Source organism: Microbacterium oryzae (assembly GCF_030406385.1).
Lineage (GTDB): Bacteria > Actinomycetota > Actinomycetes > Actinomycetales > Microbacteriaceae > Microbacterium > Microbacterium oryzae_A.
In genome coordinates, this window is record NZ_JAUEPM010000007.1 from 114,041 (window position 1) to 170,643 (window position 56,603).

At 70.2% G+C, this 56,603-nt stretch carries 52 protein-coding genes and 1 pseudogene (2 of these 53 running past the window's edge); 15 read left to right on the forward strand and 38 right to left on the reverse strand.

Going from position 1 to position 56,603, the window contains the following annotated elements:
• The 6 genes from QWJ90_RS11500 to QWJ90_RS11525 form a co-directional block, all read left to right on the forward strand.
• On the forward strand, window positions 1-614 hold the 3' portion of the coding sequence (locus tag QWJ90_RS11500) for a Bax inhibitor-1/YccA family protein (protein ID WP_290107983.1). The gene continues 286 nt to the left of window position 1, outside the view; the window shows 614 of its 900 coding nt (coding positions 287-900); its start codon lies beyond the left edge, outside the window; it ends in the stop codon at window positions 612-614.
• A gap of 170 nt (window positions 615-784) precedes the next feature.
• The gene (locus QWJ90_RS11505) at window positions 785-1,711 is read left to right on the forward strand and encodes a phosphodiester glycosidase family protein (RefSeq protein WP_290107984.1); all 927 of its coding nucleotides are present in this window, start codon (window positions 785-787) and stop codon (window positions 1,709-1,711) included.
• The gene (locus tag QWJ90_RS11510; protein WP_290107985.1) at window positions 1,708-2,799 is read left to right on the forward strand and encodes a bifunctional glycosyltransferase family 2/GtrA family protein; all 1,092 of its coding nucleotides are present in this window, start codon (window positions 1,708-1,710) and stop codon (window positions 2,797-2,799) included. Before QWJ90_RS11505 ends, QWJ90_RS11510 begins: the two co-directional genes overlap by 4 nt.
• Window positions 2,800-2,860: 61 nt before the next feature.
• Complete coding sequence (locus QWJ90_RS11515) at window positions 2,861-3,454, forward strand: DUF4956 domain-containing protein (protein ID WP_290107986.1); 594 nt, start codon at window positions 2,861-2,863, stop codon at window positions 3,452-3,454.
• On the forward strand, window positions 3,451-4,218 hold the full coding sequence (locus QWJ90_RS11520; protein ID WP_290107987.1) for a polyphosphate polymerase domain-containing protein: 768 nt from the start codon (window positions 3,451-3,453) through the stop codon (window positions 4,216-4,218). Before QWJ90_RS11515 ends, QWJ90_RS11520 begins: the two co-directional genes overlap by 4 nt.
• A gap of 12 nt (window positions 4,219-4,230) precedes the next feature.
• Window positions 4,231-5,814, forward strand: a complete 1,584-nt coding sequence (locus tag QWJ90_RS11525) for a carbohydrate-binding domain-containing protein (protein ID WP_290107988.1) — start codon at window positions 4,231-4,233, stop codon at window positions 5,812-5,814.
• A gap of 47 nt (window positions 5,815-5,861) precedes the next feature.
• Here QWJ90_RS11525 and QWJ90_RS11530 read toward each other — a convergent pair whose 3' ends face one another.
• The 14 genes from QWJ90_RS11530 to groES form a co-directional block, all read right to left on the reverse strand.
• Window positions 5,862-7,067, reverse strand: coding sequence for an MFS transporter (locus tag QWJ90_RS11530; RefSeq protein WP_290107989.1), 1,206 nt, complete (start codon window positions 7,065-7,067; stop codon window positions 5,862-5,864).
• Entirely contained in the window at window positions 7,064-8,338 is a 1,275-nt protein-coding gene (locus QWJ90_RS11535; protein ID WP_290107990.1) for an alpha/beta fold hydrolase, read from the reverse strand. Before QWJ90_RS11535 ends, QWJ90_RS11530 begins: the two co-directional genes overlap by 4 nt.
• Window positions 8,339-8,485: 147 nt before the next feature.
• On the reverse strand, window positions 8,486-10,063 hold the full coding sequence (gene guaA, locus QWJ90_RS11540) for a glutamine-hydrolyzing GMP synthase (RefSeq protein ID WP_290107991.1): 1,578 nt from the start codon (window positions 10,061-10,063) through the stop codon (window positions 8,486-8,488).
• Window positions 10,060-10,575 carry a DUF3817 domain-containing protein gene (locus QWJ90_RS11545; RefSeq protein ID WP_290107992.1) on the reverse strand — a complete coding sequence of 172 codons (516 nt, stop codon included), beginning with the start codon at window positions 10,573-10,575 and terminating at the stop codon, window positions 10,060-10,062. The genes guaA and QWJ90_RS11545 overlap by 4 nt, the downstream gene beginning before the upstream one ends.
• Window positions 10,576-10,694: 119 nt before the next feature.
• Window positions 10,695-11,297 (reverse strand): flavodoxin family protein, encoded by a 603-nt coding sequence (locus QWJ90_RS11550; protein WP_290107994.1) that lies wholly within the window; start codon window positions 11,295-11,297, stop codon window positions 10,695-10,697.
• Window positions 11,298-11,395: 98 nt separating this feature from the next.
• On the reverse strand, window positions 11,396-12,217 hold the full coding sequence (locus tag QWJ90_RS11555) for an SURF1 family cytochrome oxidase biogenesis protein (RefSeq protein WP_290108073.1): 822 nt from the start codon (window positions 12,215-12,217) through the stop codon (window positions 11,396-11,398).
• Window positions 12,218-12,288: 71 nt separating this feature from the next.
• Complete coding sequence (locus QWJ90_RS11560) at window positions 12,289-13,407, reverse strand: GuaB3 family IMP dehydrogenase-related protein (protein WP_290107995.1); 1,119 nt, start codon at window positions 13,405-13,407, stop codon at window positions 12,289-12,291.
• 311 nt (window positions 13,408-13,718) lie between these two features.
• Window positions 13,719-15,221, reverse strand: coding sequence for an IMP dehydrogenase (gene guaB / locus QWJ90_RS11565; RefSeq protein WP_290107996.1), 1,503 nt, complete (start codon window positions 15,219-15,221; stop codon window positions 13,719-13,721).
• Between the two features lie 482 nt (window positions 15,222-15,703).
• Window positions 15,704-16,567, reverse strand: coding sequence for a metal ABC transporter permease (locus tag QWJ90_RS11570; protein WP_290107997.1), 864 nt, complete (start codon window positions 16,565-16,567; stop codon window positions 15,704-15,706).
• Window positions 16,564-17,289: a metal ABC transporter ATP-binding protein gene (locus QWJ90_RS11575; protein WP_290107998.1), complete on the reverse strand. Its 726-nt coding sequence runs from the start codon at window positions 17,287-17,289 to the stop codon at window positions 16,564-16,566. Before QWJ90_RS11575 ends, QWJ90_RS11570 begins: the two co-directional genes overlap by 4 nt.
• Window positions 17,286-18,185 (reverse strand): metal ABC transporter substrate-binding protein, encoded by a 900-nt coding sequence (locus tag QWJ90_RS11580; RefSeq protein ID WP_290107999.1) that lies wholly within the window; start codon window positions 18,183-18,185, stop codon window positions 17,286-17,288. The genes QWJ90_RS11575 and QWJ90_RS11580 overlap by 4 nt, the downstream gene beginning before the upstream one ends.
• Before the next feature lie 78 nt (window positions 18,186-18,263).
• Window positions 18,264-19,208 (reverse strand): EamA family transporter RarD, encoded by a 945-nt coding sequence (rarD, locus tag QWJ90_RS11585; protein WP_290108000.1) that lies wholly within the window; start codon window positions 19,206-19,208, stop codon window positions 18,264-18,266.
• Window positions 19,205-20,413, reverse strand: a complete 1,209-nt coding sequence (locus tag QWJ90_RS11590) for a mechanosensitive ion channel family protein (protein WP_290108001.1) — start codon at window positions 20,411-20,413, stop codon at window positions 19,205-19,207. Before QWJ90_RS11590 ends, rarD begins: the two co-directional genes overlap by 4 nt.
• An 81-nt stretch (window positions 20,414-20,494) precedes the next feature.
• Window positions 20,495-20,791 carry a co-chaperone GroES gene (gene groES, locus QWJ90_RS11595; protein WP_039394204.1) on the reverse strand — a complete coding sequence of 99 codons (297 nt, stop codon included), beginning with the start codon at window positions 20,789-20,791 and terminating at the stop codon, window positions 20,495-20,497.
• A 162-nt stretch (window positions 20,792-20,953) separates the two neighbouring features.
• Here groES and QWJ90_RS11600 point away from each other — a divergent pair, with 162 nt between their 5' ends.
• Complete coding sequence (locus QWJ90_RS11600; protein WP_290108002.1) at window positions 20,954-22,141, forward strand: class I SAM-dependent methyltransferase; 1,188 nt, start codon at window positions 20,954-20,956, stop codon at window positions 22,139-22,141.
• A gap of 278 nt (window positions 22,142-22,419) precedes the next feature.
• Here QWJ90_RS11600 and QWJ90_RS11605 read toward each other — a convergent pair whose 3' ends face one another.
• The 8 genes from QWJ90_RS11605 to glmS all read right to left on the reverse strand — a co-directional run bounded on the left by QWJ90_RS11605 (window position 22,420) and on the right by glmS (window position 29,340).
• Window positions 22,420-22,767: a hypothetical protein gene (locus tag QWJ90_RS11605; RefSeq protein ID WP_290108003.1), complete on the reverse strand. Its 348-nt coding sequence runs from the start codon at window positions 22,765-22,767 to the stop codon at window positions 22,420-22,422.
• Window positions 22,764-23,831, reverse strand: coding sequence for a tRNA (adenosine(37)-N6)-threonylcarbamoyltransferase complex transferase subunit TsaD (gene tsaD, locus QWJ90_RS11610; RefSeq protein WP_290108004.1), 1,068 nt, complete (start codon window positions 23,829-23,831; stop codon window positions 22,764-22,766). The genes QWJ90_RS11605 and tsaD overlap by 4 nt, the downstream gene beginning before the upstream one ends.
• Window positions 23,828-24,325 (reverse strand): ribosomal protein S18-alanine N-acetyltransferase, encoded by a 498-nt coding sequence (gene rimI / locus QWJ90_RS11615; protein ID WP_290108006.1) that lies wholly within the window; start codon window positions 24,323-24,325, stop codon window positions 23,828-23,830. The genes tsaD and rimI overlap by 4 nt, the downstream gene beginning before the upstream one ends.
• Window positions 24,322-25,038: a tRNA (adenosine(37)-N6)-threonylcarbamoyltransferase complex dimerization subunit type 1 TsaB gene (gene tsaB / locus QWJ90_RS11620; RefSeq protein ID WP_290108007.1), complete on the reverse strand. Its 717-nt coding sequence runs from the start codon at window positions 25,036-25,038 to the stop codon at window positions 24,322-24,324. Before tsaB ends, rimI begins: the two co-directional genes overlap by 4 nt.
• A 236-nt stretch (window positions 25,039-25,274) precedes the next feature.
• Window positions 25,275-25,781 carry a tRNA (adenosine(37)-N6)-threonylcarbamoyltransferase complex ATPase subunit type 1 TsaE gene (gene tsaE / locus QWJ90_RS11625; protein WP_290108008.1) on the reverse strand — a complete coding sequence of 169 codons (507 nt, stop codon included), beginning with the start codon at window positions 25,779-25,781 and terminating at the stop codon, window positions 25,275-25,277.
• Entirely contained in the window at window positions 25,778-26,884 is a 1,107-nt protein-coding gene (gene alr / locus QWJ90_RS11630; RefSeq protein WP_290108009.1) for an alanine racemase, read from the reverse strand. The genes tsaE and alr overlap by 4 nt, the downstream gene beginning before the upstream one ends.
• 17 nt (window positions 26,885-26,901) lie before the next feature.
• The gene (locus QWJ90_RS11635; RefSeq protein ID WP_290108010.1) at window positions 26,902-27,321 is read right to left on the reverse strand and encodes a holo-ACP synthase; all 420 of its coding nucleotides are present in this window, start codon (window positions 27,319-27,321) and stop codon (window positions 26,902-26,904) included.
• A gap of 165 nt (window positions 27,322-27,486) precedes the next feature.
• Window positions 27,487-29,340 (reverse strand): glutamine--fructose-6-phosphate transaminase (isomerizing), encoded by a 1,854-nt coding sequence (glmS, locus tag QWJ90_RS11640; RefSeq protein WP_290108011.1) that lies wholly within the window; start codon window positions 29,338-29,340, stop codon window positions 27,487-27,489.
• 180 nt (window positions 29,341-29,520) lie between these two features.
• On the opposite strand from glmS, the gene kdgD reads away from it, so the two are divergent.
• Together kdgD and QWJ90_RS11650 are read left to right on the forward strand one after the other, a co-directional pair.
• Window positions 29,521-30,456 (forward strand): 5-dehydro-4-deoxyglucarate dehydratase, encoded by a 936-nt coding sequence (kdgD, locus tag QWJ90_RS11645; protein WP_290108012.1) that lies wholly within the window; start codon window positions 29,521-29,523, stop codon window positions 30,454-30,456.
• Window positions 30,456-31,057, forward strand: a pseudogene (locus QWJ90_RS11650) (aldehyde dehydrogenase family protein); the annotation flags it as partial. The gene kdgD and the pseudogene QWJ90_RS11650, both read left to right, overlap by 1 nt.
• Before the next feature lie 355 nt (window positions 31,058-31,412).
• On the opposite strand, the gene coaA reads toward QWJ90_RS11650, so the two are convergent.
• On the reverse strand, window positions 31,413-32,357 hold the full coding sequence (coaA, locus tag QWJ90_RS11655) for a type I pantothenate kinase (RefSeq protein WP_156241978.1): 945 nt from the start codon (window positions 32,355-32,357) through the stop codon (window positions 31,413-31,415).
• A gap of 408 nt (window positions 32,358-32,765) precedes the next feature.
• Between coaA and QWJ90_RS11660 the strand changes: the two genes are divergently transcribed.
• Window positions 32,766-33,695, forward strand: a complete 930-nt coding sequence (locus QWJ90_RS11660; protein WP_290108013.1) for a Ppx/GppA phosphatase family protein — start codon at window positions 32,766-32,768, stop codon at window positions 33,693-33,695.
• A 33-nt stretch (window positions 33,696-33,728) separates the two neighbouring features.
• Here QWJ90_RS11660 and QWJ90_RS11665 read toward each other — a convergent pair whose 3' ends face one another.
• The 10 genes from QWJ90_RS11665 to QWJ90_RS11710 all read right to left on the reverse strand — a co-directional run bounded on the left by QWJ90_RS11665 (window position 33,729) and on the right by QWJ90_RS11710 (window position 46,777).
• On the reverse strand, window positions 33,729-35,237 hold the full coding sequence (locus QWJ90_RS11665) for a sulfatase family protein (RefSeq protein WP_290108014.1): 1,509 nt from the start codon (window positions 35,235-35,237) through the stop codon (window positions 33,729-33,731).
• 41 nt (window positions 35,238-35,278) lie between these two features.
• Window positions 35,279-36,331, reverse strand: coding sequence for a LacI family DNA-binding transcriptional regulator (locus tag QWJ90_RS11670; protein WP_290108074.1), 1,053 nt, complete (start codon window positions 36,329-36,331; stop codon window positions 35,279-35,281).
• A complete protein-coding gene (locus tag QWJ90_RS11675) occupies window positions 36,331-37,755 on the reverse strand; it encodes an MFS transporter (RefSeq protein ID WP_290108015.1) in 1,425 nt (474 codons plus the stop codon). Before QWJ90_RS11675 ends, QWJ90_RS11670 begins: the two co-directional genes overlap by 1 nt.
• Window positions 37,756-37,895: 140 nt before the next feature.
• Window positions 37,896-39,332: a sulfatase-like hydrolase/transferase gene (locus tag QWJ90_RS11680; RefSeq protein ID WP_290108016.1), complete on the reverse strand. Its 1,437-nt coding sequence runs from the start codon at window positions 39,330-39,332 to the stop codon at window positions 37,896-37,898.
• Between the two features lie 72 nt (window positions 39,333-39,404).
• Entirely contained in the window at window positions 39,405-40,967 is a 1,563-nt protein-coding gene (locus tag QWJ90_RS11685) for an arylsulfatase (RefSeq protein WP_290108017.1), read from the reverse strand.
• A 1-nt stretch (window position 40,968) separates the two neighbouring features.
• Window positions 40,969-41,655: a TetR/AcrR family transcriptional regulator gene (locus QWJ90_RS11690; protein ID WP_290108018.1), complete on the reverse strand. Its 687-nt coding sequence runs from the start codon at window positions 41,653-41,655 to the stop codon at window positions 40,969-40,971.
• A gap of 37 nt (window positions 41,656-41,692) precedes the next feature.
• On the reverse strand, window positions 41,693-43,327 hold the full coding sequence (locus QWJ90_RS11695) for an ABC transporter ATP-binding protein (RefSeq protein WP_290108019.1): 1,635 nt from the start codon (window positions 43,325-43,327) through the stop codon (window positions 41,693-41,695).
• Entirely contained in the window at window positions 43,324-44,235 is a 912-nt protein-coding gene (locus QWJ90_RS11700; protein WP_290108020.1) for an ABC transporter permease, read from the reverse strand. Before QWJ90_RS11700 ends, QWJ90_RS11695 begins: the two co-directional genes overlap by 4 nt.
• Window position 44,236: 1 nt before the next feature.
• A complete protein-coding gene (locus QWJ90_RS11705; RefSeq protein WP_290108021.1) occupies window positions 44,237-45,184 on the reverse strand; it encodes an ABC transporter permease in 948 nt (315 codons plus the stop codon).
• A 132-nt stretch (window positions 45,185-45,316) separates the two neighbouring features.
• The gene (locus QWJ90_RS11710) at window positions 45,317-46,777 is read right to left on the reverse strand and encodes an ABC transporter substrate-binding protein (RefSeq protein ID WP_290108023.1); all 1,461 of its coding nucleotides are present in this window, start codon (window positions 46,775-46,777) and stop codon (window positions 45,317-45,319) included.
• Between the two features lie 382 nt (window positions 46,778-47,159).
• On the opposite strand from QWJ90_RS11710, the gene QWJ90_RS11715 reads away from it, so the two are divergent.
• The 5 genes from QWJ90_RS11715 to QWJ90_RS11735 all read left to right on the forward strand — a co-directional run bounded on the left by QWJ90_RS11715 (window position 47,160) and on the right by QWJ90_RS11735 (window position 51,500).
• A complete protein-coding gene (locus QWJ90_RS11715; RefSeq protein ID WP_436836702.1) occupies window positions 47,160-48,002 on the forward strand; it encodes a formylglycine-generating enzyme family protein in 843 nt (280 codons plus the stop codon).
• Window positions 47,999-48,352, forward strand: a complete 354-nt coding sequence (locus tag QWJ90_RS11720) for a YidH family protein (protein ID WP_290108026.1) — start codon at window positions 47,999-48,001, stop codon at window positions 48,350-48,352. The genes QWJ90_RS11715 and QWJ90_RS11720 overlap by 4 nt, the downstream gene beginning before the upstream one ends.
• Window positions 48,349-48,687: a DUF202 domain-containing protein gene (locus QWJ90_RS11725; RefSeq protein ID WP_290108027.1), complete on the forward strand. Its 339-nt coding sequence runs from the start codon at window positions 48,349-48,351 to the stop codon at window positions 48,685-48,687. The genes QWJ90_RS11720 and QWJ90_RS11725 overlap by 4 nt, the downstream gene beginning before the upstream one ends.
• A gap of 432 nt (window positions 48,688-49,119) precedes the next feature.
• On the forward strand, window positions 49,120-49,728 hold the full coding sequence (locus QWJ90_RS11730; protein WP_290108028.1) for a PadR family transcriptional regulator: 609 nt from the start codon (window positions 49,120-49,122) through the stop codon (window positions 49,726-49,728).
• Complete coding sequence (locus QWJ90_RS11735) at window positions 49,725-51,500, forward strand: sulfatase (RefSeq protein ID WP_290108029.1); 1,776 nt, start codon at window positions 49,725-49,727, stop codon at window positions 51,498-51,500. The genes QWJ90_RS11730 and QWJ90_RS11735 overlap by 4 nt, the downstream gene beginning before the upstream one ends.
• A 409-nt stretch (window positions 51,501-51,909) precedes the next feature.
• Here the strand turns inward: QWJ90_RS11735 and nhaA are convergent, their stop codons facing one another.
• From nhaA to QWJ90_RS11760, 5 genes are all read right to left on the reverse strand, one after another.
• The gene (gene nhaA / locus QWJ90_RS11740; protein ID WP_290108030.1) at window positions 51,910-53,178 is read right to left on the reverse strand and encodes a Na+/H+ antiporter NhaA; all 1,269 of its coding nucleotides are present in this window, start codon (window positions 53,176-53,178) and stop codon (window positions 51,910-51,912) included.
• Between the two features lie 88 nt (window positions 53,179-53,266).
• Window positions 53,267-53,674 (reverse strand): hypothetical protein, encoded by a 408-nt coding sequence (locus QWJ90_RS11745; RefSeq protein WP_290108031.1) that lies wholly within the window; start codon window positions 53,672-53,674, stop codon window positions 53,267-53,269.
• An 88-nt stretch (window positions 53,675-53,762) separates the two neighbouring features.
• Window positions 53,763-54,032: a GntR family transcriptional regulator gene (locus QWJ90_RS11750; protein ID WP_290108032.1), complete on the reverse strand. Its 270-nt coding sequence runs from the start codon at window positions 54,030-54,032 to the stop codon at window positions 53,763-53,765.
• Window positions 54,032-55,657: an arylsulfatase gene (locus QWJ90_RS11755; protein WP_290108033.1), complete on the reverse strand. Its 1,626-nt coding sequence runs from the start codon at window positions 55,655-55,657 to the stop codon at window positions 54,032-54,034. The genes QWJ90_RS11750 and QWJ90_RS11755 overlap by 1 nt, the downstream gene beginning before the upstream one ends.
• On the reverse strand, window positions 55,644-56,603 hold the 3' portion of the coding sequence (locus tag QWJ90_RS11760; protein ID WP_290108034.1) for an arylsulfatase. Its footprint extends 648 nt past the window's final position; 960 of the gene's 1,608 nt are visible here — the last part of the coding sequence; its start codon lies off the right edge, out of view — the gene reads right to left on this strand; its stop codon occupies window positions 55,644-55,646. Before QWJ90_RS11760 ends, QWJ90_RS11755 begins: the two co-directional genes overlap by 14 nt.

Genomic DNA, 56,603 nt, shown 5'->3' on the forward strand with positions numbered 1-56,603 from the left:
GGATCATCACGCTCGGCGGGTCGCTCAGCCCCGCGAACGCCACCTCGCTGTCGATGGGCCCGATGCTCATCGGCGTCATCGGCGGCGGCATCCTCGGCCTCGTCAACGCGTTCAAGAAGAACCCGAGCGTTCCGCTCATCGTCGCGTACGCGGCGTTCGAGGGCCTGTTCGTCGGCGGCATCTCCGCCTACTTCGAGTTCATCTACCCGAGCATCATCGTGCAGGCCACGCTCGCCACGGTCGCGGTCGTCGGCGTGACGCTCGCGCTGTTCATGAGCGGCAAGGTGCGCGCCACCCCGCGCGGCGCCAAGATCCTCATGATCGCGATGATCGGCTACCTCGTCTTCTCGGTGCTGAACCTCGTGCTCTCGATGACGGGCGTCGTCGACGGCTGGGGCCTCCGCTCGGGCTGGATCGGCATCGCGATCGGCGTGCTCGTCGTCTTCATGGCCGCGTACTCGCTCGTCATGGACTTCGACATGGTGCAGCAGGGCGTCCGCAACGGCGCCCCGCGCAAGTTCGCGTGGCAGGCCGCCTTCGGCATCATGGTCACGGTCGTGTGGCTGTACGTCGAGATCCTGCGCATGATCGCGATCCTCCGCGGCAGCGACTGACCTCGCCGCCGCTTTACACGAAGGCCGCCCCGGTTTCCGGGGCGGCCTTCGTCGTGTGTGGGAGCGGGTGAGGCCTGCCGCGTGTCCCGCACCGCCAGCCGGCGGCACCTCCTAGCACCGCCATCCCCCTGACATAGCACCGCCATAGCCGGCGCGTCGAGCATCGGCTCATGACCGAAAGACGCACCCTCTCCCGCCGAGCCTTCCTCATCGGCGGCGCGACCGCCGTGGTCGGCGCCGGCACCGCGACGTGGTGGGCCGCGGACCGCTTCCTCATCCCCCACGTCGAGGTCGCCGACGTCTCCGCGCTCGAGGAGCAGCAGGAGCAGCAGCAGACCGGCACCGCGGCCTCCGCCACGACGGCCTCATCCACCACCGACGTCACCGTCGAGACCGTGACGACCGGCTCCGGCGGCGACACCGTCACCGCCCACGTCGCGAGGGTGTCCCTCGACGACCCCACCGCCCTGCGCACCGCGTTCGCGCACGACCAGTTCGGTGAGAACATCACGCAGCTCGTCTCGGAGATGGCGGTGGCGCAGGGCGCGATCTTCGCTGTCAACGGCGACTACTACGGCTTCCGCGACACCGGCATCCAGATCCGCAACGGCGTCATCTACCGCGACATCGGCGCGCGCGAGGGCCTCGCGCTGTATGCGGATGGCCGGGCCGAGATCTACGACGAGACGACGACGAGCGCGCAGGCGCTTCTCGACGACGGCGTGTGGACGACCCTGTCGTTCGGCCCCGCCCTGGTGCGCGACGGCGCCGCGATCGCCGGCGTCGACGAGGTGGAGGTCGACACGAACGTCGGCAACCACTCCATCCAGGGTCAGCAGCCGCGCACCGCCATCGGCGTCATCGACGCCACGCACCTCGTCTTCGTCGTCGTGGACGGGCGCGACGAGGGCTACAGCCGCGGCATGACGCTCCCCGAGCTCGCCGACATGCTCGTCGGCCTCGGCGCGCAGACCGCGTACAACCTCGACGGCGGCGGATCGAGCGAGATGTGGCACGAGGGCGCGGTCGTGAACCGCCCCTCGAACGGCGGCGAGCGCGCCACCAGCGACATCCTCTACATCGGCGGTGCGGCGTGACCGTCGTGGCGATCCCCGCGTACGAGCCGGATCATCGCCTCGCCGACCTGGCCGCGGCCATCCGCCGACTCGACCCGGATCTCGAGCTCGTCGTGGTCGACGACGGCAGCGGAGTCGGCTCGGCCCCCGTGTTCGCGTCGCTCGAAGCGGCCGGGGTGACGGTCCTCACGCACGGGGTCAACCGCGGCAAGGGCTCGGCGCTGCGCACGCTCTTCCGGCATGCGCGGGCGCGTCATCCGGGCGCCGCGGTCGTCACCGCCGACGCGGATGGGCAGCACGCGCCTGACGACATCGTGAGGGTCGCAAGGGAGGTGGAGAGCCGCCCGGACGCGATCGTGCTGGGCGTTCGCGCGTTCGACGGCGACGACGTCCCGCTGCGCAGCCGGTTCGGCAACGCGGTGGCCGCACGGGCCTTCGCGCTCGTCACCGGCGCGCGCATCGCCGACACGCAGACCGGGCTGCGCGGCATCCCCGCCGACGCCCTCCCCTGGGCCGTCGGCCTGCCAGGCGACCGCTTCGAGTACGAGGCGGTGATGCTGCTGCGCGCCCGGCGCGCCGGGTTCGCGCTCGCGCAGACGCCGATCGCGACGGTCTACCTCGACGAGAACCGCAGCTCGCACTTCCGCCCGCTGCGGGACTCCGCGCGGGTGCTCGCCCCGCTCGCGGCGTTCCTCGCGTCGTCTCTGCTCGCGGCCGCGGTCGACGCCGCGCTCCTCTGGGTGCTGCTGCAGACGAGCGGATGGCTGCAGGGCGCCATCGTGCTCGCTCGCCTCGTGAGCGCGACGGTGAACTTCCTCGTGAATCGCCGATGGGTCTTCGGGCGCGACCGACGGCCATGCGCTCTCGGCGCGGAGCTGGGGCGGTACGCGGCGCTGGCCACGGCCATCCTCGCGGCGAACGTGATGCTCATGACGCTTCTCGACGCGCTCGGTGTGGGGCTGATCGTGGCGAAGCTCGCGACCGAGGGCGTGCTGTGGGTGGCCGCGTTCGCCGCGCAGCGGGTGTGGGTGTTCGCGCGCGGCAAGGCGACGGCGGGTTCGGTTCGCCCGTGGGCAGGGGCGGCGCGCAAACCCCATGTCCTCGCATGAGCCGGCCATAGGAGACGCATAGCCTGCCCGATTTCACTGAAAGCAACGAAAGGTGAACGACATGCCCGATCTCACGATGCTCCTCATCGACCTGGCCGCCATCACGCTGCTGACGGTCGCCGTGTACTTCCAGCGCCACCGGCGCCGCGACCTCGTCGTCGCCTTCTTCGGCGTCAACATCGGCGTCTTCGCGGTCTGCCAGGTGCTCGCCACGTCGGAGGTCGCCGTCGGTCTCGGGCTCGGCCTGTTCGGCGTGCTGTCGATCATCCGCCTCCGCTCGAGCGAGATCTCGCAGCGCGAGGTCGCCTACTACTTCGCCGCCCTCGCCGTCGGGCTGCTCACGGGCCTGTCGCAGACCTTCAGCGTGCTGCCGACCGTGCTCGTCGCGGTCATCGTCGTCGCCCTCGCGATCGTCGACCATCCCGCGCTCTTCTCCTCCTACCGCCACCGCACCGTGCAGCTCGACGAGGCGATCGGCGACGACGCGCGACTGCGGGGGGTGCTCGAGGAGCGCCTGGGCGGCGAGGTGCGCGCCCTCTCCGTGCAGCACATCGACTTCGTCAACGACACGACGCTCGTCGACGTCCGGTACCGGGCTCGCCCGGCCGTCCGGGCCGCAGCCGGCGCAGCCCTCCGCGAGGAGGTGTCCGCGTGACCCCCGCGTTCGCCGACCGATTCGCCGCGATCTCCCTCGACGAGCTCGTCGCCGAGGCCGAGCTCCTCACCCGGGTCGACCGCAAGTACCTCCTGACCGCGGCGGACGCGGAGCGCGTCCTGGCCCAGGTGGACGACCGCACCCGCGTGCTGGAGATCGACGGCGAGCGCGGCTCGCAGTACGGCACCATGTACTTCGACACCCCCGACCTGCTGAGCTACCGGCTCGCCGCCCTCGGCCGTCGTCGCCGCTTCAAGCTCCGTGCTCGCCATTACGTCGACACCGACGCGGCATTCCTCGAGCTGAAGACGCGCGGCAGCCGCGGCACGACGGTGAAGGACCGCATCCCGTCCGACGCCGTCGATCGGCTCACCGCCGAAGGCCGCGCGTATGCCGCTGAGGGCATCGCGGCGCTCGGCATCGCTCCCGCGGTCGTCGACGAGCTGGTTCCCACGCTGCACACGGCATACCGGCGCACGACGTTGCTCCTTCCCGAAGGAGCGCGCGCCACAATCGACACCGACCTCGAGTGGGCGGATGTCCAGGGCGAGCGGATGGCCAGGGCCGACCTGGTCATCGTGGAGACGAAGTCCGCCAGCCGCGCATCGTCGCTCGATCGCCTGCTGTGGCGGGCGGCCATCCGCCCCGTCGGCATCAGCAAGTTCGCGACGGGCCTCGCCGCCCTGCGCCCCGAGCTTCCCTCCAATAAATGGAGCCGCGTGCTCCGCACCCACTTCGACGCGCATCACGCGCTCGCCGCCTGATCGGAGAACCTCATGACCTCTCACCGCCCCGCTCCCCGCACCGCCCGCGCCGGCCTCGGCCTCGTCTTCGCCCTGGCCGTGGCGGGCATCACCGGATGCTCGGCCATCGCGAGCGCGGACACCGGCTCGACGACGCAGAGCTCCAGCGCCGCCTCGACGACCAGCGGCACCGACTCAGGCACCGACAGCGGCACCGAGACCACCACCGACACCACCGCCCAGACGCCGACGAGCGTCGCCGAGGTGCTCGACGCGAACGCCGATCAGACCGTCGTGAACGATGACGAGTGGTCGACGGATGACGCGGTCGACGTCACCCTCTCGGGCGACACCGCCGCCACCGACGCGTCGGGTGTGACGAGCTCCGACGGCATGGTCACCATCACGGAGGCGGGCGTCTACCGCATCTCGGGCGAGCTCGACGGCTCCATCGTCGTCGATGCGCCCGAGGACGCGCAGGTCGTCCTCATCCTCGACGGCGTGACGATCACCGCCGACGCGGCCCCGGCCATCCAGGTGACTGCTGCCGACGACGTGGCGATTCACCTCGCAGACGGGTCGACGAACACCGTGACCTCGACCGGCGCCTACGCCGCGGACGCGGACGCGAACGCCGCCATCTGGAGCGCCGCGGACCTCACCGTCTCGGGCACCGGATCGCTCGCGGTCGAGGGTTCCGCCGAAGACGGCATCACGAGCAAGGACGATCTCGTCGTGCTGTCCGGCGAGCTCAGCGTCACCGCGGCCGATGACGGGCTGAAGGGCAAGGACTCCCTGACGGTCCGCGGCGGCACGATCACGATCGACGCCGGCGGCGACGGCCTCGCCTCCGACCAGGACGAGGACGACACCCAGGGCTACGTCTCCATCGAGGGCGGCACCCTCGACATCACCGCGGGCAGCGACGGCATCGACGGGTACACCGATGTCATCGTGACCGATGGCGCGATCACCATCTCCGCGGAGGAGGGCATCGAGGGCGGCACGGTGGCGATCGGCGGCGGCACGATCGACATCACGTCGACCGACGACGGCATCAACGGCTCGGCCGGGACGAGCTCCGACACCGCGAGCGGCGAGGAGATGCAGGGCGGAATGGGAGGGGGAGGCATGCAGGACAGCGGAGAGTATGTGCTCATCGCCGGCGGCACGGTGACGGTCGACGCCGAGGGCGACGGGCTCGACTCGAACGGCTCCATGGACATCACCGGTGGCACGACCGTCGTGTACGGGCCCACCGGCCAGGGCAACGGCGCGCTCGACACCAACGGCTCGCTCACCATCACGGGCGGCACGGTGCTCGCCCTCGATTCCGGCGGGATGGGCGGCTCCCCGGTGGCGGACTCCGCGCAGGCGTGGGTGGCCGCGACGGCGTCCGGATCCGAGGGCTCGACCGTCGAGATCACCGCGGCGGACGGCACGGTGCTCTTCTCGACGACGGCCGAGAAGGCGTTCGGCGCCGTCGTGTTCTCGAGCGCCGACGTCGTGGCGGGCGAGACGTACTCCGTGGCCGTCGACGGCTCCGCGGTCGCCGAGGCGACGACCGGCCAGGCCCTCGCCGGTGGGATGGGCGGAACGGGCGGCGGCCGCCGCTGACAGACCGGCGGCGCGGTCGACCCGAACGGCCGCGCCGCCTTCCTCCCTCAGCCCCGTCGACGCTCCAGGAAGCCCGACAGCAGCACGACGAGCACGCCCGACACCGGCACGATGAGCAGGCTGACGCGCAGCTCGGTGGCGTCGGAGATCGCGCCGATCACGAGCGGCGAGATGAGGAACCCCAGCCGCATCAGCCACGTGACGACCGTGAGCCCGGATCCCGGACGCAGGCCGGGCAGCTCGTCGGCCGCGTGCATCGCGGCGGGCACGAGCGTGGCCACCCCGAAGCCGGCTGCCGCGAAGCCGATGAGCGTCCCCGGGATGGTCGGCACGGCGAGAGCCGACCCCATCCCCAGCGCGACGAGCAGGCCGCCCGCGACGGCCACCATCCGCTGGCCGAACCGATCGACGAGGCGGTCGCCGACGAGGCGTCCGACGAACTGCGACCCGATGAGGGCGATGAAGCCCATCGGCGCGAGAACGGCCGCGGCGTCGAGCGACTCCCGCATGTAGAGCGTCGCCCAGGAGCTGCCGACCTCCTCCACGATGGTGCCCGCGATCGCGATGACCGCGAGCCCCGCCATGATGAACGCGACCCGCGGGGTCAGCCTGCCCGCGGCGGCGGATGGCCGTGGCGCGTCGGTCGCGCCGGATTCCTCCTCCGGCCCCGGCAGCGCGAACCGCGACGCGACGACGGCGGTGAGCGCGAAGATCACCCCCGTGATCGCGAGGTGGACCCCGAGCGGCAGGTCGAGGGCGATCGCGCCGGCCGACATGAGTCCCCCGACCACGGCCCCGAGCGACCACAGGGCGTGGAAGCCGTTGATGATCGAGCGTCCGTAGCGGCGCTGCACGCGCAGGCCGTGCGCGTTCTGCGCGACGTCGGTCACCGAATCGAGGAGCCCGGCGGTGAACAGCGCCAGCGCGAAGAGGATGGGCAGCGGCGCGAGACCGATGCCGAGCATCGCCACGGCGAGGAGGACCGAGCCGATGGCGGCGAGGCGTCCCGAGCCGACCCGGCGGATGAGCGAGGCGGCCGCGAGCCCGGAGATCAGCGCGCCGACGGGCATCGCCGCGATCGACGCGCCGTAGAGGGTGTCGCTGAGGCCGAGCGCCTCCTTGATCTCGGGCAGGCGCGGCACGACGTTCGCATACAGCGCGCCGTTCGTGAGGAACAGCGCCGAGACCGCGCCGCGGGCGTGACGAGCTGCGCGATCCGGTCGGGCGCCCGCGGCCGGGGGATCCGACGTCACAGCGGTCCGCCCTCTGCGACGACGCGGTCGATGAGCGCGCGCACGATCCGCGGGTCCTGCCGCAGGCCGTCGTGCTCGTACTCGTTCGTGACCCACAGGTGCGTGTTCGGCACGAACCGCGCGGTCTCCTCCGCCTGATGGAAGTCGACGTACATGTCGTCGTAGTACATGGCGGCCGCGACCGGCACCTCGTTCCGCGCGAGCCGCGCCCGGTCGTACAGGCGCGGATGGTCGTCGGCCGCCGCGAGCGCATGTGCGGCCTCGCGGAAGGGGCGGAGGGAGGCGATCTCGTCGAACATCCACGGGAAGAACATCTCCCCCGTGAACGGCATCGGGCCATCCGTCGCGGCGAGGCCGCCGAGCTCGTCGCGCACCCGCTGCGCGGCCCAGGCGGTCGCCCCCGGGCCATCCGCGTAGATCTCCTCCTGCAGCAGGGCGTAGAGCGGGTTTCCCCAGTACTGGCTGGCGTCGTCCACCGCGGCGAGGAAAGCGTCGCTGAGGCGGCCGGGGCGCGAGAACGCCTCGTCGAAGAGCCAGTGGAGGCGCTCGAAGCCCGGCTTCATGCCGAAGTCGATCCCGAGGGTCTGCAGGCGCCGTGCGGAGAGGCGGTCGCCGCTCGGGAGGCGGATGTCGTCGTTCTCCACGATGTCGACGACCCGGGCGATGATGTCGGCGTCCTGCGGGTAGCGGCGGTAGAACTCCGCGGTCTTCGCCGCGACGCGCGGCAGCGTGCGGCGGTAGACCTCGACGGGGTCGGGATCCGTGGAGGTGAGCCCGCCGGTGACGTACGAGGCCGAGAGCGCCTCGGGGTGGAACGACAGGTACGTCAGGGTGAGGAAGCCGCCGTAGCTCTGGCCGAGGGTCTGCCAGCGGATGCCGCCGAACACCGCGCGCCGGATGTGCTCGAGGTCGGCGATGATCTGCTCGGCGCGGAACAGGCGGATGTACGCCGCGGCCGCCTCGCCGCTCATGCCGGCGATGGACGCGCGCTCCACACGTGTGGAGCGCCCGGTGCCGCGCTGGTCGAGGAGCAGCAGGCGGTGGGTCTTCAGCGCCTCGTCGATCCAGTCGCCGCCCGGCATGGGGCGCGGCCCCTTGCCGCCGGGTCCGCCCTGAAGGAACACGAGGACCGGGGCGTCGGCGCGGTCGACGTGCGCGACCTCGCGTGCGAAGACCTCGATGGTGCGGCCGTCGTCGGGGTTCGTCCAGTCGAGCGGCACCGCCACGGTGTGGTCGCGGATGAGCCGGTCGCGCATGCGGTAGGAGGTCATCGGTCTATTCTGCGATGCCCGAGCCGTTCGCCAGTGCGGGCGACACGCTTCCGGGCCGCCAGCCGTGTCGCCCGCACTGGCGAACCTCAGCGGGGAGAAGGCGAAGGCCGCCGCTGCGATTGCAGCGACGGCCTCACGCGCGCGGGATCACTCCCACTCGATGGTCCCCGGCGGCTTCGAGGTCACGTCGAGCACGACGCGGTTGACCTCGCGCACCTCATTGGTGATGCGGTTGGAGATCTTCGACAGCACGTCGTAGGGCAGACGCGTCCAGTCCGCCGTCATCGCGTCCTCGCTCGAGACGGGGCGCAGGACGATCGGATGGCCGTAGGTGCGGCCATCCCCCTGGACGCCGACCGAGCGCACGTCGGCGAGCAGCACCACCGGGCACTGCCAGATCTCACGGTCGAGACCGGCGGCGCTCAGCTCCTCGCGGGCGATGGCGTCGGCCTCGCGCAGGATCTCGAGGCGGTCAGCGGTGACCTCGCCCACGATGCGGATGCCAAGACCGGGCCCCGGAAAGGGCTGGCGTCCGACGATCGCCTCGGGCAGGCCGAGCTCGCGGCCGATGGCGCGCACCTCGTCCTTAAAGAGGGTGCGCAGCGGCTCGATGAGCTCGAAGTCGAGGTCCTCGGGCAGGCCGCCGACGTTGTGGTGGCTCTTGATGTTGGCCGTGCCCGCCCCGCCGCCCGACTCCACGACGTCGGGGTACAGCGTGCCCTGCACGAGGAAGCGGATGGGCTCGCCCTCGGCCTTCGCCTCCTCGACGAGGTCGCGCTGCACCTTCTCGAACGCGCGGATGAACTCGCGCCCGATGATCTTGCGCTTCTGCTCGGGGTCGGTGACGCCGGCGAGATGACCGAGGAACGTCTCAGCCGCCTCGACCGTGATGAGGCGCACGCCGGTGGAGGCGACGTAGTCCTGCTCGACCTGCTCGCGCTCGCCCTTGCGGAGGAGCCCGTGGTCGACGAACACCGCGGTGAGCTGGTCGCCGATCGCGCGGTGCACGAGCGCGGTCGACACGGCGGAGTCCACGCCACCCGACAGCGCGGAGATGACGCGCGCGGAGCCGACCTGCTCGCGGATGCGCGCGACCTGCTCCTCGATGACGTTGCCGCTGTTCCAGTCGGCGGGGAGCCCCGCCGCGCGGTGCAGGAAGTTCTCGAGCACGTCCTGGCCGTACGGCGAGTGCTTCACCTCGGGGTGCCACTGCACGCCGTAGAGGCAGCGCTCGTCGTCGGCGAACGCGGCGACCGGGGTCACCGCCGTCGACGCCAGCACCTGGAAGCCCTCGGGCGCCTGGGACACCTGATCGCCGTGGCTCATCCACACGTTCTGCTCGACCGGCTGGCCGCCGAGGAGCACGCCGCCGTCGCCGGCGATCACGGCGTCGGTCGCACCGTACTCGCGAAGCCCGGTGTGCGCGACCTCGCCGCCGAGGGTCTTCGCCATGACCTGGAAGCCGTAGCAGATGCCGAGCGTCGGCACTCGCAGGTCGAAGATGGCGGGGTCGAGCGAGGGCGCTCCGGGCTCGTACACGGACGACGGGCCGCCCGACAGGATGATCCCGACGGGGTTCTTCGCGGCGACCTCGTCGGCCGTGACCGTGTGCGGCACCAGCTCGCTGTAGACGCCGGCCTCGCGCACGCGACGTGCGATGAGCTGGGCGTACTGCGCGCCGAAGTCGACGACGAGGACGGGGCGCGCAGCGGTGTCTGCGCTCATCGGGGGACCTCCTGGGTGGGGGCGGACGGAGAAGAGGGATCGCCGGCGCTCTTGGCCGCGCGCTTCTCGGCGGCCACCTCCTCGCGCTGCGCGAGGTACCGCTTCACATCGCGGGCGACGAAGTACTCCATGAAGAAGGAGAGGAACGGCACCACGCCGCCGCCGGCGAGCAGGATGAAGCGCCAGAACGGCCAGCGCATGAGGCTCCACACGCGGAAGCACGCGAACAGGTACACGACGTAGAACCATCCGTGCACGATGAGGATGCCGAGCGAGAGGTTCACGCCGTCGCCGGTCGAGTCGAGACCGCCGGTCGGGTTCGGCACGACCTCGCGGAACGCGAACAGGCCGTGCGAATCGAGGAAGAACAGCTCGACCGCGAGCGGCGTGTACTTCAGCAGCATCTCCGCGCACAGCAGCAGCAGACCGACGCCGGTGATGACCGAGCAGACCTGGTAGAAGCGGAGCGCCCGGCGGATCTGAGGGAACGAGGAGACCCGCGGCTGTGGCATGGTTCCATTCTACGGGGCGGCTCGCTGGCCATTCGCCGAGGCGGGATGGCCCCTCCCGCGGTTGCGGATGGGCCCTCCCGGGCCTGCGGGAGGAGCCATCCGCTCGCCTGGCGGGAGGATCAGGGAGCCGGGTACGGCGTCTCCGACAGGAGCTTCGCGAGATGCGCGGCGTTGCGCGCGAGGGTCGCGGTCGTCTGCGCGACGGGCTCCGGCGTCTCGTCGAGGTCCTTGTAGTCGGTGGTGTGCATAGCCTCGCCGTTCCAGTAGACCCCGCCCTGCGAGGGGACGGTGTAGCCCACGTCGTTGAGACCCTGGAACAGCGCGGCCGTGATGGCGTGCGCCCCGTCCTCGTTGCCGACCACGACGGTGACGGCGACCTTGCCGGCGAGAATCGGGCGGCCCTCGTCGTCGGTCTCCGACAGCTCGGCGTCGAGCCGCTCCAGCACGCGCTGTGCGACGCTCGACATGTGGCCGACCCAGGTCGGGGTGGCGAGCACGAGGATGTCGGCGGCGAGGACCTGCTCGCGCAGCGTCGGCCACTGGTCGCCGTCCCCCATGTCGGCCTCGACGCCCGGCTTCACGTCGTAGTCGACGACGCGGACGATCTCGCCCGCGACCCCGTGTGGGGCGAGCGCGTCCAGCACCTGCTGAGTGAGCACATCCGTGCTGGACACGGCGGGCGAGGGCTTGAGCGAGCAGTTCAGGGCGAGTGCGCGGAGCATGGCGGTCCTTCCGTTGGCGTGTGCCGCCACGCTAGCCATGGAGGTCGCCGTCGCGACAGGGGTTGACGGCACCCGCTTCCGGCAGCGGTCGCGAGGGCCTACTCCTCGTCGGGGTCGACGCCCGCGAGGGCCTCGACCTCGCGCTCCCAGTCGTCCTTCGCGAGCCGGTACCAGAGGTAGAACGAGAACCCGGCGAAGACCGCCCACTCGGCGGCGTAGAAGAGGTTCAGCCAGTTGACCGAGCTGCCCTCATCCGGGGCGTGCGAGGCGATCGTCTCGAGGTCGGTCTCGACGAGACCGGCGACCGGATCGTCCGACGTGAGGTACTGGCGGTAGACGTCGATGTGCTCGCCGTCGATCTCGGTCTCGTGCCAGCGGGAGAGGAGCGCGGCAGGGGACATCCGCGTCATCTCGAAGACGTCGTCGCCCGGCGGCAGCTGCGGACCCTCGTCGGAGATGAGACGCCCGGTGAGGTCCACGGCACCCGCAACGCCGCCATCCGGCAAGGCGTCGGCCGCCTCGGCGCGCTTCTCGAGCTGCGCGGCCGCGGCGTCCGCCTCGTCACGCGAGTCCGACCATCCGATGGCCACCGCGATCGACCGCGCCTCGGGGGACGCGTCCACCCTGAACTGGCCGGTCACCCAGTAGCCCTCGGCGCCGTCGTTGTAGCGGGAGGAGACGACGATGAAGTCGCCCGGAACCCAGTGCCCCTCGACCGCCACCTTCTGGCCCACCAGCGAGTCGTCGAGGTACTGCCCCGGCTGCGCGACCTCGTCGATCGGCCGGACGATCTCGGTCGCGCCGGACTCGGGACGGTCGGTGTCGATCGCGCGGACGAGCTGCCACTGCAGCAGCCAGGAGAAGACGCCCGCGACGACGAGGCACAGCACGAGCATCGCGATCCACCGCGGGCGGAGCATGACCTCGCGCAGGGTCGGCGGGAAGACCTGCCCCTGCGTCGAGGTGCTCTCGGATGGCGCAGGGTCGGGCATCAGCGCGGTGGGTTGACGACGACGTCGACGCGCTGGAACTCCTTGAGGTCCGAGTAGCCGGTTGTCGCCATGGACTTGCGCAGGGCGCCGATGAGGTTGGCGGTGCCGTCGGCGACGAGGGCGGGCCCGTAGAGGACCTCCTCGAGGGTGCCGACCTGGTCGACGGTCACGCGGTGTCCGCGCGGAAGGCGGGCGTGGCGCGCCTCGGGGCCCCAGTGCGTGCCGCGTCCTGGAGCGTCGGTCGCGCGAGCGAGCGCGACGCCGAGCATCACCGCGTCGGCGCCCATGGCGAGCGCCTTCACGAGGTCGCCGGAGGTGCCGACGCCGCCGTCGGCGATGACGTGCACGTAGCGTCCGCCCGACTCGTCGAGGTAGTCGCGACGAGCGCCCGCGACGTCGGAGACGGCCGTGGCCATGGGTGTCGAGAGCCCGAGCGTCGTGCGCGTGGTGGACGCCGCTCCCCCGCCGAAGCCGACGAGCACGCCGGCCGCGCCCGTGCGCATGAGGTGGAGTGCCGCGGTGTACGTGCCGACACCGCCGACGATGACCGGAACGTCGAGCTCGTAGATGAACTCCTTGAGGTTCAGCGGCTCTTCGGCGCTGGACACGTGCTCGGCCGAGACCGTCGTGTCGCGGATGACGAAGAGGTCGACGCCCGCGTTGACAACCGTCTCGTAGTGCTCCTGCGTGCGCTGCGGCGACAGGGCGCCGGCGACGACGACGCCGGAATCGCGGACCTCCGCGAGGCGCGCGGTGATGAGCTCGGGCTTGATCGGCTCGGAGTACAGCGCCTGCATGCGCGCGGTCGCGGAGCGCTCGGGCAGCGAGGCGATCTCGGCGAGGAGCGGCTCCGGGTCCTCATAGCGCGTCCAGAGGCCCTCGAGGTCGAGGACACCGAGCCCGCCGAGCTTGCCGAGCGCGATGGCCGTCCGCGGGCTGACGACCGAGTCCATGGGCGCACCCAGGACCGGGATGTCGAACGAGTACGCGTCGATGGCCCATGCCGTCGAGACGTCTTCGTGGCTTCGGGTGCGCCGCGAGGGCACGACCGCGATGTCGTCGAACGTGTAGGCGAGTCGCCCTCGCTTGCCGCGGCCCAGCTCGATGTCACTGCTCACCCGCCCAGCCTACCCGCCGCGTCGGACGGGGACGGTTCTCGACCTCCGGACGTTGAGCGACGGAGCGCCAGCGAGGGAGACGAGACACGGTGACCCGTCCGGACGTTGAGCGACTGAGCGCCAGCGAGGGAGACGAAACGCGGCCCTCCCTCCGGACGTTGAGCGACCGAGCGCCAGCGAGGGAGACGAAACGCGGCCCTCCCTCCGGACGTTGAGCGACCGAGCGCCAGCGAGGGAGACGAAACGCGGTGCCCCGTCCTCAGGACCGGTCACCGCGTCTCGTCTCCCTCCGCTCGATGAGCGACGACCGCTCAGCGCTTGTAGTTCGGCGCCTCGACGACGATCTGCACGTCGTGCGGGTGCGACTCCTTGAGCCCCGCGGAGGTGATGCGCACGAACTTGCCGCGAGCCTTCAGCTCCTCGACCGTGCGCGAGCCGACGTAGAACATCGACTGACGCAGGCCGCCGACGAGCTGGTACACGACCGCCGACACCGGACCGCGGTAGGGGACCTGGCCCTCGATGCCCTCCGGAATGAGCTTGTCGTCGCTCGGGACATCGGCCTGGAAGTACCGGTCCTTCGAGTACGACGTCTGCTTGCCGCGCGTCTGCATGGCGCCGAGCGAGCCCATGCCGCGGTACTGCTTGTACTGCTTGCCGCCCTGGAAGACGATCTCCCCCGGCGACTCGTCGGTGCCGGCGAGAAGCGAGCCGAGCATGACGGTGTCCGCCCCGGCCACGAGAGCCTTCGCGATGTCACCCGAGTACTGCAGCCCGCCATCCGCGATGACCGGAACATCGGCCGCACGAGCGGCGAGCGACGCCTCGTAGATCGCGGTGACCTGCGGCACGCCCACGCCCGCGACGACGCGCGTGGTGCAGATCGAGCCCGGCCCGACGCCCACCTTGACGGCGTCGACGCCCGCATCGATGAGCGCCTGGGCGCCCTCGCGCGTGGCGATGTTGCCGCCGATGACGTCGATGTGCGCGAACGACTCGTCGGCCTTGAGGCGGCGGACGATGTCGATGACGCCCTGCGACTGGCCGTTCGCGGTGTCGACGACGATGACGTCGACGCCCGCGTCGCGCAGCGCCTCGGCGCGCTCCCACGCATCGCCGAAGAAGCCGATGGCGGCGCCGACGCGGAGGCGGCCCTGCTCGTCCTTCGTGGCGAGCGGGTACTGCTCGCTCTTGTCGAAGTCCTTGATCGTGATGAGGCCGGCGAGCTTGCCGTCGTCGTCGATCAGCGGCAGCTTCTCGATGCGGTGCTTCGCGAAGAGGTTCATGACGTCCTCCGCGGCGATGCCGACGGGGCCCGTGACGAGACCCTCGGTGGTCATGACGTCCTTCACGCGGGTGACCGGACGACGGATCTCCGAGACGAAGCGCATGTCGCGGTTCGTGATGATGCCCGTGAGGCGCCCGTCCTCGTCCACGACGGGGAGGCCCGAGATGCGGTACTTCGCGCACATCGCGTCGACCTCGGCGATCGTCGCGTCGGGCGATGTCGTGATCGGGTCGGTGATCATGCCCGACTCGCTGCGCTTCACGCGGTCGACGGCGTTGGCCTGGTCGGCGATCGAGAGGTTGCGGTGCAGGATGCCGATCCCGCCCTGGCGCGCGAGCGCGATCGCCATGCGAGCTTCGGTGACGGTGTCCATGGCGCTCGAGAGGAGCGGGACGGCGACCCGGATGCGGCGCGTGAGGCGCGACGATGTGTCCGCCTCGCTGGGGATGACGTCGGTGTGCCCCGGGAGGAGCAGGACGTCGTCGTAGGTCAGTCCTACGAAGCCGAACGGGTCGTGTTCTGTCATTGGGGGTGTCTCCTGCCGACGCGGTGAGGGCTGCTCCGGTACGGGAAAGGATCGCCATCCCGTGCAGGAATTCTACCGGCGTGTCTGAGAGCGACCTTCTGCCCCCTCACACCGCGCGCTCAGGAACGGGGTGGATGGCCGGTCTTGCATTTCGGACGGGCGGGGCGGAAGTCCGCTCGTGAGGCGCCGGCGACGCCACCAGCACCGCTGGCCCGAGATCCCGAACGGGGGCGCGTTCAGGATCTCGGACCAGTGGTGCAGGAGTTCTCGCGTGGTGCGCCGATGTGCACACCAGCCCCGCCCATCCGAAATGCGTCACCGGGGCGCCGTCGCGACCAGCACCATCCGGCCCCACGCGACGCGGGGACCGACCCCGGCGATGCCCGGACCCCGTGTCGCCCGCACCGGCGAGCCGGTTTCACCGCCGGAACCGCGTCGCCCGCACTGGCGAACCGGACACGATGGCGGTCATCCGCCCGGCGTCAGCCCGCGCGGGCGGCCCGCACCCGGGCGATCCGCCGCCCGAGCAGGCCGTGACGCGGCCCGAAGAGGTAGACGAGCGTGAACACCACGCCCTGCACGAGGATGACGAGCGCACCGGAGGCCGCGTCGAGCCAGAAGCTGAGGTAGATGCCGACGACCGAGCTCGCGGCTGAGAGCGCGGGCGCGATGACGAGCATCCGGCCGAAGCGGTCGGTGAGCAGGTGCGCGGTGGCGCCCGGGATGATCAGCATCGCCACGACGAGGATCACGCCGACCACCTGCAGCGCGACGACCGCGGTGAGCGCGAGCACGCCCAGCAGGATGGCCCCGAGCAGTCGCGGGGAGAGCCCGATCGCGAACGCGTGCGTGGGATCGAACGCGTAGAGGGTGAGGTCGCGGCGCTTCACGAGCAGCACCGCGAGCGCGACGGCGGCGAGCACCCCGATCTGGATGAGGTCGCCGTCGGAGACGCCGAGGATGTTCCCGAAGATGATGTGGTTGAGGTCGGTCTGGCTCGGCGTCACCGAGATGAGCACGAGCCCGAGCGCGAACAGCGTCGTGAAGACGATGCCGATGGCGGCGTCCTCCTTCACGCGGCTGGTGTCGCGGAGCACGCCGATGAGCGCGACGGCGAGGAGTCCGAACGCGAGCGCTCCGAGCGCGAACGGCGCGCCGACGATGTAGGCGAGCACGACGCCCGGCAGCACCGCGTGCGAGACGGCGTCGCCCATCAGCGACCAGCCGACGAGCACGAGCCAGCATGACAGCAGCGCGCACACGATGGCCGCGACGACGGTGGCGGCGAGCGCGCGCAGCATGAAGTCGTACTGCAGCGGCTCGAGGAGGAGGTCGAGCGGGCTCATGCGACACCTTCCAGTCCGAACGCCTTCGCGAGGTTCTCGGGGCGCAGCGCGACGTCGACCGGCCCGTGGAAGAGGGGGCGGCGCAGCAGCAGGATGGCCTCGTCGGCCAGCTGCGGAAGCGCATGCAGGTCGTGGGTCGAGACGAGCACCGCGCAGCCATCCGCCGCGAGCTCGCGCAGCAGGCGCACGATGGTCGCCTCCGAGCGCTTGTCGACGCCGGCGAACGGCTCGTCCAGGAGGAGGATCCGGGCGCCCTGCGCGATGCCGCGCGCGACGAACGCGCGCTTCCGCTGACCGCCGGAGAGCTGGCCGATCTGTCGATCGGCGAGCTCCGCGAGGTCGACCCGCTCGAGCGCGGCGTCGACGGCCGCCCGATCGTCCGGGCGGGGGCGCCGCGTGATGCCCTGGCGTCCGAACCGGCCCATCATCACGACATCGCGGACGGAGACGGGGAACGCCCAGTCCACGTCCTCGCTCTGCGGCACGTAGCCGACGATGCCGCGGCGCCGGGCGGTCGCGGGCGACCCGCCGCCGATGCGCACCCGGCCCTCGTCCGGGCGGATGAGCCCGAGCGCGGTCTTGAAGAGCGTCGACTTGCCCGACCCGTTCATCCCGATGAGCGCGGTCACGCGGCCCGCCTCGACCGCGATCGACGCCCGCTCGAGGGCGAGGATGTCGCCGTACCGCACGGTGATGTCGGCGAGTTCGATGGCGGCGGTCATCCTGTGAGTCCTTCCACGATGAGGTCGACGTCGTGCCGGATGAGATCGAGGTACGTCGGCACGGGGCCATCCGGCTCCGAGAGCGAGTCGACGTAGAGCGTGCCGCCGAACGCGGCCCCCGTCGCCTCGACCACGCGCTGCATGGGCTTGTCGGAGACCGTCGACTCGCAGAACACGGCCGGCACGTCGCGGTCGTCGACGAACTCGGTGACGGCGGCGATCTGTTGCGGTCTCGCCTGCTGCTCTGCGTTCACGGGCCAGATGTACGCCTCGGCGAGGTCCGCGTCGCGGGCGAGGTACGAGAAGGCGCCCTCGCACGTGACGAGCGCACGCTCGTTCTCCGGCAGCGGGGCGAGGGCGGCGAGGAGCTCGTCCTCCACGGCCTGCAGCTCGTCGTGGTATGCCGCGCCGTTGGCGGCGTACACGGCGGCGTGCCCCGGGTCGAGGTCGCTGAAGGCGGCGACGATGTTGTCGACGTAGATCTGCGCGTTCGCCGGGCTCATCCACGCGTGCGGGTTCGGATGGTCCGAGCCCTCGATCGAGATCGGGTCGACGCCATCCGACACGACGACGTGCGGGGCGTCCACCGCGTCGACGAACTGTGCGAACCAGGCCTCGAGGCCCATGCCGTTGTCGAGGACGAGCGCGGCGTCCGCGGCGCGGCGCATGTCACCGGGTGTGGGCTCATAGCCGTGGATCTCCGCGCCGACCTTGGTGATCGACTCGACGGCAAGGTGCTCTCCCGCGACGTTCTGCGCGATGTCGGCGAGCACCGTGAAGGTCGTGAGCACCACCGGGCGGCCGTCGTCCTCGGCCGCGGGCTGCGCCGCGCACGCGGGCAGCAGCGCGGTGACCGCGAGGGCGGCGGCACCGGCGACACGACGATTTTTCGGCATACCGAAAAATTAGAGCCGCGCGGCCTCCGGGGCAAGCGGCAGGCCCGGATCCGCCGCCACCACGGCCGGAAAAGCGAGTCAGCCCACCGGGTCCGCCACCGGCGCCACGCGCCGCGAGCGCCGGGAGTTCCGCACCATGTCGAACGACAGCACCGCGAGCGCGACCCACACGATCCCGAACCCGATCCACCGCTCGAGGGGCATGGGCTCGCCGAGCACGACCACGCCGCACAGGAACTGCAGGATCGGCGCGATGAACTGCAGCAGCCCGATCGTCGTGAGCGAGACGCGGCGCGCGCCGGCCGCGAAGAGCAGCAGCGGGATGGCCGTGGCCACGCCCGCGAGAGACAGCATCACCGTGTGCAGGGCGCTGACCGCCCCGTACGTCAGCCCCGTCGTCATCGCGACGACCACGAGCTGCACGATCGCGACCGGCGTCAGCCACGCCGTCTCGATCGCGAGGCCGCTGACCGCGTCCACCGCGCCGCCGATGCGGTTCTTCACGAGGCCGTAGAACCCGAACGAGGCGGAGAGGAGCAGCGAGATCCAGGGCACCGCCCCGTACGCGATGACGATGACGGCCACCGCGATCGCCGCTATCGCGATCGCCGCCCACTGCGCGGGCCGGAGCCTCTCGTGCAGCACGAGCACCGCCAGCAGCACCGTGACGATCGGGTTGATGAAGTACCCGAGGCTCGACTCGATGACGTGCCCGGTGAGGGTGGCGATGAGGAACGTCTGCCAGTTGACGTAGATGAGCACGCCGGCGATCGCCGTCCACAGCGCGAGTCGGCGATTCCGCAGCACCGCGACCATCCGCCCCCATCCGCGCGTGACGGTGAGGAGCAGCGCGCAGAACACGAGCGACAGCAGCACCCGCCAGGCGACGACCTCCCAGGGGCCGGTCGGCGCGAGCAGCACGAAGTACAGCGGCAGCACGCCCCACAGCAGGTAGGCGCCGAATCCGTATCCGGTGCCGAGCAGCCGCTCGCGGTCCGGGGCGGATGGCGCGGGTCCGGTCATCCCTCCAGGTTACGTCGGGCGACCCGTCGGGAGACCCGCCCGAGGCGCTCCGCGGCCCGCCGCCGGCGGCCCCGCGAGCGGTCGGCGGGCTCGTGCGCGCGCGCGGGATTCTGCTCGAGGGCCCGCTCGTCGCCGCGCTCCTCGACCCGCACGCGGCGCGCCGGCAGCGACTCCCCGCGCCGGGAGACATAGGCGACGAGGCGCTCGCGCACGAGGCAGCGGAGGTCCCACAGGTCGCCGGAGTTCGCCGCGGTCACCGTCGCCCGCACCTGCACGGCGTCCGCACGCGCGTCGACCATGACGAGACCGGCCGAGCGGCCATCCCACGAGGGAGCGGACTCGACGACGCGCTGCAGCTCCGCGCGGAGGCCGTCGAGGTCGACACCCCAGTCCACGTCGATGAGCACGACGCCGGTGAGCTGCGTCTGCGACCGCGTCCAGTTGGCGTAGGGCGTCGTGGTGAAGTAGGTGGACGGCAGCACGAGGCGCCGGTCGTCCCAGATCTGCACGACGACGTAGGTGAGGGTGAGCTCCTCGACGACGCCGAACTCGCCATCCACCTCGACGGTGTCGCCCACGCGCAGCGCGTCGGAGAACGCCAGCTGCATGCCGGCGACGACGTTGCCGAGCGTGGACTGCGCGGCGATGCCGGCGACGATCGAGGCGACACCGGCCGATGCCAGCAGCGATGTTCCGAAGCTCTCCGCGCCCGGGATCGTCATGAGGATCGTGCCGGCGGTGAGCACGACGACGACCACGATGACGAGCCGCCGAATGATGAGGATCTGCGTGCGGCGACGCCGCAGCGTGTAGTCGGCGTCGCCATCCGGAACGCTGCGCGCGAGCAGGCCGTCGACGAGGAAGAGCAGGATGCTCGCGATGAGCCAGCCGATCGTGATGATCGAGGCGAGCTTCAGGGCATAGCGGATGGCGCCGGCGAGGGCGGGCGCGACCTGCTCGAGCGGCTGCGTGGTCGCCACCCAGAGGCCGACCGACAGGATGGTCCAGAACAGCGGCGAGCGCAGCCGGCGGGAGAGGCGCGTGAACAGCTGGCGGCGACGTCCGAGTGTGCGCATGATGACGCCGAGCACCCAGGTGCACACGAATGCGGCGGCGAGCGCCGCCGCGACCGCGATCGCGACGGCTCCCCACTCCCACGCGAGTGAGGCGGCGTCCACGGGCTGTTCGACGTCGAGAGGGAACATCCCTCCACGCTAACGAGGCCCACCTCCGTGGATGCAGAAAGGCCCGGCGCCGAAGCGCCGGGCCTTTTGCGGAGGCTGTCGTCAGCGGACGACGACCGCGAGCACGTCGCGGGCCGAGAGCACCAGGTACTCGTCGGCGCCGAACTTGACCTCGGTTCCGCCGTACTTGCTGTACAGGACGCGGTCGCCGACGGCGACGTCGAGCGGAACGCGGTTGCCGTTGTCGTCGATGCGGCCGGGACCCACGGCCACGACCTCGCCCTCCTGGGGCTTCTCCTTGGCGGTGTCGGGGATGACCAGACCGCTGGCGGTGGTCTGCTCGGCCTCGACCTGCTTGATGACGATGCGGTCCTCGAGCGGCTTGATGGAAACCGACACGGTGTACCTCTTCTTTCGTTGCTTCGACGGAAGACTGGTTCGCACTCTCATGCCGAGAGTGCTAATGCCAGCATAGGACGACGCCTGGCACTCATGCAACGCGAGTGCCAATGCGAGTCGCGCGTCGGTGCCGCGCCCGCGTGACACGGGAGAATGGGAGCCATGGATCAGGGAGAACTCGACGCGCTGCTCACCTCCGAGGGGCTCGCGCTGCTCGACTCCCTCGACCCCGTCGCGACGACCGCCGACGTCACCCGCGCCGTGTCCCGCCTGCGCGCGGAGGGGCACTCCCCCGACCTCGTCTCCGCCGTCGTCGGCCAGTCGCGGCTGCGGCTGCGCGCCGAGGCGAAATTCGGTCCGTTCGCCTCGCGCATGCTGTTCACGCGCGCGGGCGTCGAGCAGGCGACGCGGATGGCCGTGGCCGCGCACCACGCGGCGCGCTTCCGTCGGGCGGGCATCGGCCGGGTCGCCGACCTCGGCTGCGGCATCGGCGGCGACGCGCTCGCATTCGCCGGCACCGGGCTCGACGTGCTCGCGGTCGATGCGGATCCGGTGACCGCCGCCCTCGCCGCGTACAACCTCCGCCCGTTCGGCGAGGCGGTCGAGGTGCGCGCCGCCCGCGCCGAGGAGGTCGACCTCGCCGGGTGGGACGCCGTCTGGCTCGACCCGGCCCGACGCACGGCCGGGCATTCCGAGACCCGGCGCGTGGCGCCATCCGACTACTCGCCCTCGCTCGACTGGGCGCACGAGCTGGGCGAGCGCATGCCCGTGGGCATGAAACTGGGGCCGGCGCACGATCGCGACGCGATTCCGGACGACGTCGAGGCGCAGTGGGTGAGCGTCGACGGGTCGACCGTCGAGGTCGTGCTGTGGTCCGGCGCGCTCGCGCGTGAGGGCGTCGGCCGCGCGGCGCTCGTCATCCGCGGCGAGGCGTCGCACGAGCTCACCAGTGCGGGCGACACGGAGGACGAGCCGGTGCGCGAGCTGGGGGCGTTTCTGCACGAGCCTGAGGGTGCGGTCATCCGCGCGCGGCTGGTCGGCGAGGTGGCACGCTCGCTCGAGGCGGGGCCCGTCGCGCCCGGCATCGCGTACCTCACCGGGGATGCGGCCGTGACGACGCCGTTCGTGACGACGTTCCGCGTGCGCGAGACGCTCCCCTCCGACGCGAAGGCGCTCGCGAAGGCCCTGCGGGCGCGAGGCATCGGCACGCTCGAGATCAAGAAGCGCGGCGTCGACATCGATCCGGCGCTGTTCCGCAAGAAGCTGAACCTGCGCGGCGACGAGTCGGCGACGCTGTTCGTGACGCGCGTCGGCGGCAAGCGCACGGCCATCCTCGCCGACCGGGTGTGATCCCGTCCGGACGTCGAGCGAGCGAAGCGAGACGAAATCCGGACCCTCCGTCCGGACGTTGAGCGAGCGAAGCGAGACGACGTCCAGACCCTCCGTCCGGACGTCGAGCGAGCGAAGCGAGACGAAATCCGGACCCTCCGTCCGGACGTTGAGCGAGCGAAGCGAGACGAAACGCCGCAACCCGCCCTCGACAACGGCCCCCCGCGTTTCGTCTCGGTCGCTGCGCTCCCTCGCTCAACGACCGAGACCGTGCAGAATCCGGGAGACGCCATCCGGGCCTACCGCAGGCCGGGCACCGCCAACACGGGCGTCTCGCCGAGCTGAGCGAGAATCCACACCGCCCACACGCTGCAGCCCACGAGCGCGGCGATGCCCAGTCCGAACCCCCACCACGCCATCGAGCGGTCCGCGTGCCCGCGCATGAGCGCGATGACCGCGAGCACGACGGCGGCCAGCGCGAGGGGCGCCACCCACGGCGTGAACCACGACGTCGGCAGCGCGAACATCCCCAGCATGAGCGCGGGCGTCGAGAGCGAGACCCGGCGGCGGACCACCGGGATCGCGGAGGACACCTCGTTCAGCAGCTCGTCGTCGTCGAGCTGTGCGGCGTCCTCGGGCTCGGTCATGGCACCGGCGCGACCTGGATCTCAGTGACGGGCAGGGTCGAGTCCGCACCGAATGCGAGGGTCGACGGGCGGCGCCCGCTCTGGATGAGCTCCGACGCGAGCGCGGCGATCATCGCGCCGTTGTCGGTGCAGAGACGCAGCGGCGGGATGCGCACGGTGACGCCGGCGGCCTCCGCGCGGGCGAGCGCGACCTCCCGCAGGCGGCGGTTCGCGATGACCCCGCCGCCGAGCAGCAGGCGCGGCACGCCGTGCTCGGCGCACGCGTCGAGGGCCTTCGTCACGAGAACGTCGACCACGGCCTCGCGGAAGCTCGCCGCGACATCCGCCATCGGGATGGCCTCGCCCTCGGCCTCGCGCTGCTCCGTCCACCGCGCGACGGCGGTCTTGAGGCCCGAGAAGGAGAAGTCCCAGCGGTGCTTCTCGCGGTCGCTCGCCCGGGAGAGGCCGCGGGGGAAGCGGATGGCGTCGGGGTCGCCGCCGACGGCCGCGCGGTCGATCTCGGGGCCGCCCGGGTAGGGCAGCCCGAGAATGCGCGCGACCTTGTCGAACGCCTCGCCGGCGGCGTCGTCCACGGTCTCGCCCAGCAGCTCGACGTCGCTCGTGAGGTCGCGGACGAGCAGCAGTGAGGTGTGTCCGCCGGAGACGAGGAGCGCGGCCGTCGGGTACTCGAGCGGTTCGCTGTCATCGGCGAGGAGGTCTGCGGCGATGTGACCGACGAGATGGTTCACGGCGTAGAGCGGCTTCTCGAGCGAGACGGAGAGCGCCTTGGCCGCGCCCACACCCACCATGAGCGCGCCGGCGAGACCGGGGCCGCTGGTGACGGCGACCGCGTCGATGTCGGCGAGGCGGATGCCGGCCTCGGCCACGGCCTGCTCGATCGCGGGCTGCATCGCCTCGAGGTGCGCACGGGCGGCGACCTCCGGCACGACACCGCCGAAGCGCGCGTGCTCGTCCATCGAGCTCGCGATCGTGTTCGACAGCAGCGTGCGGCCGCGGACGATCCCGATCCCGGTCTCGTCGCAGCTCGTCTCGATGCCGAGGACGAGGGGTTCAGCGGGGGTCATGAGCAGGCTCCGGCATCGGCGGGGTCGGGGGTGCGCGCGGCGCGCCACGCGGGGACGTCGAGGCGCATCACGATCGCGTCGACATCGTCGGGCTGGTAGTACCCGGGGCGGCGCCCGAGTTCGGTGAAGCCCTCGCTGGCGTACAGCGCCTGGGCGACGGGGTTGTCCGCGCGCACCTCGAGGAACACCTCGCGGACCCGGCGCCGGTCGGCCTCCTCCACGAGCGAGCGCAGCAGCGCGCGCCCCTGGCCCCGGCCGCGCGCGCTCTCGGCGACGGCGATCGTCTGCACGTCGGCGTCCTTCGAGCCGGGCAGCGCGCGAAGGCCGGCGTAGCCGACGACCTGCCCGGCCCGCTCGAGGACGAGATAGTGCCCGTGCTCTGAGCCGAGTTCCTCGCGCATCATCGCCTCGCTCCACGCATCCGTGGGAAACGAGGCGCGCTCGAGCGCGATGATCGGGGGCAGATCGAGGATGGTCGCGGGCCGGATGTTCACGCGCTCACCTTCTTCCGCGGTGCCGGCAGCTTCACGTCGGGCGACCGCAGGTACAGCGGCTCGTCGACGTCGGGCGCTTCACCGGCACCGAGGCGGATGGCCGCAACCCGGCCCAGCATCCCGATCGGGATGCGTGTGGCGGCGAAGATCACGGGATTCGGGAGGAGATATCCGCTCGGGAGGATTTCTGAGCTGGATTCATCCTCCCCATCCGCGATCTCCTCCCGAAGGCGGAGGGCCGCCAGGAGCGGGTCTCCGTCGAGGTCGGCGTCCCGCGGGCGGAGCTCAGGACCGGCGATCCGGCGCGGCAGGCGCCATCCGTCGGGCTCGCCGTAGACCGAGATCGCGTTCTCACGACGGCGGGCGTCGGTGGTGACGGCGAACCCGCCGTCGGGGTGCGTGTCGAGGAGCTCCAGTGCGACGGCGTCGTGGCTCACGACCGGCAGCACGGGGATGCCGCGGCCGAGCGCGAACACGCGCGCGGCGGCGATGCCGATGCGCAGGCCGGTGAATGGGCCTGGGCCCATTCCCGCCGCGACATGCGTGATGTCACCGGCCGTGACGCTTGCGTCGGCGAGCGCGCGCTCGAGGAGCGTGCCGATCACCTCGGCGTGCCCGAGGGCGTTCTCGCTCTCGACGGCGGAGCGGATCTCGCCGTCGGGCGCGACGACCGCCGCGCCCGAGCCGAGGGAGGTGTCGACGGCCAGGATCATGTCCTCCAGCGTAGTTTCCCGGGCCTCGGGAACGCCGGGAACGCGCGGGCGGGCAGATGGCGGTGGTGCCGGGTGCCGGGTGCCTCATGCGCGGGCGCCGCCGTGCACACCGCAGGAGATCCGGCGTGTGCGCCCCGGCTGTCCCGCGTCTGCGCCCTCCCGGCGTCGCGGGCTTCGGATCTCCTGCCGAGTGTCTGCGGGACCTGCCGCACCCTCCGCAGCCGCCCGCCCCCGGGCTACGCCGCGGTGCGCCGCTCGATCCGCACGACGCGCGGGGCGTCTTCGTCGAGCTCGGCCGATGCGCGCGACAGGTCGCCGCACATGGTGTCGGAGCCGCGGCCGCCCACGGGCCGGGTGATCTCCACATCCCACCAGACGTCGCGCAGGCCCTCGACCTTGTCGCGGCCCCACTCCATGACGACGACGGAGCCGTCCACGTCGATGTCGAGATCGTCGAGCTCGAGCGCCGACGACAGGCGGTACGCGTCGGCGTGCACGAGCGGCGCTCCCCCGACGAGCGACGGATGCGTGCGCGCGATGACGAACGTGGGGCTCTGGATGGGCCCGCGCACCCCGAGCTTCTCGGCGAGCCCGCGCGTCAGGGTCGTCTTGCCCGCGCCGAGCGGCCCGGTGAGGACGACGAGGTCGCCCGCCTCCAGGTGCGCGCCGAGGCGGCGCCCGAGCTCCTCCATGTCGGATGCGGTGGGCACGTCGTGCGTGCCGAGCAAGTCGTCGGGGATCATCCCGTCACCCTCCGTGCCACACGCGGACCGATGCGCGTGACGATCTCGTAGTTGATGGTGGACGCGGCCTCTGCCCACTCCTCGACCGCGGGTGCGCCCGCGGTCGGATCTCCGAAGAGCACGACCTCGTCACCCACCTCGACGGGCAGGTCGCCCGCCTCGACGACGAACTGGTCCATCGCGATGCGGCCGCAGACGCGCAGGCGCTCTCCGCGGATGGCCACCGGCGCGACGTCCGATGCCTGCCGCGGAATGCCATCCGCATAGCCGAGCGGCACGAGCGCGAGAGTCGTCTCGCATGCCGTCCGGTGCACATATCCGTAGGAGACGCCCTGCCCCTCGGGCACCCGGCGCACCGCAGCGACACGGCCGGTGAGCGTCATGACCGGCCGCAGCCCGAGGTCCGCCGGGGTGGCGTCGTCGAACGGCGACAGCCCGTAGATGCCGAGACCGACGCGCACGGCGTCGAAGCGCGCGGCGGGCAGGCGGATGGCCGCCGCTGTCGCGGCGAGGTGGCGGATGGCCGGGGCCAGGCCCGCCTCGGATGCTCCGGCGAGCGCTCCCTCGAAGACACGCACCTGGTCGAGGTCGTCGGCCTCGCTCGTGCCGGACAGGTGACTGAAGACGCCCTCGACGACGAGTCGCCCACCGCGCTCGAGGCGCGCGGCTTCGGCGAAGGCCTCGGCCCAGTCCGCGGGGGCGAGCCCGTTGCGTCCGAGTCCGGTCTCGACCTTGAGATGCACGCGGGGTGCGCCCATGCCGGCCGTGTCGCCCGCACTGGCGATCGCCTCGAGCTGCGGGAGGCGCGAGACGCCCAGTTCGACGCGGGCTGCTGCCGCGGCGACGAAGTCCTCGTTCGGGTCGTGCAGCCAGGCGATGATCGGCGCGTCGACCCCGGCCGCGCGCAGCGCGAGCGCCTCGGGGATCTCCGCGACGCCGAGCCGGGTCGCACCCCCCTCGAGCGCGGCGCGTGCGGCGGTCTCGGCACCGTGGCCGTACGCGTCGGCCTTCACGACCGCGATGAACTCGCGCGTGCCGGCGAGCTCCCGCAGGTGCCGCACGTTGTGGACGATGGCAGCCCGGTCGATGACGGCCTCGCGCATGGGCGACCCTCCCCCGCTCACAGGACCGGGCCATCCGTCGGGGACGAGACCGGGCCATCCGTCGGGGCGGCACCCGCGCCATCCGGCCCCTCGGCGACGACGTACGCGACGGCGAGGCCGGCGTCGTGGGAGAGGGAGAGGTGCACGGTGGTGACGCCACGGGCGGCGATCGCGTCGGCGGTGGCGCCGGAGAACTCGAAGCGCGGGGCCTCGCGTTCGCCGTTGCGAGCGACTTCGGCCTCGGTCCAGGTGAGGCCCTCGGATCCGCCGAGCGCCTTGATGAGGGCCTCCTTCGCGGCGTAGCGCGCGGCCAGCGACCGCAGCGGCAGCGGCCGTTCGGCGGGCGTGAAGAGACGCTCGCGCAGGCGCGGCGTGCGCGTGAGGGTGCGCTCGAACCGCGCGATGTCGACCACGTCGACGCCGATTCCGACGATCATGCTGCTGCCCTTCTCCGCCCAGACGACATCGTCTCACCGGAAGGACACGCTTTGCCGCGTTCTACGGTGTCGCGTCGGTGAGACGACATCGTCTGGCGGATGGATGCGGACGGACGGGACGCCCTCGCGGGGGCCGAGCGGGGGCGCGCACGCCGCCGCTCGGACTCACTCGACCGTGACGGACTTCGCGAGGTTGCGGGGCTGGTCCACGTCCAGGCCCTTCGCCGTGGCGAGGCCCATCGCGAAGATGTGCAGCGGCACGACCGAGAGCACCGGCTCGAACAGGGGAGCTGCGAGCGGCACGCGCAGCACCTCGTCGGCGAACGGCAGCACCGCAGCGTCGCCCTCCTCCGCCACCGCGATCACGCGAGCGCCGCGCGCGCGGATCTCCTCGATGTTCGAGATGACCTTCGAGTGCAGCGTCCCGCCGTCGCGCGGCGAGGGCACCATGACGAACACCGGCTGACCCGGCTCGATGAGCGCGATCGGGCCGTGCTTCAGCTCGCCGGCGGCGAAGCCCTCCGCGTGGATGTACGACAGCTCCTTGAGCTTCAGCGCACCCTCGAGCGCGATCGGGAAGCCCACGTGACGGCCGAGGAACAGCACCGAGCGGGTGTCGGTCATCCAGTGCGCGAGCTGCTCGATCCGGCCCTGCTCGTTGTCGAGGATCCACTGGATCTTCTCCGGCAGCGCCTCGAGCTCCTCGATCGCCTCCCCCGCGACCTCGGCCGACAGCGCGCCGCGCACCCGCCCGACGTGCAGCGCGAGCAGGTAGAGCGCGGTGATCTGCGCGACGAACGCCTTCGTCGATGCGACCGCGACCTCGGGTCCGGCGTGCGTGTAGACGATCGCATCCGACTCGCGCGGGATGGTCGCACCCTGCGTGTTGCAGATGGAGAGGGTCTTCGCGCCGAGGCGCGCGGCCTCCTTCACGGCCATGAGCGTGTCCATCGTCTCGCCCGACTGGCTGATGGAGACCACCAGCGTGTCCGGGCCGACGATGGCGTCGCGGTAGCGGAACTCGTGCGCGAGCTCGACGTCGACGGGGATGCGCGCCCACTGCTCGAGCGCGTACTTGCCGACGAGGCCCGCGTAGTACGCCGTGCCGCACGCGAGGACGATGACCCGGCTGACGCCCTGGAACAGCTCGTCCATGCCGTCGAGCTCGGGGATGACGATCTGCCCGTCGTGCACGCGGCCCAGCACCGTCTTCGCAACGGCTTCGGGCTCCTCCGCGACCTCCTTGGCCATGAAGCTCGACCAGCCGCCCTTGTCGGCGGCGGCGGCATCCCACGACACCTCGAACGCCTCGACGTCGACGACGTCGCCGTCGAAGTCCGTCACCGTCACACCCTCCGGCGTGATCGCGACGATCTGGTCCTGCCCGATCGCGAGCGCTCGGCGGGTGTGCTCGACGAATGCCGCGACATCCGACCCGAGGAAGTTCTCCCCCTCGCCGAGCCCGATGACGAGCGGCGAGTTCCGGCGCGCGCCGACGACGAGGCCGGGGTGGTCCTCGTGCATCGCCAGCAGCGTGAACGCGCCCTCCAGACGCGCCACCACGGCGCGGAAGGCGGCCTGCAGGTCACCGCCGGCCACCCGGTACTCGCGGCCCAGCAGCACGGCCGCGACCTCGGTGTCGGTCTGGCTGCGGAAGGAGTACCCCTCCGCCTGAAGCTCGGCGCGCAGCGCGGAGAAGTTCTCGATGATGCCGTTGTGGATCACCGCGAGCTTGTCGTCATCCGCGAGGTGCGGGTGCGCGTTCTCGTCCGTCGGACCGCCATGGGTGGCCCAGCGGGTGTGACCGATGCCGGTCGTGCCCGCGGCGAGCGGGGTCTCCTCCAGCGTCTCGCGCAGACGGGCAAGCTTGCCCGCCTTCTTGCGCATGCCGAGCCCGCCATCCCGATCGATGACGGCAATGCCCGCGGAGTCATATCCGCGGTACTCCAGACGGGCGAGGCCCGAGAGGAGGATGTCCTGGCTTTCCCGAGGACCGACGTACCCGACGATTCCGCACATGCGCTCAATCCTAGATCCGGCGAGGGGTTGAGCCCGCCATGAGCGGAAGAGGCGACATCCATGCATTTGATGCATCGGGTCATCCACTTTTCAGCTTGGACACGCGTCGCCGGCCCGACCTAGCGTGGCAGTGATCCGACCGACGCCGGTGTCGCCGGCACTGCCCTCAGGAGCACACTCGTGGCCCAATTCACCCCCGCCGAGCTGACGGCCCATCTCAAGGATGGCCTCCTCTCCTTCCCCGTCACCGCCTTCACCGCTGACCTGCAGTTCGACGAGCGCGCCTACCGCGAGCACGTGGAGTGGCAGTCGAGCTTCGGCGTCGCGGGCCTGTTCGCCGCGGGCGGCACGGGCGAGGGCTTCAGCCTCAGCCCCGCCGAGTCGGCCGCCGTCGTGCGCGCCGCCGTCGAGTCGTCGCGCCCCGAGGTCCCCGTGCTCGCCTCCGCGGGCGGTGCCACCTGGCAGGCCGTCGAGAACGCCCGCGCGGCGGAGGAGGCCGGCGCCGAGGGCCTCCTCGTGCTGCCGCCGTACCTCACCGAGTGCGACCAGCGCGGCCTCGAGGCCCATGTCGACGCCATCGCGTCGGCGACGAAGCTCGCGATCATCGTCTACAACCGCGGCAACGGCATCTACTCCGCGGAGACCGTCGCGCGCCTGGCCGAGAAGCACGAGAACTTCATCGGCTTCAAAGACGCCATCGGCAACATCGAGCACCTCGCCAGGGTCTACAGCCGCAACGGCGACCGCCTCTTCTACCTCGGCGGCCTCCCCACGGCCGAGACGTTCGCGTTGCCGCTGCTGCAGATGGGCCTCAGCACCTACTCCTCGGCGATCTTCAACTTCCTGCCCGAGTTCGCGCTCGAGTTCTACAGCGACGTGCGCGCGCTCGACCGCACCGCGGTCACCGAGAAGCTGACGAACTTCGTGCTGCCCTACCTCGACATCCGCGACCGCGTGCGCGGGTACGGCGTCTCCATCATCAAGGCGGGCCTGCGCGCCGTCGGTCGCGACGCCGGCCCGGTCCGCCCGCCGCTGCAGGACCTCACCGAGCAGGACTTCGCCGACCTCTCGGCACTCATCGAGCGAGCCGGCGTCCGCCAGGCGGCCGCCGTCTGATTCGAAGGGACCTCCTTCCTACGACCGAACTGACCGGCCATTCCTTTATCGCCGGCGAGCGCGTCGTCGGCACCTCCGGCACGACCTACGGCATCAACGCCGAGACCGGCGAGCGCCTCGAGCCCGGCTACTCGCTGCTCGACGTCGACCAGGTGGCCACCGCCACAGCGGCCGCCGCCGAGGCGTTCCCGTCGTTCTCGAGCCTCGAGCCCGAGAAGCACGCCGCGTTCCTCGAGAGCGTCGCCGACCGCATCGATGCTCTGGGCGACGAGCTCATCGAGCGCACCTCCCTCGAGACAGGACTCACGGCCGTCCGCCTTACGGGCGAGCGCACGCGCACGTCGAACCAGCTGCGCCTCTTCGCGAAGGTCGTCCGCCAGGGCGACTTCCGCGGGGTCCGCATCGATCCGGCCATCCCCGACCGCGCCCCCTCCCCCGCGTCGACATCCGGCAGCGGAAGGTCGCGCTCGGCCCGGTCACCGTGTTCGGCGCGTCGAATTTCCCGTTCGCGTTCTCGACCGCCGGCGGCGACACGGCGGCCGCCCTCGCGGCTGGCTGCCCGGTCGTCTTCAAGGCGCACAACGCGCACCCCGCCACGAGCGCCGAAAGCAAGGCCATAACGCGAGTCCGGCACCACCGAACCCCACCGCGCCGGCTTCGATGGTGCGGAACTCGCCGAAAGCAAGGCCATAACGCGAGATCGGCACCACCGAACCCCACGGCGCCGGCTTCGATGGTGCGGAACTCGCCGAAAGCAAGGCCATAACGCTAGTTCGGCACCACCGAACCGCAGGGCGTCGTCTTCAATGGTGCGCAACTCGCGAGAGTTGCATGCGCTCCGCATCGCCAACCCGCTCGCCGCGGCCGCCGCGATGCGGGCGCACCTCATGGCCTCCGCGGCGCGTCGCGCCCGCTGACCTGACCCCGCTCGCCAGTGCGGGCGCTGATCCGACGCCCTACAGCTTCCGCAGCAGCACGCTCTCCACCGCGTGATCGCGGCCCTTGTTCAGCACGAGGGTCGCACGGTGGCGTGTCGGCGCGACATTGTCGATGAGGTTCGGGAGGTTGATGTCGTTCCAGATCCCGCGCGCGGTGCTGATGGCCTCCGCGTCGCTGAGGTGCTGGAACACGTTGAAGTACGACGACGGGTTCGAGAACGCGCCCGCCCGCAGGGCGAGGAAGCGATTCACGAACCACTCCTCGATGTGCGCGGCGTCGGCGTCCACGTAGATCGAGAAGTCGAAGAGGTCGCTCACCGCGACATCGTTCGGCGTGGGCGGCGGCTGCAGCACGTTCAGCCCCTCGATGATGAGCACGTCCGGGCGCCGCACGACCACCTGCGCGTCGGGCATGATGTCGTACTTCATGTGCGAGTAGAACGGTGCGCGCACCTCGTCCGCACCGCTCTTCACGCGCGTGACGAAGTCGACGAGCGCCCGGCGATCGTAGGACTCCGGAAAGCCCTTCCGGTCCATGATCCCGCGCCGCTCGAGCTCCGCGTTCGGGTACAGGAACCCGTCCGTCGTCACGAGCTCGACCCGCGGAGTGTCTGGCCAGCGACTCACGAGCTCGCGCAGCAGGCGGGCGATGGTCGACTTGCCCACGGCGACGGATCCCGCGACGCCGATCACGAACGGCGTGGTCTGGTCCTCCTCCTGCAGGAACGTCGACACCTCCGCGCCGATCCGCCGCACGCCGCTCGCCCAGATGCTCAGCGCGCGGCTCAGCGGAAGGTGCACATCGCGCACCTCGGCGATGTCGAGGCGATCCCCGAGCCCGCGCAGCTGCACGACCTCGGTCTCGGTGAGGGGCTGATCCATGCCCGCGGCCATCCGCGCCCACTCGGCGCGGGGGATCTCGCGATACAGCGAGAGGGAGGCGGGGATGGCAGGCGAACTCACCGCCCCATCGTACCGGCGCGGCTTCGCGGGCCTCGGGTAGCCGGCCGCGGGCGCGGCCGGCTCGGGTCGCCGTCACGAATCTCGGATGGCCGGGGTGCATGTGCGCGTGTCGCTCACCTCAGACGCCACTCGCGCCACCGGCCCGAGATCCGGCACGTATGCGGAGCGCCGTCGGTCGCCGGCCCGTATCGGATCTCGGATGGCCGGGGCTGGCGTGCGCGTGTCGGTCTCAGTTGTCGACACCGGGCCCACCGATCCGAGATCCGGCACGTCTGGTCCGAGATCCGGAACGGGCGGCGTGCACCCGACCCCCGCCAACCCGACCCCGACCATCCGCCCCATAGAACCCCCAAGAGCCCCAGCGCAACCCCCGCGATCACGATTCATCCGCCGCGCTAGCCTTGCCGCGTGCGCCTGGGAGTCCTCGATATCGGATCGAACACCGTCCACCTGCTCGTCGCGAACGCGCATCCGGGCGGTCGCCCGCTCGCGCAGACGAGCGAGAAGTCCGTGCTGCGTCTCATGCGGTATCTCGAGGATGACGGGCGCATCAACGACGACGGCGTGACGGCCATCCTCGAGGCCGTCAAGCGAGCGCGCGAGGTCGCCGAGAAGGAGGGCGTCGACGAGCTGCTCGCGACCGCGACCTCCGCCGTGCGCGAGGCGGCCAACGGGATCGACGTCATCCTGCAGATCGAGGCCGCCCTCGGGCAGCCGCTGCAGGTGCTCGGCGGCGAGCAGGAGGCGCGGTTCACGTTCCTCGCGGTCCGGCGCTGGTTCGGATGGTCCGCGGGGCAGATCCTGCTGTTCGACATCGGCGGCGGGTCGTTCGAGGTCGCGACCGGCAGCGAAGAGCTCCCGGAGCTCGCGGAGTCCGTGCCCCTCGGCGCCGGCCGCATGACCATCGGCTTCCTGCCCGATGACCCGCCCGGCGAGCGCCAGGTCGATCGCCTCCGGGGGCACGCGGCTGCCGCGCTCGCTCCCCTCGCCGAGCGCTTCGCCGCGCAGCCTCGCCCTGATCACGTCGTCGGCTCGTCGAAGACGATCCGCTCGCTCGCGCGTCTGGCCGGTCAGCCGATGAGCGGATGGTCAGGGGCCGAGCGCCTGCTGCTGCGGCGGGATGCGCTCAAGTCGTGGATCCCGCGCCTCGCGAAGATCCCCGCGTCGGCTCGTCAGGAGCTGCCGGGCATCACGGCCGACCGGACGTTCCAGATCACGGCCGGCGCGGTCGTTCTGCACGAGGCGATGGCCGCCCTCGACGTCGAGGAGCTCGAGGTGTCACCGTGGGCGCTCCGCGAGGGTGTCCTGATCCGGTACATCGAAGACCTGGGATGGTAGTCCGGGAGCGGGCAGTGCCCGCTCCCGGCCGCCTCAGCTGGTCGCGTTGATGTTCGCGACGTACTGCTGCACCATCGCGAAGACCTCGGCGTCGTACGGACCCCACTCGGGGCGCGGCGTCTCGGGCCCGCGGTAGGGCTCGTCGGCGTACCGTGCCTGGTACTCGGCGAGCTTCGCCTCCAGCTCGCGGCGCACCTCGGCGTAGGCCGGGTCGTCGATGACGTTGGTCAGCTCCGACGGGTCGGCCGTGAGGTCGTACAGCTCCCACTCCGGGTCGAACACCTCGTCCGACGCACCGGGCACGTCGAGGCCGGCGCCGTAGTAGTGGATGAGCTTGTGCGTCTTCGTGCGGATGCCGTAGTGCGCGGGCGCGTGGTGGATCGGGTCGTCGTGCTCCCAGTAGCGGTAGTACGCCGCGTCCGGCCAATCCTCGACCTCCTCGCCGCGCAGCAGCGGGCGGAAGCTGCGGCCCTGCGACGTCGGCAGCGCCGAGGCGACGTCCACGCCGCACGCGTCGAGGAAGGTCGCGGCGAAGTCGACGTTGGTGATGATGCCCTCGCACTGCGAGCCGGCGGGGATCTCGGCGGGCCAGCGCACGAGCATCGGCATCTGCAGCGACGGGTCGTACATGAGGCGCTTGTCGAACCATCCGTAGTCGCCGAGGAAGAAGCCCTGGTCGGAGGTGTAGACGATGAGCGTGTTCTCGGTCAGCCCCTTCTCCTCGAGGGTGTCGAGGAGGCGGCCGACGTTGTCGTCGATCGACTGGATGCACTGCAGGTAGTCGCGCATGTAGATCTGGTACTTCCAGCTCATGCGCGCGTGGCGGTTCTCGGGTCCGCGCAGGTGCTCCGGCACCTCGGACTTCAGGTCGTCGGCGCCCATGTCGTCGGCGATGGTCATGTGCACGCCCTGCACGGCCTTGCTGCGGGTGAGGCCCTCGTCGAAGAAGGTCTCGGGCTCGGGGATGTTGCCGTCGGCGTAGAGGTGCTTGTGCTTCTCGTCCGGAACCCACGGCCGGTGCGGCGCCTTGTGGTGCACGAGGAGGCAGAAGGGCTCGTCGTCGGAGAGCTCGTCCATCCAGTCGATGGCCATGTCGGTGACGATGTCGGTCGCGTAGCCGGGCACGACGTGCTCGCCGGTCTCGTCGATCATCTTCGGGTCGATGTAGTCGCCCTGACCGGGGAACACCTTCCACGTGTCGAAGCCGCGCGGGGCGGAGACGCCGTGCTCTCCGAGGTGCCACTTGCCGAAGAGCGCCGTGCGGTACCCCTCCCCCTTCAGCACGTCGACGAAGGTCGGCACACGGTAGTCCATCTCGGTCCAGATCGACGAGACGCCGTTGATGTGGCTGTACGTGCCGGTGAGGATCGAGGCGCGCGACGGGCTGCAGATCGAGTTCGTGCAGAACACGGCGTCCATGCGGACGCCCTCCTGCGCGATGCGGTCGATGTGCGGGGTGTGGTTCACCCGGCTGCCGTATGCGGAGATCGCGTGCGCCGCATGGTCGTCGGACATGATGAAGACGATGTTCGTCTTGGTCACGGTTCTGCTTTCTCTAGGGGATGGCGGTGGCTGGTGGCCGGTCAGGGCTCGCGGATGGCCGGGGCCGGGTCGTCGAGGTCCGGCGCGAGCACGAGATGCTCATGCGCGTCTCCCGCGAGCACCTGCATGACGAGCCGCGCGCTCTCGGCGCCCGCGCGCTCGAGCGGCAGGCGCGAATAGAGCAGATGCGGCCAGACGCTTGGCGACAGCGAGCCCGCGGCGAGGGCGGCGACGAGGATGCCGCCCTCGCGCAGGCGGCGGGAGGCCATCGTCGGCTCGACGTCGGCACCCCACGAGCAGAGCACCGCGAGCTCGCGGTCTTCACCGGGAAGCTCCGCGAGTGCGGCGTCGATGCGAGCTCCGAGTTCGGGGCCGTACCGAAGTCCCGCCGCCGGACCGCGCTCGAACTCACGGAGGAGCTCGTCGGTCAGACCGGTCGACACGACCTTCCGCGAGATGCCAGGGCGAGCGGCGATGGCCTTCGCCAGCGCCGCCTCCCGCAGCCGCTCCGCGCGGGAGGACACATCCGGTCGCACGTGCACGACCGAGCGGATGCCGCGGTCGGCGAGCGCCGCGACCATCTCCGCCGCGCCCCGCGCGTAGTCGAAGTCGACGCTGGAATGCCAGGCGTCGCCATCCGGAAGGCCGCAGTCGAGCGCGACCAGCGGCAGGCCATCCCGCTGGGCCGCCTCGAGGATGGTCTCGGGCACCGACTCGTCGTCGTGGCCGACGAAGACGAGTCCGTCGAGGCGGCCGCTGCGGTAGTCGTCGAGGTACGCGTCGCCGGAGGGGTCGGAGACGATCGTGAGGTGCATCCGCTGGGCGGCGAGCGCAGCGCTCGCGCCCTGCACGATCGCGGCGTACCGCGGATTCGTGAGCGGCTTCGTCACGAGCATCCCGACACTCCGGCTCGCGCGTGCCCGGAGGGACTGCGCGACGCTGTTGGGGATGTAGCCGATCTCCTTCGCGATCCGCTTGACGCGGTCGCGCGTGTCCGTCGACAGCGCGATCTTCGACGCGTCGTTCAGAGCGTAGGAGACTGTCGACACCGATACACCGGCGCGACTGGCCACATCCTTCAGCGTCGGGCGCATCACCGGTCTCCGAGCTCCTCGAGCTTGCTGAGCCGACGGCGCTCGAGCACCGCGACATTCTCCACCACGCGGGCGCGCCCCAGGGGGAACGTCAGCAGGATGACCGCGGCGACCGCGTAGAGCACGGCCGGGGCGAGCGTCGAGAACGTGTAGATGCCGTCCACGGTCGAGACGTCCTGCGTGGGCGCGGCCGACTGGAAGCCGATGACGGCGAGCGCGTAGCCGCCGACGCCGCCGGCGACCGCCTGGCCGACCTTGCGCGCCCAGGTGTTGATCGCGTACACGGAGCCATCGTCGCGGTGGCCGCTGCGGACCTCCTCGGCGTCGATGATGTCGCCCACGACCGCCCAGATCAGCAGGTTGTAGAAGCCGATGCCGAAGCCGGCGAGCAGGTTCAGGAGGATGAAGACCCACGGCTGCTGCACGTGCAGGAAGAAGAGCGCGAGGTAGATCGCCGCCGTGCCGAAGAGCGCGACGACGAGCACCTCCTTCTTGCCGAAGCGACCTGCGAGGCGCGCGGCGAACGGCGCGAGGAGGAGTCCGGGCAGGTAGGTCGTCAGCTGCGCGGGCCCCGACATGGCGCCGTTGTTGAAGTGGTAGAGCCACAGGTACGCGGCCATCGTCGCGACGAAGAGGCTCGCGAGCATGATGACGACGTTGGCGACGATGAGCGTGAGCAGCGGGCGGCTGCTGACGAGCTGCCGCAGCAGCGAGCCGAAGCTCCGGGGCTGGGCGACGGGGAGCGCCTGGATGCGCTCACGCACCCCGGCGTAGCAGAGGAAGTAGAACAGCGCCGCGAACACGGAGAAGATGATCGCCGTGACGAAGAACCGCCCCGGCACGACCTGCGAGGTGCCGTCGATCGTCGCGTAGATGAACAGCGGCGGCAGCAGCGAGACCGACAGGCCCGCGATGTTGGCGCCGAGCCCGCGGAAGACCGACAGCGACGCGCGGTTGACCGGCTCGTCGGAGATGACCGAGGCCATCGAGCCGTACGAGATGTTCGTCGTCGTGTAGCAGATCGACCCCCAGAGGAGGTAGGTCACGGCGGCGTACGTGAGCTTGACGCCGTAGTCCCAGTCCGCGACGAACGGCGCGTACATGAGCGCGCTCGCGACCGCCACGGGGATGGCCATGCGCGCGATCCAGACGCGGAAGCGCCCCTGCGGGCTCGGCCGGTGGCGGTCGAGGAAGCGACCCCATCCGACGTCGGTGAACGCGTCGATGAGGCGCGCGGCGAGGAAGAGGGTTCCGACGTGGGCGGGGTTCAGCCCCGCCACGTTGGTGAAGTACACCATCAGATACGCCGAGGCGAAGATGAAGGTGAAGTCGTTGCCGAGGTCGCCGAACATGTAGCCGACGCGGTCGCGCCATCCGAAGGCGCGGGGGGTGACGCGCGGGCGCGCGTCTGTTGCCTGTGTCATCTCTGAAAGAACCTCTCCGTTGAGCGGGCTCCGTCAGAGTACGCACTCAAACGTTTGAGTACAAATCTCAATCGTTTGAGGCGATCCTGCTGGTCGCTCCGCACCACGCTGGGACCCGATCCAACACCTGCCGGCGCTCGTCAGTCCGGACGGCACTCCATCCCGCCCGGCGCGCTGAACTGCGCAAAGACGGCGTCGTCGGACGGCAGAGTGGCCTGCTCGCTCGTCTCATGGGCGACGCTCGTGAGACGCTCTGCGATCTCCTCATAGGCATCCACGCCGATCAGATTGCTGCGTTCCCAGGGGTCGATGACCCGATCGGCGAGGAAGGCGTCGTGGCTCCCCGAGTCGGTGCCCGCACCATCGAGACGGGCCGTGAGGTCGAGCCGGTACCGAGCGGTCCGGACGCAGACTCGCTGCGGCCACCCGGATCCGCCTTGCCCGGTGCCTGCGGCGAGGTTCGGAAAAGCTCGGCTGCCTGCCGCTCCGTAGCCGATGCCGCTGATGAGGTACTCCGGCTCCGGATCGGCGAAGAGATCCCGCCCGCCGATCGATGCGGGAGCTGGCACGCCGGCGGCGGCGAGCAGGGTCCGTGCGACGTCGGCGTTGGATGCGAGGTCCGACCTGCGGATGCCTCCTTGGCCAGTGCCGTGGCCGGACACGATCAGCGGGATGCGCGAGCTCGCGGGGGCGAACGTGTGCTTGCCGTAAGCCCCGTCCTCACCGAGGTGCGCGCCATGGTCGGCGGTGAGCAGGATGGTGACCCGACCGAGCTCCGAGATCTCCTCGATGGCCTGCATGAGCACCCTCACCTGCTCGTCCAGCCAGGCGACGGCGCCGAAGTAGGCAACCTGCGCCCGGCGGAACTCCTCGGGCGACATGGCTGCACCGCGGTTGATCTCCGCGAAGCGTCGCTCGAAACCGCTGTCCGCAGGGTCCTGTCTCGGGGCGGTCGGGAATGGCAACCCCGCATACTTGCTCGCCCATGGCTCGGGCACGATCACCGGCGTGTGCGGCTGCAGGTAGGACGCGCGCACGAGAAGCGGGCCCTCGGCGTCGCGCATGGCAGCGATCGTCCCAGCGGTGATGGCTTCGGGCGGATACGGCCGATCGGAAGGCCAGGTGCCGGCGACGACGAACCCTAGCCCAGGCGTGCGCACGACCGATTCGGCCTCCGCTCCCTCGAGGAGTTCACGCATATCCGAGCCCGCGTGGTCGTCCGCTTGCCACGGGTGCATAGCGGGCGGCACGTGCTCCTTGCCGAAGGATGCCGTCCGCCACCCGGCGTCAGCGAGATGCTCGGTGAACGTGAGGATGCCCCGCTCGAGGGGGTAATCGGGCACGTACGCCTCGTTGCCCCACACTCCCGACTGGTCGGGCCTCAGTCCCGTGGCCATGCTGACGCGGGCCGGCACACATACAGGGGACGCCGTGTACGCATTGTCGAAGAGCACGCCGGAGCGAGCGAGCCGGTCGATGTTGGGCGTGCGGATGGCGGGGTGGGGAGTGCCGTAACAACTCAAGGCGTCAGCGCGCAGCTCATCCGCGAGGATCCACAAGATGAGGTCCCGCGTCATTTCGCATCTCCCGTCGGCCTCCGTGGGCGCGCAGAACAGCTGCCGTGGAGTCTTCGCGCTCCGGTCATCGCGTCACCCTTCCGCTCGCCGCGGCGCGAGGCCGCGAGCGGCGTGATTCGAGAGGACGTCCTGCCACGGGATCACGTCGTGCGCGCTCGCCCAGGACTCGTACTCCGCGACGAGCTCCCGGACGAGGTCGGGGCGCTCAGCAGCGAGGTTCCGCGACTCGATTCGGTCGGTCGCCATGTCGTACAGTTCCCAGTTACCACCCCATTCGCGCACGAGCTTCCAGTCGCCACGACGAACGGCAGCGTTGCCGATGTGCTCCCAGTGCAGAAGACGCTCACCGCCCTCGCCGCTGGGGTTTCGCCAGTGATCGAGGAGGCTTTCACCCTCGGTGTCGGACGGAAGCCCGAGCGCGTCGAGCACCGTGGGCACGATGTCGATGACGTGGCCGGGAGCTCGGCTGATGTCGCCGTTCGCGTTCACACCGCCCGCTGGCCAACTTGCGATGAAGGGGGTGGAGATGCCTCCCTCGTGCACCCAGCGCTTCCACATGCGGAACGGGGCGTTCGATACGGTGGCCCATTGTTCGCCGTAGCTCTGGTAGGTGTCGGCGGCGCCGGGCATGACCTCGGGGTCGTTCCCGACCAGGACAGTCTCGCCGGAGCGCGTCTGCGGCGGGCAGACAAGCTCGTTGAACGCCTTGAGTCCCGGGGGCAGCTCCTCGGCACACCCTCCGTTGTCCGAGAAGAAGAGCACGAGCGTGTCTTCCTCGACGCTGCTGTCGGCGAGCGCGTCCAGGATCCGGCCGACGCCCCGATCGAGCGCCTCAACCTGAGCGGCGTAGACGGCCATCCGCTCGACCTGCCACTCCCGGTGATCCTCCGGCCACTCGGGCAGTGCTGTCGAGTCCGGCAACGCGGCGGCGCCGGGAATGATGCCGATCTCTTCAAGCCGCCGCAGTCGGTCTTCGCGTGCCCGCGCCCAGCCCCCCGTGAACCGCTCTCGGTACTTCGCGATGTCCTGCTCCGCGGCATGAAGAGGCCAGTGGGGTGCCGTGTACGTCAGGCAGAGCAGAAAGGGATCCTGCTGCGCCGCGTGCCGACGGACGAAATCGACGCCGCTGGCGGTGATGTCGTCGGTGAGGTAGAAGCTCTCGGGCAAGGCCGTGTCCGGGACCTGCTGCTCGTTCTGCATGAGCGGTGGGCGGTAATAGCTGGTCGCGCCAGGCAGGATGCCACGGAACTCGTCGAACCCGCGCCGCGTCGGCCACGTGTCGCTCGGCTCTCGCATCTCACTCGCTAGGTGCCACTTGCCGAAGATCCCCGTGGCGTAGCCCTCATTCTTGAGCCTCTCAGCCAGGGTCGGGACCTCCGTGCTGAGTGAGCCGGGATAGCCGTTCGGGCGGTCGTCGGCGGTGAGCACGCCGATACCGACGGAGTGTGGGTGGTGGCCCGTTAGCAGAGCGGCACGCGAGGGTGAGCAGCGGGGCGTGACATAGTACGAGGTCATGCGCACACCTCGTGCGGCGAGGCGCTCGAGCGAGGGGGTGTCGATCTCACCGCCGAAGGGGCCGATGTCGGAGAACCCGAGGTCGTCGGCGAGGATGATGATGACATTGGGGCGGGTCATGTCAGGCCTTTCGCGGGGAGGGGCCAGCAGCCGGTGCAGGAACATGGTCGGCTGCGTGCATGTAGGGCTTGAGGAAATCGAGGAAGAGAGCGACGGACCCACCACGGTCGAACGACCGGGGGTCGAAGACCCATTGGGCACCCAATCCGTGAGACAGCGCGAGCATCCAGCGCGCCAATGTCTCGGCGTCGATCCCTTGCGGCAACCTGGACTCATCGATCGCCTCCGACATCCACCGGGTGAACATCTCGACGAGATTCTCGTTCCGGCGCTGGAACCAGGCGTGCCCGGGGTGGTCGTGAGCCGTGCTCTCGGCCGCGAGGATCACGAACAGCTGCACGAGCTCCGGATGCCGATCGTTCTCGGCGAGCATCTCGACATACGCTTCCAGGGGCGTCGCCCCGGCCGCTTCCAGGATGTCGCGTGCCGCGGCGTTCTGCTCATCGCGCTCCTGCAGGACGGCGATGAGCAGGGCGGCTTTCGTGGGAAAGTAGTGCAGAATCCCGGCCTGCGTGATACCGACCTCGCGCGCGATGTCGGCGAGGCTGACCGAGTGGAAGCCGCCGCGCGCGAACAGGCTCATCGCCGTGGTGAGAATCTCCTTCCGACGCTCCTCCCCGCGCGGCCGGGCGGTGACGCCCGGCCTGCTCCGACGTTGCACTTCCGTCGGTCTGCGCGCCTCGGTCATGTCGTCCCCGTGGATCGCTGTCGAGTAAGTGCGAGGGTCATGCCATCGCCTTGTCCAGGTCGGGGGTCGCCGCCAACAGTGTGCGGGTGTACTCGTGCTGTGGGTCGCCGTAGACCTCTGCGGTCGTGCCAGTCTCCACGATCTTCCCCTTTCGCATCACGGCGACCCGGTGGCTGATCTCGCGCACCACGGCGAGGTCGTGGGAGATGAAGAGGTACGCGAGACCGTATTCGTCCTGAAGTTCTCGCAGCAGATCCAGGATCTGAGCCTGGATGGAGACGTCCAGCGCCGAAACGGGCTCGTCGAGGATCAGCAGTTGGGGGTCGGAGGCGAGTGCGCGGGCGATGCCGATGCGCTGCCGCTGACCCCCCGAGAACGCCCACGGGTAACGGTCGAAGTGTTCGGGGCCGAGGCTGACCCGGTTGAGCAGCTCGATGCTGCGCGCGCGAATGTCGCGGCGGGGAACGCCTGCGATGCTCAGCGCTTCCTCCAGCGACTGCCCTGCTGTCCGCCGGGGGTTGAGGGAGGAGTAGGGATCCTGGAACACGTACTGGACTGCGCGCGTCACGGCACGCTCCTCCTCGGCGTCGATGTGCGCGATGTCCTTCCCATGGACGAGGATCTTCCCCTCCGCCGGCCGGTTGATGCCGACGATGGTGCGCGAGAGCGTGGACTTCCCGCACCCGGACTCGCCCACGAGGGCGAGAGTCTCGCCGGCCGCAACGTGCAGAGACACCCCATCGACGGCATAGAACGGCGCGGGGGCACGGAACAGGCTCCGGCGCTGCGTGTTCACGTTCACCCGCAGTCCCTGCAACTCGAGCACCGGCGCAGCCTTCGCGGTCGGCTGATCGTTTCGGAGCGGCGAATCCATCTTCGGGATCGCCGACATCAGTCCGATCGTGTAAGGCTCCCGCGGCGAGCGCAGCACCTGGCGGACGGGGCCGCGCTCGACGATGCCCCCCTTGTACATCACGACGACGTCGTCGCAGAGCTCGGCGACGACCCCCATGTCGTGCGTGATGAACACGATCGCGATACCGAGATCGTCCCGCAGGCGCCGGAGCAGGTCGAGGATCTGGGCCTGGATCGTCACGTCGAGCGCGGTCGTCGGCTCGTCCGCGATCAGCACGGCCGGATCGTTGGCCAGCGCGATCGCGATCACCACGCGTTGCCGCATGCCGCCGGAGAACTGGTGCGGGAATTTCTCCGCCGCCTCCTCCGGGTTGGGGATACCCACCTTCTCCAACAGCTCGATCGCCCGCCGCGCCGCGGCGTCGCGCTCGACGCCGTGAATTCGCATCGCCTCGGTGATCTGGTCCTTGATGCGCATGACGGGATTCAGCGCGGCCTGCGGGTCTTGGAAGATCATGGCGATCTCCTTGCCGCGCACGTCGAGCATGTCCTTCTCGCCGAGCGCGAGGACGTCACGGCCATGCAGCTCGATCCGGCCGCCGGCGACACGGCCAGGGTGACGCAGCATCCGCATCAGCGCTTTGGAGGTCACCGATTTGCCCGAGCCCGATTCGCCGACGATACCGAGGATCTGGCCGGGAGCGAGGTCGAAGCTGACGCCGTCGACCGCCTTGAGCGGACCGTCGGGCAGGTCGAAGGTGACCTGAAGGTCTTCCACGCGCAGCACCGGTGCTGGCGAGGTGGTGTCACGGATCATTTGCGGTTTACCGTTCCGTTGAGAGCGTCGGAAATGAGGCTGAACGACATCGACAGCAGGATGAGGAACAGCGTGGGGCCGATGATGTACATCGGAGCCTGCTCGATGAAGCGGATCCCCACGTTCAGCAGCGAGCCGAGCGAGGGCTCCGGCGGCTGGATACCGAGGCCGATGATGCTCAGACCCGCTTCGATGAAGATGGCGACGACGACGAAGATGGCTCCGTTGACGAGCACCGGGTCGACCGCGTTGGGCAGGATGTGGCGGACCAGGATCGTTCCCTTGCCGACGCCGAGCGTGCGTGCTGCGGTCACGTATTCGCGCTGAGACTGCTCGAGCAGCGCGGCGCGAGCCTGACGAGCGAACAACGGCAGGCCGCTCACGGCGATCGCCACGACCAGCGCGGGCCAGCCGGGACCCATGATCAGCACGATGCAGACGCCCAGGACAACGCCGGGAAATCCGAGGATGATATCCATCACGCGCTGCACGAACGTGCCCGCGATTCGAGAGAGCGCACCGACCAGACCGAGCGCGGTGCCGACGACCAGGCTGATGGGCACCGCAACCACGATGATCGACAGGTCCATGCGAAGGCCGAAAGCCGTGCGGATGAAGATGTCCCGTCCGAGTTCGTCAGTCCCGAACAAGTGCGAGCCGCTCGGCCCTTGGAAGGAATCGCCGCTCTGCTGGTCGTACCCACCGGGATACAGGATCGGCGCGAGAACGGCGAGCAACACCAACGCGAGCAAGATGACGAGGCCGACCAATCCGCGCGGGGTGCGGAAGGCGGCGAGGTAGCGACGCATGGTGGCGTTCGGAGTCAGCCCGCGCTGCTGACGCTGCGCCGTGCTCACGACCTGAGTGGACGGCACGGTGACGTTCGTCGTGGGATCGGGGTTCGGCATGTCAAGCGTCCAATCTGACTCGAGGGTCAAGGGCAGCCAGGATGACCTCCGTGACGAGCTGGGACACGACCGCGATGAGCACGGCGCCCATGACCAGCACCTGGACGAGCTGGTAGTCGCGGGAGTTGACTGCCTGCACGGCCAGCTGCCCGAGACCACTGCGGGCGAAGATCGCCTCGATGATGATCGCGCCTCCGAACAGCTCGCCGATTCGAAGTCCGATGGCGACCACCGCCGCGCCCAGACTGGTGCGCAGCACGTGGCGATAGGTGATGCGCCGGGGGGACGCGCCCTTGGCGCGGGCGAGATCCACGAACTCCTCGCCACGAGTGGTGAGCATCGTGGTCTGCAGGAGCCGCGCGATACCCGGCGCCATGGCAAGGCCCAGGGCCAGAGCAGGCAACAGGAGGTACTGAATGCCGATGCCGAAGTTCTCGGTGAGTGGTACTTCGCCACTCACCGGCAGCAGCCGCCAGGTGACCCCGAAGAGCACGATGAGCAGCAGTCCCACGAGGAAGGCCGGGGTCGCGATCAGCAGCGTGTTCACCGCGTCCGCGGCGATACGCGACGCACGGGACTGCGAGGATCCGCCGAGGATCCCCAGTGCCAGGCCGATGATGATCATGAACACGGCTGCGAGCAGTGCGAGCGAGACCGTGCTCTCGAGTCGGCTCCCGATGAGTTCGGCGACTGAGCGGTTGAAGATGTACGACACGCCCAACTCGCCGCGGAACAGGCCGCCGAGCCAGGTGAAGTACTGTGCGATCAGCGGCTGATCGAGCCCCAGGGTCGCACGGATCGCCTCGACCTGGACGGGCGTCGCCTCTGGGCCTGCGATCGTCTGCGCCGGGTCTCCGGGGGCGAAACGGGGCAACAGGAAAGCGATCACAGAGGTCGCCGCGAGAACCAGCAGGATCGAGGGAATTTTGCTGAGCAGGAAGCGGACCATCAGCGCGCCCCTCCTCGATATGTGAGCGGGGCTCGCGGCACGGCCGCTCGCCGCAGGCAGTGATTGTTCATGGAGATCCTTGAGGATGGGGCGGCTTCCCCCGCTGCGTGAGCAGAGGAAGCCACCGAGCTGCTACTCGTCGATGAAGGCGGTACCGGCGTAGAGGTACCCACGAGCGGTGTACGACGCGTCGTGCACATCCACGGACTCGACCATCTGCCCGACCACCATGACGACGACGCTGGTGAACGCCTCCTCGAGGATGTACTCGCTGAGCGCGTGCAGAGCGTCTTCGTAGTCGTCATCGGTCGCGGTCGTGAGAGCGTCGCGCAACTCGACGTACTCCTCCGGCCAGAACTTCGACGGGTTGCCCTCGCGCAGCGAGGGCAGCACGTTGAGGAGTGTGGCCGGGCCCAGACCATTCGTGCCGTGCAGGGGCAGGAACGACTGCCCTAGTTCGCCCGCGACCTGATTCTGGTCCCAGGTCGTCGGGTCCTGCACCGTGATGGTCGGCTTGAGCCCGACCTCCTCGAGGTTGTTCCGCACGATTTCGGCGAGGCTGGTGTTCGAAGGCAGCCCGATCACGGTGACCTCGACGGAGGCCCCTACGGCGCCCGCCTCCTCGAGGAGCTGCTTGGCCTTCTCCGGGTCGTAGCTGTACCACTCGGCGAGGTCCTCGGGGTAGCCCGGCGCGCTCGGCTCCCAGAAGAGGTCGACGGGGCGGGCGGCGTCCCCGAACACCTGCGACGCGATGCGCTCGCGGTCGATGGCGTACTGGACGGCCTGGCGGGCCTCCTTCTTGTCGAAAGGCGCCTGCGTCGTGTTGACGCCGAACGGGTAGGCCGAGCTCACGGTGTCGACGATGTTGTACGCGCTGTTCGACGCCAGTGACTGGACGTCGATCGGGTTCATCGCCATCGCGATGTCGGTGCGGTCGCTGCGCACCGCATTGAGCATCGCGGTGCTGTCGCTGATGATCGCGACCTCGATGCCGTCGAGGTGCGGCTTCTCTCCCCAGTAGTCGTCATACCGAGCCAGCTTGGCTTCGGATCCCGGAGACCAGCTCTCGAAGGTGAACGGACCCGTGCCGATGAGCTGCGACCCGTCGGCAACCCCGGCGAATGTCTCCGGGTCGACGATGTACGCGTACTCGAAGAGGTCGAACACCGTCGGCGTCGGGGCGGAGAAGTTGATCGTGAGCGTGGTCGGGCTCGTCACGTCGATGGATTCGAAGGTGCGGGCGATGAACCCGACCTGCGAATTGTTCTGCGGGTCCGCCGCGGCTTCGATCGAGAACTTGACGTCATCGGCAGTCATCGTCCTGCCCGAGTGGAAGGTGACGTCGTCGCGGAGGGTGATGTCGATGCTCATGCTGTCATCCGCGACGGTCCACTCCGTGGCCAGCAACGGCTGGGGCTGCATGTCCGCGTCGTATTTCGTGAGCGTCTCGTACACGTTGGATGCCCACGCGGCGTTGCCGGCGCGGCCGGCCAGCAGGTTGGCAGGCTGCAGATCACCGCTCTGCGCGATGGCAAGGGTGCCTCCCTCGACCGGGGTCGCGGTCTCGGTGGCGGCGGAGTCTTCCTGTTGCACCGCCGATTGGCATCCCGTCAGTGCGAGCGACAGTACGGCGATCCCGGTGACGGCCGCGGTAGCGAACTTGTGTCGCGCCTTATTCAACATCGTTGTGAACTCCTCATTGAGCGGACTGGCTGTGGAGAAACCTAGCGAGCGCTTAGTTAGTTTGCAAGACCCACTTCGCCCGTGAGAAACAGGCCGTCAGGGAGTGGACGAGGGTCCTTCGAAGCAGCTGTCCCTCGCCGCGGGATACCGTGGAGACGTGACTGATGACAGTGCAGGATGCGGCTGCGGATGCGGGACCCCGGGCCGGAGCGCCTTCGTGCAGCTTGGAACGCGTCCCGTGGAGCCGACTACTCCCCCGCGAGCCGGGCGCCACACGATCGAGCAGGCGCACGTGCCCGCGGGCACCTTCACGATGGGCGACTCGTCTGGTGACCGCAATCCTCAGGACGGCGAGACGCCCCTGCACCCGGTGACCCTGAGCGCATTCGACATCGACGCGACCTCCGTCACGAACGCCGACTTCGCGAAGTTCGTCGACGATACCGGCTACCGCACCGAGGCGGAGACGTTCGGCTTCTCGGCCGTGTTCCACCTCGCCGTCGCCGCTCCCGAGGAGGACATCGTCGGCCAGCCGCCCGGCACCCCCTGGTGGTTCGGCGTCAAGAACGCCGACTGGCGCCACCCCGGCGGATCGCGATCCGACCTCGACGGCCTCTCCGACCATCCGGTCGTGCACATCAGCTGGAACGACGCGGTCACGTACTGCGCGTGGGCCGGGCGGCGCCTCCCCACCGAGGCCGAGTGGGAGTACGCCGCGCGCGGTGGCATCGCCGACGCCAAGTACCCGTGGGGCGACGCCGAGGTCGACGAGGGCGGATGGCGCGCCAACATCTGGCAGGGGACGTTCCCTCGCGAGAACACCCTCGACGACGGATGGCTGACCACGGCTCCGGTCCGCTCGTTCGAGCCGAATGGCTACGGCCTGTGGCAGCCGGTCGGCAACGTGTGGGAGTGGTGCCAGGACTGGTTCGACCCCCGCACCTACCAGCGCGGCGCTGTCACCGCCCCGACGGGACCCGAGCGCGGCCAGGTGCGCGTGCTGCGCGGCGGCAGCTACCTCTGCCACATCTCGTACTGCAACCGGTACCGCAACTCCGCACGCTCGCAGAACACCCCCGACTCGTCGATGGGCAACGCGGGCTTCCGCACGGTCGCCCTGGAGGCCACGGCATGAATCGATTCCCCCAGCGGGTCTACCGCCACGGCGACGAGCCCGACCCGCGCTTCAGCCTCGCCAACGAGCGGACGTTCCTCGCCTGGCTGCGCACGGCGCTCGCCATGTACGCCGGGGCGTTCGCGCTCGAGGCGCTCGCCCTCCCCGAGGCGACGGCGTGGCGTCTGGCGGCGGCCGGCGTCTTCCTCATCCTCGGAACGCTCGCGGCCATCCAGGCCTGGATCGGCTGGTCGCAGACCGAGAAGGCGCTGCGCAACAACAAACCGCTGCCGGGTCTCGGCGTGGGCGGGGTGCTCGTCGTCGGCGTGATCGTCGCCGTCGCGCTCGTCACCGTCGGGATGTTCGTGTGAGCGAGACCGTCTTCGACCCGGGCCTGCAGCCCGAGCGGACGCTCCTCGCCTGGCGGCGCACCTGCCTGTCGTTCGGCCTCGGCAGCCTCGTCGCGATGCGCTTCACGGCCGAGGTCGCCGGGATCTTCGCCGTGCTGGTCGGCCTCATCGGCGCGGGTCTCGCCGTTGCCGCGTACTTCGCCGCTGCCGTCGGGTACCAGCGCGCGAATGCGTCGCTCAACCGCACCGGCTCGCTCGAGCACGGCGCGTGGCCGATGGCGCTCGCGACCGCCGCCGCCCTGGTGCTGGGCGCTGCGTGCGCCGCCTATCTCGTGCTGAGCGCGCTCCGCGGCTGATTCGCCGCACCCAACCCGGGCGTTGAGCGAGCAAGCGAGACGAAACGCCGCGACCCGCCCTCGAAAACGGCCGCCGCGTTTCGTCTGCGCTCGCCGTCCGAGGTGGCGACGCAGCCTACCCCGGACGTTGAGCGAGCGAAGCGAGACGAAACGCCGCGACCCGTTCTCGACAACGGCTCACCGCGTTTCGTCTGCGCTCGCTGGCGCTCGCTCCGCTCACCGTCCGGCGGCGGCGACGCGGCCTACCCCGGACGTTGAGCGAGCGAAGCGAGACGAAACGCCACCACCCGCCCGGACGTGGGGGCAACCGCGCTCGCTGGCGCTCGCTCCGCCCGGCATCCGCTGGCGCGCGTAATCGCGCGCCACCTCTGCTAGTCTCTTCCGCATCTAGTCGCAAAAGCACCTATGGCGCCTGACCTCGATGGAGAGCAGATGAAACTCGAGTCTCCGCTCCTGGGACTCCTCGCGGCGCGCCGGATGACGGGCTACGACATCCGCAAGTGGACGACCGTCGAGGGCAAGTTCTTGGGCCTGGACCGACATCCGAGTCAGATCTACCGCGAGCTCAACCGGATGGAAGCCGACGGGCTCGTCGAGCACGAGGTCGACGCGCGCGACGGCGCTCCCGACGCTAAGCTCTACCAGCTCACTCCGGCCGGGTTCGAGCGGCTGCTGTCATGGGTGCGGTCTGCGTACGTTCCGCCTGCACGGTTTCAGAATCCCGAGTTCGTCATGCGCCTTCGGATCACAGCGATGATCGACCCCCCTCGCGCGCGCCTCCTCGTGGAGGAAGAGCACGCCGCGCGCGTTCTGCAGGTCGCGGAGAACCGCGGCCGCTCGCGCGCCTTCGACCACCTCGAGGCGGAACAGGCGAATCCGCAGGTCGACACCCGCGCCCTCGCGTTGGTGACCGACGCCATGAATGAGTACGGCCAGCAGTCGATCGACTCCTGGATCGCCTGGCTCAAGAAGATGATGCTCGACCTCGACGAACTGCTCGCCGCATCCGTCGACACGACCAAGGATGGCGGTGCCGCGTGAAGGCGATCATGGTGCTGTTCGACAGTCTGAACAGACGCTTCCTGCCCCCCTACGGGTCGGAGGGGATCCACGCCCCGAACTTCGCGCGCCTGGCTCGTCGCACCGTGGTGTTCGACACCGCGTACGCGGGCTCGATGCCCTGCATGCCGGCGCGCCGCGAGCTGCACACCGGTCGCTACAACTTCCTGCACCGCTCGTGGGGACCGCTCGAGCCCTTCGACGACTCGGTCCCGGAGATGCTGTCGGCGTCGGGCGTGTACACGCATCTCACGACCGACCACCAGCACTACTGGGAGGACGGCGGCGCGACCTTCCACAACCGCTACAACACGTACGAGTTCTTCCGCGGCCAGGAGGGCGACGCATGGAAGGGCCACGTCGACGACCCGGAAGACGTCGAAAGCCCCCGGCGGATGCGGCACGGGCTCTGGCGGCAGGATCTCATCAACCGGCAGTACCTGCAGAACGAGGCCGACCATCCGCAGACGCTCGTCTTCGACGCGGGTCTCGAGTTCATCGAGACGAACAAGAACGCGAGCAAGGACTGGTTCCTGCAGATCGAGTGCTTCGACCCGCACGAGCCCTTCTTCTCTTACGAGGACTATCGCAAGCACTACTCGCCCCTCGACGAGCCCGCTCCTGTCTTCGACTGGCCCGACTACAAGCGCACGACGGAGGCCCCCGACGAGGTCGAGCGCGCCCGCGCGGAGTACTCGGCGCTGCTGACCATGTGCGATCGGTCCCTCGGACGCGTGCTCGACGCCATGGACGCGAACGGCATGTGGGACGACACCATGCTGATCGTCTGCACCGACCACGGCTTCCTGCTCGGCGAGCACGGGTGGTGGGGCAAGAACGTTCAGCCCTGGTACGACGAGAACATCCACACGCCGCTGTTCGTCTGGGACCCGCGCGCCGGCGTCGCTGGCGAGCGCCGCGACGAACTGGTGCAGACGGTCGATCTCGGGCCCACCGTGCTGGACTTCTTCGGCCTCGAGCCAACCGCGCGCATGCAGGGCAGGTCGATCGCAGGCCTCATCCGCGACGGCGAACCGGTGCGCGAGAGCGGACTGTTCGGCGCCTTCGGCGGCCACGTCAACGTGACCGACGGGCGCTACGTCTATATGCGCTCATCTGTGACGGAAGCCAACGCTCCCCTCTTCGAGCACACGCTGATGCCGACTCATATGGCGTCGCGCTTCAGCCCCGCTGAGCTCGAGGATGCCGAGCTCGTGCCGCCGCTGTCGTTCACGCAGGGCGTCCCCGTGCTGCGCATGCCGGGCCTGCCCTTCGGCAGCCCGTATGCCTTCGGAACGCTGCTGTTCGACCTCCACACCGATCCCGAGCAGCAGCACCCGATCATCGACGACGCGCTCGAGATGCGGATGATCCGACTGCTGGTCGACGCGCTTCGCGCTGCGGACGCGCCGCCCTCTCAGTACGAGCGGCTCGGACTCCCCCTCGAGGGAGAGCCGACGGCGGACCACCTCCTCGGGGCGGCTCAGCAGCACCTGTACGCGCAGAGTCGCCTGCCGCTGCCGGCTGCGGATGATTTCTCGTCGGACTTCCCCGGTGTGAACAGCATGCTGTCCAAGCTGCTGGCGACCCCGGCGACACGCGACGTGTTGACCGCCCGCCTCGGCGGGGCAGCGGCGTTCCTCGGCGCGAATGTCCCGGGCGCGACGGTCCTCGACCTCGCGGCCTTCACTCCATCCCTGACGGGAGAGCGGCTGCTCGCGCTCGACTCCGAGCTGCGCGCCGCAGTTCTCTGAAGCCCCTGCTGGTTCCGTCTCCATCGCTTGTGTGATGGATGACCTCCGCGCGGCCGGGCGGACACAACAGTGACGAGCCGGTGCTGGTCCTTCGTATGAAGTCACGCCTGCCCGACCCGGCCACCGCGTTTCGTCTTCGCTCGCTGGCGCTCGCTCCGCTCAACGTCCGAGGGTGGCGACGCACCTACCCCGGACGTTGAGCGAGCGAAGCGAGACGAAACGCCGCAACCCGCTCCCGGACGTTGAGCGAGCGAAGCGAGACGAAACGCCGCAACCCGCTCCCGGACGTGGAGCGAGCGAAGCGAGACGAAACGACGCAATCCATCCCTGAGAAGCGGCCCCCGCCTGTTTCGTCCTCGCTCGCTCCGCTCAACGTCCGAGGGTGGGGGCGCGACCCGCCCGGTAACTCTCAGTCGTCGATCGGCCGGTCGCCGATTAGCGGTGTTTGACTGTCGGGCACGCCGTCCTCGTTCATATCGCTGCTGCGCGCCTTGCGGGCGTCCAGTCGCAGGGTGACGGCGGCGAGGATGGCCGCGAGCAGGCTCGCGATGAGGATCGCGATCTTCGCGCCCGATGTCGCCTCCTCGTCGGACTCGAACGAGAGCTCGGCGATGAGGAGGGAGACGGTGAACCCGATCGCGGTGAGGAAGCCGACGGGGAGGAGGTCGCGGATGCCGATGCGGTCGGGCAGGCGCAGCGGGGTCACCTTGGTGACGAGCGCGGTGACGCCGAGCACGCCGACGAGCTTTCCGATCACGAGGGCGGCGACGACCGCGATGACGACCGGCTCGGTGAGCACCTCGGCCGCGTCGCTGCCGACGACGGTCACGCCCGCTGCGAAGAAGGCGAAGATCGGCAGCGCGATGCCCGCCGACAGCGGCTTCACGGCATGCTCGAGCTTGTGCGTCCGCGGCTCGGTCTCGTCCCGCAGCGGGCGCGCGGGGATGCAGAAGCCGAGCAGCACGCCCGCGATCGTCGCGTGCACGCCCGACTCGTGCATGAGCGCCCAGGCGACGAGCGCCAGCGGGATCATCAGCCACCACGGCATGCGGCGAGCGCGCGCGGCGAGGGCGAACAGCGCGATCACGGCGATTGCCACCAGCAGGGTGACGAGATGGATGGTCGCGGTGTAGAACACGGCGATGACGACGATCGCGAGCAGGTCGTCTACGACCGCCAGGGTGAGGAGGAAGATCCGCAGCTCGACCGGCAGGCCGCGTCCAAAGATCCCGAGGATGGCCAGGGCGAACGCGATGTCCGTCGCGGTGGGGATGGCCCATCCGTGCAGCATCTCGGGAGCGCCGAGGCCGAGCACGACGCCGACGTAGATGAGGGCCGGCAGCATCATGCCGCCCACCGCCGCGAGCACGGGCACGGCGGCCTGCCGCGGGTTGCGGAGGTTGCCCGCGACGATCTCGTGCTTCAGCTCGACGCCGACGACGAAGAAGAAGACGGCAAGGAGCCCGTCGGCCGCCCACGTGGACAGCGACAGGTCGAGGTGGATGCTCTCAGGGCCGATCGTGAAGGCGGACAGCGCGCCGTAGCTCTCTCGCCACGGCGAGTTCGCCCAGGCGAGGCCGACGACGGCCGCAGCGATCATGAGCACGCCGCCCGTGACGTCCTGCGAGAAGCGGTGGGCGAAGCGGGCCCAGGGTGACCGGCGGGTGGTGGCTGTCATAAGAGTTCCTTACCGTCGACGAACGCGTCGCCGACCAGACTTCCCGGCACTCCGCGGTCCAGCCTACAGGTCGCCCTCCCCCTCGACCTCAGGAGAACAGCGACAGCGTCAGCAGCGAGGAGCCCGCGCTCTCGGAGTAATCCACGGTGACCGCGGACTTCCCCGGCTTGCCGGGCTTGTCCGGTTTCCCGGGCTTATCGGGCTTGTCCGGCTTGCCGGGCTTGTCGGGCTTGTCCTCGCACTGCCCTGACACGACGACACCGGGCACGCCGTCCGAGAACGGCCCGGCCTTCCCGTTCAAGCGATCGCGCACGAGGTCGGCGACATCGGCAGGAACATGCAGCACCGGCCCGCGGCACTCCAGCTCGTCGATCGTCACCTTGACCGTCACGTCGGCGTCGTCGCCGATCGGCTCGGCGGCGTGCGCGGCGCCACCGCTGATGAGTACGGCGCAGGCGCCCGCAAGCGCGCTCCACCGCAAGATATGCCCCCGCATGCTCGAAGCCTAGTGGGGTCGAAGCTCGCCGCGCATCACACGGGGCCGGCCTCCGCAGCCGGCCCCGGGGCTGCCCCGCCGCTCACGATCAGCCGATGACCCTGGTGCCGATCCCTGGCTGCCGGACGACCACCCCAGATGCGACCAGCTCCCCCATGGCGCGCTGAACCACCCACGTTCCAAGACCGAATCGTTCGGTGAGCGACCGCTCGCTCTCCATGAGCGCACCGTGAGGAAGGGCACCGCGTCGGACCTCCCGCCGCAGCACCTCGGTGACTTGAGCATGCAGCGGCACCGAGGAAGAGCCATCCAGCTCGTCGAAGACGTCGTCGGGCAGTGCGTGCGGATGCGGACGCATCAGCTGAAAGCCTCGAACTCGCTCAGCCCGCGCTCCTCGTAGATGCGCACGGTCTCCTCCCACGGGATCACCCCCACCTCGTCCGCCCACCGCTGCCATCGTTCGGCCAGGTCGGCGACCAGGTCGGGGCGGTCCGCGGCGAGATCGTGCAGCTCCACGCGGTCGGCCTCGATGTCGTACAGCTCCCAGTCGCCGTGCGTCTCCTTCACGAGCTTGTACGACCCATGCCGGATGGCGCAGTTGCCGATGTGCTCCCAGTAGAGCGTCCCTTCGGAAGCCACGCCTCCGCGCAGTGCGGACGCGAAGCTCCTGCCGGGCAGCGACGGCCGGGCGGCACCGAGTCGACGCGTGTCACCCACCTTTTCGTCTGCTTCCAGCCCGGCGAGCTCCAGGAGCGTCGGATAGACGTCGGTGAGCTGGAACGGCGCGCACACGATGCCGGACTCGAGCCCGCCTCCAGCCCAGTGCACGATGAGCGGCGTCGAGATCCCTCCTTCGTGCACCCACCGCTTGAAGAAGCGGAAGGGCGTGTTCGAGAGGTTCGCCCAGGACTGGCCGTAGCTCATGTACGACTCCTCCACCCCCGGCTCGATGTCGGGGAAGTTGCCGATCCGCATCGGCCGGCCGTCTCGGGTGGACGACGGGACGATGTCCGATCTCCGACTGAACTCCTCGAGCGGCCCATGAGGCAGGTACTCCGCGCACCCGCCGTTGTCGGAGAGGAAGAGGATGATCGTGTTCTCGAACCGTCCGGCGCGCTTCAGCTCGTCGACGACGCGGCCGATCTGGCGGTCCATCGACTCCACCATCGCCGCGTAGGTCTGCATGCGGCGCTGCTCCCAGTCCTTGTGCTCCGCATCGCGCCAGGGCACTCCGCCTTCCGGGTCGGCGGGACTCAGCGGCGTACCCGGAGGAAGGATGCCCTCCGCCAGCATCCGCTGATGCCTCGCCGCCCGCAGGTCGTCCCATCCGGAGGCGAAGACGCCGTCGTAGGCTTCGACCTCGTCCTCCTTCGCATGCAGCGGCCAGTGCGGCGCGGTGAACGCCAGGTAGAGGAAGAAGGGGCGTTCGTCATCCTCGGCGACGAACCGCGCGGCGTCCTCTCCGATCGCCTCGGTGAGATACCAGTCGGGATCCTCCGCGAAGTCGGACTCCGCCGGCTCCTCTCCTCGCACGAGCGTGCCCGGGCGGTAGTAGCTGCCGCAGCCCGTGATCGTTCCGTACACGTGCTCGAATCCGCGGCGCGTCGGCCAGGAATCGGAGGGATGGTGCACCTCCGCCGACAGGTGCCACTTGCCCGACAGCCCGGTGCGGTAGCCCGCCGCCCCCAGCTCCTCGGCGAGGGTGACACAGCGATCGTCGAGGCTGCCGGCGTAGCCGCCGGGGCGGTCGTCCTTCGCCAGGATGCCGACCCCCGTCGAATGCGGGTGCAGCCCCGTCAGCAGTGACGCTCGCGAGGGACTGCAACGGGCAGTGTTGTAGAACTGCGTGAACCTCACCCCGGCTCGCCCGAGGCTATCGATGTGCGGCGTCCGGATCTCGCCCCCGAAGCACCCGAGGTCGGAATAGCCCATGTCGTCGGCGAGGATGAGCAGCACGTTGGGTCGCGCTTCAGCCGATGGCATAGGTCCACCCCTTCCCCTGCTTGCGGTAGATGTCGAGGATCTGGGTGAACGGGATCACCCCGACGGCGTCCGCCGTCGTCTCCCACTCGGCGACGAGGCGTTCGGCCACCTCAGGGCGCTCCTCCGCGAGGTCGCGCAGCTCCGCGCGGTCGGTCTCGATGTCGTAGAGCTCCCAGTCGAAACCGTGCTCTCGGACGAGTTTCCACCGGCCCGACACGTACGCAGCATTGCCCACGTGCTCCCACCACAGCGGATGGTCCGTCTTCGTCCCGCCGCGCAGCGCGTCGAGCATGCTCATCCCCTCGGGCTGATGGGCGGGCAGTCCGGCGCGCTCCGTGGGAACCGGCACCTCGACGGCGTCCACGATGGTCGGGACGACGTCGGTGAGCTGGAAGGCACCCTCGACGACCTCGCCGACAGGAAGTCCTCCGTCGGGCCAGGACAGGATGAACGGCGTCGAGACTCCGCCCTCGTGCGTCCAGATCTTGTAGCGCCGGAAGGGGGTGTTCGACAGGTTCGCCCACGCCTTGCCGTAGCTTCCGTACGAGTCCTCTCCCCCCGGTTCGACGAGCGGGTCGTTGCCGATCCGCACGGGGCGCCCGTCGCGGGTCTGCTGACGGAGGATCTTCGTGCGCTGGCGGAAGTGCTCGAGCTCGATCAGCGGCACCGGGTCTGCCGACGCGCCGTTGTCGGAGAGGAAGATCACGATCGTGTTCTCGCGCTCCGCCTGGCGGTCGATCTCCGCGAGGATGCGGCCGATCGCGGCGTCCATCTCCTCCACCATGGCCGCGTACACGCTCATGCGGTTGACCTGCCACTCCTTCTCCGGCTCGTCCTCCCACGACATCACGCTCGGGTCGCGCGGGCTCAGCTCCGTGTCGGGAGCGATGACGCCGAGCTGCTGCTGGCGGGCGAACCGCTCCTCCCGCAGGGCGTCCCAACCGCG

Bases quoted from the DNA above. Each gene is read 5' to 3' on its own strand.
- QWJ90_RS11555 (WP_290108073.1), bottom strand. From the start codon at position 12,217: ATGCTCCGCCCGCGGTGGATCGCGATGCTCGTGCTGTGCCTCGTCGTC.
- QWJ90_RS11720 (WP_290108026.1), top strand. From the start codon at position 47,999: ATGAATCGATTCCCCCAGCGGGTCTACCGCCACGGCGACGAGCCCGAC.
- QWJ90_RS11755 (WP_290108033.1), bottom strand. From the start codon at position 55,657: ATGCCATCGGCTGAAGCGCGACCCAACGTGCTGCTCATCCTCGCCGAC.
- QWJ90_RS11570 (WP_290107997.1), bottom strand. From the start codon at position 16,567: ATGAGCCCGCTCGACCTCCTCCTCGAGCCGCTGCAGTACGACTTCATG.
- QWJ90_RS11545 (WP_290107992.1), bottom strand. From the start codon at position 10,575: ATGCCACAGCCGCGGGTCTCCTCGTTCCCTCAGATCCGCCGGGCGCTC.
- QWJ90_RS11695 (WP_290108019.1), bottom strand. From the start codon at position 43,327: ATGATCCGTGACACCACCTCGCCAGCACCGGTGCTGCGCGTGGAAGAC.
- QWJ90_RS11750 (WP_290108032.1), bottom strand. From the start codon at position 54,032: ATGCGTCCGCATCCGCACGCACTGCCCGACGACGTCTTCGACGAGCTG.
- QWJ90_RS11730 (WP_290108028.1), top strand. From the start codon at position 49,120: ATGAAACTCGAGTCTCCGCTCCTGGGACTCCTCGCGGCGCGCCGGATG.
- QWJ90_RS11590 (WP_290108001.1), bottom strand. From the start codon at position 20,413: ATGTTCCCTCTCGACGTCGAACAGCCCGTGGACGCCGCCTCACTCGCG.
- QWJ90_RS11550 (WP_290107994.1), bottom strand. From the start codon at position 11,297: ATGCTCCGCGCACTCGCCCTGAACTGCTCGCTCAAGCCCTCGCCCGCC.
- QWJ90_RS11745 (WP_290108031.1), bottom strand. From the start codon at position 53,674: ATGCGGGGGCATATCTTGCGGTGGAGCGCGCTTGCGGGCGCCTGCGCC.
- QWJ90_RS11635 (WP_290108010.1), bottom strand. From the start codon at position 27,321: ATGATCGTCGGAATCGGCGTCGACGTGGTCGACATCGCGCGGTTCGAG.
- QWJ90_RS11515 (WP_290107986.1), top strand. From the start codon at position 2,861: ATGCCCGATCTCACGATGCTCCTCATCGACCTGGCCGCCATCACGCTG.
- nhaA (WP_290108030.1), bottom strand. From the start codon at position 53,178: ATGACAGCCACCACCCGCCGGTCACCCTGGGCCCGCTTCGCCCACCGC.
- tsaB (WP_290108007.1), bottom strand. From the start codon at position 25,038: ATGATCCTGGCCGTCGACACCTCCCTCGGCTCGGGCGCGGCGGTCGTC.
- QWJ90_RS11680 (WP_290108016.1), bottom strand. From the start codon at position 39,332: ATGACGCGGGACCTCATCTTGTGGATCCTCGCGGATGAGCTGCGCGCT.
- guaB (WP_290107996.1), bottom strand. From the start codon at position 15,221: ATGACAGAACACGACCCGTTCGGCTTCGTAGGACTGACCTACGACGAC.
- QWJ90_RS11600 (WP_290108002.1), top strand. From the start codon at position 20,954: ATGGATCAGGGAGAACTCGACGCGCTGCTCACCTCCGAGGGGCTCGCG.
- glmS (WP_290108011.1), bottom strand. From the start codon at position 29,340: ATGTGCGGAATCGTCGGGTACGTCGGTCCTCGGGAAAGCCAGGACATC.
- QWJ90_RS11670 (WP_290108074.1), bottom strand. From the start codon at position 36,331: ATGCGCCCGACGCTGAAGGATGTGGCCAGTCGCGCCGGTGTATCGGTG.
- QWJ90_RS11700 (WP_290108020.1), bottom strand. From the start codon at position 44,235: ATGCCGAACCCCGATCCCACGACGAACGTCACCGTGCCGTCCACTCAG.
- alr (WP_290108009.1), bottom strand. From the start codon at position 26,884: ATGCGCGAGGCCGTCATCGACCGGGCTGCCATCGTCCACAACGTGCGG.
- tsaD (WP_290108004.1), bottom strand. From the start codon at position 23,831: ATGACCCCCGCTGAACCCCTCGTCCTCGGCATCGAGACGAGCTGCGAC.
- QWJ90_RS11675 (WP_290108015.1), bottom strand. From the start codon at position 37,755: ATGACACAGGCAACAGACGCGCGCCCGCGCGTCACCCCCCGCGCCTTC.
- QWJ90_RS11505 (WP_290107984.1), top strand. From the start codon at position 785: ATGACCGAAAGACGCACCCTCTCCCGCCGAGCCTTCCTCATCGGCGGC.
- guaA (WP_290107991.1), bottom strand. From the start codon at position 10,063: ATGAGCGCAGACACCGCTGCGCGCCCCGTCCTCGTCGTCGACTTCGGC.
- QWJ90_RS11580 (WP_290107999.1), bottom strand. From the start codon at position 18,185: ATGCCGAAAAATCGTCGTGTCGCCGGTGCCGCCGCCCTCGCGGTCACC.
- rarD (WP_290108000.1), bottom strand. From the start codon at position 19,208: ATGACCGGACCCGCGCCATCCGCCCCGGACCGCGAGCGGCTGCTCGGC.
- QWJ90_RS11690 (WP_290108018.1), bottom strand. From the start codon at position 41,655: ATGACCGAGGCGCGCAGACCGACGGAAGTGCAACGTCGGAGCAGGCCG.
- tsaE (WP_290108008.1), bottom strand. From the start codon at position 25,781: ATGATCCCCGACGACTTGCTCGGCACGCACGACGTGCCCACCGCATCC.
- QWJ90_RS11525 (WP_290107988.1), top strand. From the start codon at position 4,231: ATGACCTCTCACCGCCCCGCTCCCCGCACCGCCCGCGCCGGCCTCGGC.
- QWJ90_RS11685 (WP_290108017.1), bottom strand. From the start codon at position 40,967: ATGACCCGCCCCAATGTCATCATCATCCTCGCCGACGACCTCGGGTTC.
- QWJ90_RS11575 (WP_290107998.1), bottom strand. From the start codon at position 17,289: ATGACCGCCGCCATCGAACTCGCCGACATCACCGTGCGGTACGGCGAC.
- QWJ90_RS11705 (WP_290108021.1), bottom strand. From the start codon at position 45,184: ATGGTCCGCTTCCTGCTCAGCAAAATTCCCTCGATCCTGCTGGTTCTC.
- QWJ90_RS11535 (WP_290107990.1), bottom strand. From the start codon at position 8,338: ATGACCTCCTACCGCATGCGCGACCGGCTCATCCGCGACCACACCGTG.
- QWJ90_RS11605 (WP_290108003.1), bottom strand. From the start codon at position 22,767: ATGACCGAGCCCGAGGACGCCGCACAGCTCGACGACGACGAGCTGCTG.